Raw genomic sequence first — 55,774 nt, 5'->3', positions numbered from 1 at the left:
GTCGCTGCTGATTTGTCTTAAAAATCCAGACCTAAATCCAAGGTGCTCGCCGAATGGGTCAGCGCGCCGGAGGAGATAAAATCAACGCCTGTGGCCGCGACTTCGGCGATGCGCTCCAGCTTCATGTTGCCAGAGGCTTCGGTCACCAGCTGGCCCTGGGCCAGCTCGACGGCGCGGATGAGGTCAGGGGTGCTCATATTGTCCAACAGCACCACATCAGCGCCGCCAGTTTCCAGTACCTGGCTCAGCTGAGCCAGGGTGTCGACCTCGATCTCGACTTTCATCATATGGCTGACGCTGGCCCTGGCGGCGTTCAACACCTGCGCAATGCCACCAGCGGCGGCGATATGGTTGTCCTTGATCAGGATCGCGTCCGAGAGGCCAAAGCGGTGGTTTGAGCCACCGCCGTGGATCACCGCTTGTTTTTCCACCATTCGCAGCCCCGGCGTGGTCTTGCGGGTGCAGGTGATGCGGGTCTGGGTGCCTTTGGTTTCAGCGACAAACCCGGCAGTGAGGCTGGCAATCCCGGACAGACGCCCGGCAAAGTTCAGCGCCACGCGTTCGCCGGACAGGATCGCGGCGGCCGGGCCCTCAATGGTCATCAGGGTATCGCCGGGAGCACAGGGGGCGCCATCCGCGATCAGGGTTTCAACCTGCAGTGAGGGATCCACCAGATGAAAGGCGATGCGGGCGATCTGCATGCCAGACACAACACCGGCCTCGCGGGCATTCAGCCGCGCCCTATAGCGAGCCTCGGCCGGGATCACCGTGCGGGTGGTGATATCGCCGTTCTGGCCCAGATCCTCATGCAGGGCGGCGCGCACCAGCGGTTCCAGCAACAGGTCGGGCAGGGGAGCTTGGCGGATCATGGCATGTCCTTTCAAAGGCTTTGTAACACCCGGTCACGCAGGGCATGGGCGACGCTGAGGGTGGTCTGACTGCGCTGGGCGAGGGCAGGGTCTGGCTGCGGGAAATCGGTGCGGAAATGGCCGCCCCGGCTTTCGCGGCGTTCCAGCGCGCTGGTGGCAATCAGGGTGGCGGTGGCGCACATGTTGAGAAAGGCCTCATCATGGGACTGCGCCGCTTCCAGCGCCTGCAGGGTGGCAAGTGCTTGCCGCAGCCCTTCTGCGTTGCGGCGCATGCCAACATGGGCGGTCATGGTCTGGCGCAGCTGTAGCACCGCCGCCACATCCAGGCTCGGGGCGGCTGGTGCGAATGCGGGGTGGAGCTCTGCCACTGGCGCTGTCGGCATTGTGATAGTGTCTGCAATGTCCCGGGCAGCGCGGCGGGCATAGACCAGGGCTTCGAGCAGCCCGTTCGAGGCCAGACGATTGGCGCCATGCAGCCCGGTGGAGGCGGCCTCGCCACTGACCCACAAGCGATCCAGCGAGGCACGCCCGCGCATATCCGTCTCGATCCCGCCCATGTGGTAATGGGCGGCGACAGCCACCGGAATAGGATCTTTTACCGGGTCAATCCCGGCGCGGGCACAGGTTTCGGCCAGGGCGGGAAAGCGGCTCAGCACCTCGGCGCCAAGGGCGGCACGGGTGTCCAGCATGGGGCGGCGCCCGGCCTGGGTTTCAGCAAAGATACCCCGCGCAACCACGTCACGCGGTGCTAGCTCTGCGTCCGGGTGCTGATCCAGCATGAACCGGTGGCCATCAGAATTTATCAGGGTGGCGCCTTCGCCGCGCAGCGCTTCTGTCGCCAGCGGCGCCGGGTCTTCGCCGCAGTCAACCGCAGTGGGATGGAACTGGACAAATTCCGCATCTGCAATGCGGGCGCCAGCGCGGGCGGCCAGCCCGATAACCTGGCCCCGGATACGTGGCGGATTGGTGGTATGGGCAAACAAGCCGCCAGAGCCACCCCCGGCGAGCAAAACGGCAGGGCAGGAGATCAGCACCGGCGCGGAAGGCTGGTCAGAGCGTCGGATCCAGACCCCCGTCACGGTATCGGCGCGGGTCTCCAGCCGCAGGGCCTCGGTGCCCTCAATAACCTGGATCGAAGGCGTGGCGCGGACCTCCTGGATCAGGGTTTCCATGATCTGTTGGCCCGCCTGATCGCCTTTGACCCGGACAACGCGGGCGGCGGAATGAGCGGCTTCGCGGCTCATCACGTAGTTGCCGTCAGCATCGCGATCAAACGGCGCGCCCAGCTCTGTGAGGTCAAGAATATGATCGCGGGCCATGCGGGTGACCATATCGGCCACCTCGACGTCGACGGTGCCGTCGCCGGCCCTGCGGGTGTCACGGGCATGGGAGGCGGCGCTGTCGCTTTTGGCCATGGCCGCAGCAACACCGCCTTGCGCCCAGGCGGAACTGGCCCCCAGGCCCAGGGGCTCGGGGGAGATCATCAGCACCGGACGCGGGGCCAGCTCCAGCGCTGCGTAAAGCGCCGCAAGACCTGCGCCGACAATGACGATGCGATCCGTCAGAAGCGGCTTGGTCTCGACCAGAGGCGTCATACACTTGGCTCCGAAGAATGTGGTGTCACAGGATGGCTTGGCACCTATCAGATGCCTAGCTCTTGCGACAGATCGATCATCTTTTGAACGGCCTGTCTAGCGCCTTCGGCCACCTTGGGGTCAACCTCGATGGGTTCAGACATGGTGTGCAGCGACCAGAGAATTTTCTCCAGCGTGATCTTTTTCATGAAGGGGCACATGTTGCAGGGGCCGACGAAATCCACCTCTGGCAGGCTGTCTGCGATATTGGAGGCCATGGAGCATTCGGTGATCAGCAGGGCCTTTTCCGGCTTTTCGTCGGTGACATATTTGATGATGCCACTGGTGGAGCCGGAAAAATCGGCCTCAGCCACCACATCGGGGGGGCATTCGGGGTGGGCAATCAGCCGGGTGCCGGGATTCCACTCGCGGAATTCGCGCAGATCCTTGGCGCTGTATTGCTCGTGCACGATGCAGGAGCCCTCCCACCAGACGACGTTCTTATGCGGCACATCCTGGGCTACATTCTGCGCCAGATACTGATCGGGGGTCATGATGACCGTATCAGACTCCATGGCGCCGACAATCTGCGCGGCGTTGGAGGAGGTGCAGCAAATGTCTGAGGCGGCTTTGACCTCGGCGGTGGTGTTCACATAGGTGACCACCGGGGCACCGGGGTAACGGCGGCGCATCTCTTCGACACCCTCGGCGGTGATGGATTCCGCCAGCGAGCAGCCCGCCTCCATGTCTGGCATCAGCACGATCTTGTCCGGGCTGAGGATCTTGGAGGTTTCGGCCATGAAATGCACGCCGCATTGCACGATGACGTCGGCCTCGACCCGCGTGGCCTCGATCGCCAGTTGCAGGCTGTCGCCCACCACATCCGCAACCCCGTGGTAGATTTCGGGGGTCATGTAGTTATGCGCCAGAATAACCGCGTTGCGCTCTTTTTTCAGGGCGTTGATCGCAGCCACATAGGGGGCGTGGATAGCCCAGTCCATTGGCGCAACCACGCGTTTCATGCGCGCATACTCCTCGGACATCTCCTGCGCCAAAGCGGGGTTTGGCGCCAGATCGTAGTGAGCGGCGAGCTGATCGCGCATGGTTTGCAGATCAAACATGGCTAATCCTCAAAGTGGTGTTCAGGATGAAACTTTGGGTGAGGCTTGTTTCACGTTCAAATTCCGCACGCAAGGGAGGCAGGGGGAATACCAAGGCTTGTGCGGTAATATGGCGCGAGGGAAGCCCGTGGTTGGGGTCTATTGGCGCATTGTGGCATCAAAAGGAAACCAAAATGCGCCTGCCGGGTCGTATTCCCTGTGTTTCTTGTCTGTATTGATCGCGGAAACTGGCAAAGTTCGGGTAGAAAAAGATGGCGAATTTGACCCCTGGGCAGAGGTGGCCAAAGGTGGGGCTGGACAAATTGTCCCTTTTTCTGCCCTTGGCAAATTAGCCCTGTTTTTGAGCGATTAGCTGTGATTTTGAACCAAGGGAAGGTCAGATGGTGACCCGGGCAGGAGGCGGCTATCCTCCCACCCTAAGAGGAGAAAAACAGGCGCAATGGTTGATCTGTTGGATGGTATGCTAAGGGCCTTTTGGCTGGTAGTGACCTTGGATTCTGACCTCGTAGAAATTACTCTACGCTCGCTGCGGGTCACTTTGACCGCGTTGGCGGTTGCCTCGGCGATTGCCCTGCCGTTTGCGGCATTGCTGGCGGTACGTCGGTTTCGCATGCGGCGGATCACCATTGCCGTACTGAACGCGCTGATGGGGCTGCCGCCCGTGGTGGTCGGGTTAATCGTCTATGTGTTTTTGTCACGCTCCGGGCCGCTGGGGGTGATGGGACTGCTGTTTACCCCAACAGCGATGATCATTGCGCAGGTCATTATCATCGTGCCGCTGGTTGCCTCGATTGCGCATCAGTCCCTGCGTGAGCTGTGGAGCGATTACCACGATCTGCTGATTTCGATGAATGCCAGCCAGGGGCAGCGGATCAAGGCGCTGCTTTGGGACGGGCGCCGGGCCTTGCTGACGGCGGCGCTGGCGGGATTTGGCCGTGCCATCGGTGAGGTCGGCGCCATCATGGTTGTTGGCGGCAATATCGACCATGCAACGCGGGTGTTGACCACCGCAATCGCCCTAGAGACCGGCAAAGGTGACTTTGCCATGGCGCTGGGGCTTGGCTTTGTGCTGATTGCCATGGCGATCACCGTCAACCTGGCAATTCACTGGCTGGGGCACACGGAAAGTGAGGGGCGCTGGTAATGAAGACTGCATTGTTTCCGCTGGTCGCTAAACAGGCCATGGTCCGCCGCCGTGGCAAGGTGCTGGTTGGTCCCATTGACCTGACTCTCGAAGGTCGGGGCACCACCATTGTGATCGGCCCCAATGGCGCTGGCAAGACCACGCTGCTGAAAATGCTACACGGGATCGTGCGGATGAACGGCGGCGCGCTGGATTGGGCCTGTTCCAGAGAAGAGGCGCAGCGGCGACAGGCCTTTGTGTTTCAAACCCCGATAATGATGCGCCGCTCTGTGGTGGATAATATCGCCTATCCCCTGCAACTGATCGGTGTCGCCCGCGCAGAGGCGCGGGCGCGCGCGGCGCTGTGGGCCGAGCAGATCAATCTGGGCGATGCGCTGGACCGGCAGGCCACCTTGCTGTCCGGAGGCGAACGGCAGAAGTTGGCGCTGGCCCGGGCGTTGATCCGCGAGCCGGACTTGTTGTTTCTGGACGAGCCCTGCGCCTCGCTGGATGGTCGGGCCACCCGCGAGATCGAAGAGATCCTGTTGCGGGCCGCAGCTTCGGGGACGCGGCTCATTATGTCGACCCATAACATGGGGCAGGCGCAGCGCCTGGCCGATGAGATCTTGTTTGTTTTGCAAGGGTGTATTCACGAATTTTCTTTGGCCCGGGAGTTCTTTGAGGGGCCAAAGACCACACAAGCGCATGCTTTTCTAAGAGGAGATATTGTAGAATGAAGCAGCTACTATTGGGTACTATTACAGGTCTGCTATTGACCGGCGCGGCCTGGGCCGATGAGATGAAACTGGCGGTCACCACCTCCTTTCACAACTCGGGTCTGGCGGAAATTTTGCTGCCGGAAATCAAGGCTGATCTGGATCTGGATGTTCAGCTTTTGGTGGTTGGCACCGGCCAGGCAATCCGTCTGGGCGAAGCTGGCGATGTGGATGCCATTCTGGTGCATTCGCAAAAGGCAGAGGAAAAATTCCTTGCTGGTGGCAACGGCACTCATCGCCGCGAAATCATGTATAATGATTTTGTCTTTATCGGTCCCAAAACCGATACTGCCGGGGTTGCCAAAGCTGAGGATGCCGCATCGGCTCTGCAGTTGATTGCTGAGGCTTCGGCCCCCTTTGTCAGCCGTGGCGACGACAGTGGCACCCACAAAAAAGAGCTGAGCCTATGGGCTGCAGCGGGTCTGGATGCCGCAGGGTTTGACAGCTGGTACCGCGCAGTTGGTGCCGGTATGGGTGCGGCGCTGAACACGGCTTCAGGTATGGAGGCCTATATCATGGCGGACCGGGCCAGCTGGCTGAACTTTGGCAACAAGGGCAATCTGGAGCTGCTGTTTGCAGGCGATCCGGTCTTGTTCAACCAATATGCCTATCTGCCGGTGAATCCTGAGAAGCACTCCCATGCCAAAAACGATCTGGCGATGAAGTTGGAAGCCTGGCTGACTTCGGATCGGGCCAAGGAGCTGATCAACGCCTATAAGATCAACGGCGAAACCCTGTTTGTCTTTAACGCCAAACAGTAACGCCCCTGTCTATTGTGATGATTGGGCCCTCGTCTGGTGACGGGGGCCTTTTCCTTTTTACCAGTGTCGGCCTATGGCTCTTGCCCGTCGATGGTGAGCGTCACCCGATCACCGGCAAACCAGGTGCGGCCAAATTCAACCGGGCGACCCGTTGGGTCGATGTTGACGCCTGTGGTGCGCAGAATCGGTGCGCCTTCTGAAATGCGCAGGTGCAGGGCCTGGGTTGCGGTTGCCAGTTTGGCGGTAATGCGGGTTTCCAGCCGGGTGTAATCGGCAATGCCGCAGGCCTTGAGCGCCGCCGTGACCGATTGCATCTCTTCCAGAGAGGTCAGCATGTTGGGCAGAACCTGCGCAGGAAAGACGCTTTGAAACAGGGCGATGGGGTGCTCATCCGCGAGGGAGAGCCCGTCATAGACATGCACAATGTCGCCGAGTTCTAAATCCAGCGCTGCGGCCTCAGTCTTGTCGGCGGCGCGGGTTTCCAGTGCCAGAATGCGTTTGGCGGGGATCTGGCCGCCGCGGGTGATATTCTGGTGAAACCGCACCCGTTTGCCGATGGGGTAATCGGTTGGGGCGGCCGCAACAAAGACCCCAGAGCCGCGCCTGGCATGCACCAAGCCCTGCTCGGCCATTGCCGCCAGCGCGCGTCTGACCGTATGGCGGTTGACGCCAAAACGCGCCGCCAGTTGTGCCTCTGAGGGCAGTTTGTCGCCGCTGCTATAGCGCCCCTGTGCGATGTCATCCGTGAGCGAAATTGTGATGGATTTCCAAACGGCTGTGCGGTTTCCAGGGGCAGGGGTCTTGGGGCCGTTTGCGGACATGTCACTAAACTTTCACAAGGTTTCGATTGCGCTTTGGGGGCGGGCTTCGCTATGATTTGTCTAGTTGTATAGAACATGTAGACAAGCTGGCCAAGAGGCTCTGACAGATGAAGACAGAAATTTCCGCCACGGCGCGCAAGACCTGGATGAGCCTTTTGGCCCAGGCAGATGAACGTGAGCTTAGCCAATTGTGGGGGGGCTTTGATCACGACCCCGCGTTTGATTGGCTGCGACCCCCAGAAGCGGGGGGGGTGATGGTGCGGGGCCGCATGGGCGGCGGCGGCGCACCTTTTAACCTGGGCGAAATGACGGTGACGCGCTGTGCGTTGACGCTGGCGGATGGCACCGTAGGCCATGCCTATGTGCAGGGGCGCTCAAAACCCAAGGCCGAGATCGCCGCCAAGGTGGATGCCTTGATGCAGACCAAAGTGGCAGATGATCTGCGCCAGGCGGTGTTGGAGCCGCTGCAGCAGGCGCAGCAATCGCGCAAAGAAGCGCGCGCAGCCAAGGCCGCTGCCACCAAGGTCGAATTTTTCACAATGGTTCGGGGAGAGGATTGATGTCCCTAGATATCGAAACCAACAGCTACGGCGGTGGCTTTGCCACGCCGCCCGTGGATGCGGCAAATGCCTTTCGCGCGGCGATGAACGCCATGGCCCGTCCCGGCACTGTTCAGGACATCACCGGCGCAGAGCCGCCTGCGGGTATTTCTGCGGCTGCTGGTTGTCTGTTGCTGACGCTATGTGACCCGGAAACGGGCGTCTACCTGGCACCAGATGTCGACAGCCCTGCGCTGCGATCCTGGCTGGCCTTTCACACCGGTGCGCCCTTTGTGCCGGCTGATCGGGCGGATTTTGCCCTGGGCAGCTGGGGGGCGCTGATGCCGCTGTCGCAATATCGGATCGGCACGCCGGAATACCCGGATCGCTCGGCCACTCTGATTGTCGAACTGGCGGATTTTTCCGCTGCGAATGCCACCCTGTCCGGTCCGGGCATCAAGGAGCAGAGCCATTTAGCGCTGCCGGATGTGGTGGCCTGCCAGGGCAATGCAGCGCAGTTCCCGCTGGGGGTGGATTTCTTCTTTACCTGTGCGGCGCAACTGGCGGCGCTGCCGCGTTCGACCACCATATTGGCAAAGGATTGACCCGATGTATGTAGCCGTAAAGGGTGGCGAGCGCGCCATCGACAATGCCCATGCCTGGCTCGCAGAAGAGCGTCGCGGTGATACCGGTGTTGCGGAACTCAGTCTGGCCCAGATCCGCGAACAGATGAGCCTCGCCGTCAATCGCGTCATGGCCGAGGGCTCGCTTTATGATCCGGATCTGGCAGCGCTGGCGATCAAACAGTCGCGCGGGGATCTGATCGAGGCGATCTTTCTGATCCGCGCCTATCGCACCACCTTGCCGCGCTTTGGCTATAGCGAAGCGGTGGATACCGGTGTCATGGCCTGTGATCGCCGCATCTCTGCCACCTTCAAGGATGCACCTGGTGGGCAGGTGCTGGGGCCAACCTTTGACTACACCCATCGCCTGCTGGATTTCAAACTGGCCGCAGATGGTGAGACGCCCGAGGCCGCAACCGCGCCGCCGCGTATGGAAACAACCCCGCATATCACCGAGTTCCTGCAGGGGGAGGATATCATCGAGCGCGAGCCAAGCTCAGATACCGTGCCCGGTGATCTGACCCGCGAACCGATGAGCTTTCCGGCGGGGCGCGCTGTGCGCCTGCAGTCGCTGGCACGCGGCGATGAGGGCTTTATCCTCGGCATGGCCTATTCCACCCAGCGCGGTTATGCGCGCAACCATGCCTTTGTTGGCGAGCTGCGCATCGGCAAGGTGCCGGTGGAGATGGAGATCCCCGAGCTGGGTTTTGCCATTGAGATCGGCGAGGTGGAGCTGACCGAATGTGAGACGGTGAACCAGTTTAAGGGTTCCAAAACCGTGCCGCCGCAGTTCACCCGTGGCTATGGTCTGGTCTTTGGCCAGTCAGAGCGTAAAAGCATCGCCATGGCGCTGGTCGACCGGGCGTTGCGCTGGGAGGAGCTGGGCGAAGACAACCTAGGTGCTGCCGCGCAGGATGAGGAATTTGTCCTTAGCCACTCCGACAATATCCAGGCGACGGGTTTCCTGGAGCACATCAAGCTGCCGCATTACGTGGATTTCCAGTCAGAGCTGGAACTGGTGCGCAAACTGCGCCGCGAGGCGCAGGAGCTGGCGGATCAGATGGCCGCACAGGAGGCGGCGGAATGAGATCAGTCGCCTCTCCCGTCTCCATCGACGGAAGCATCATCAATGCCATGAGTGAATGTCGATCGGCTGCGCAGTTTCTTATGCGCTTTCGGGCGGTAGAACATGGCCGCCAAGATCAAACCAATAACCACCACAACAATGGCGATACCCAAGACGGTGCCAAGCAGTTCATTGGACGTCATATCTCAAATCTCCTTTGGGAAAAATCAGCTGGGGAAAGGGCATATCATGTCTGACTACAACTTTGCCTATTTGGACGAACAAACCAAGCGGATGATCCGCCGGGCCATTTTGAAAGGTCTGGCCGTGCCGGGCTATCAGGTGCCCTTTGCCAGCCGTGAAATGCCGATGCCATATGGCTGGGGCACCGGCGGCGTGCAGGTCTCAGCGGCGACGCTGACGCCGGATGATACGCTCAAGGTGATCGACCAGGGGGCCGATGACACCACCAATGCGGTGTCGATCCGCAAGTTCTTTGAACGCACCGCCGGGGTCGCCACCACTGAGGAAACCACCAAGGCCAGCGTTATCCAGACCCGCCACCGGATCCCTGAGGCCGAGCTCACCGAGGATCAGATCCTGGTCTATCAGGTGCCAATCCCGGAACCGCTGCGCTTTTTGGAACCGCGCGAGACGGAAACGCGCAAGATGCACAGTCTTGAGGAATATGGCCTCATGCATGTGAAACTATATGAGGACATCAGCCAGCACGGCGATATTGCCACCTCCTATGCCTATCCGGTCAAGGTCGAAGACCGCTATGTGATGGACCCTTCGCCTATTCCAAAATTCGATAACCCAAAGCTGGAGATGGCAGCGATCCAGCTGTTTGGCGCAGGGCGCGAGCAGCGGATCTACGCGGTGCCGCCCTATACACGTGTGGTCAGCCTCGATTTTGAAGACTACCCCTTTGAAGCCACCAAAGCTGATCATCCCTGTGATCTCTGCAATTCAGAGGACAGCTATTTGGATGAGGTGATCCTGGATGATGCGGGCAGTCGAATGTTTGTCTGCTCTGACACCGATTACTGCCGCGCACGGCGCGCCGAGGGCCATGTGGGGCGTTTGGGCGAAACCGAAGGGGAGGCTGCGTGATGAGCTCTCAGACAGGAGACCAGGAGATGACCCCGCTGTTGCAGGTGAACGCCCTGACAAAAATGTACGGACCCCGCATTGGCTGCAAGGATGTCAGCTTTGATCTCTACCCCGGTGAGGTCATGGGCATCGTTGGCGAAAGCGGGTCTGGCAAATCGACGCTGTTGAATGCCATGGCAGGCCATCACCCGCCGGATCGCGGCGAAGTGGTTTTTGACACCCGCGCCGATGGACCGGTGGACACGTTGAAAATGTCAGAGCCAGAGCGCCGCATGCTGGGCCGCACCGACTGGGCCTTTGTGCATCAGCATGCCCGTGATGGGCTGCGCATGTCGGTTTCGGCTGGCGGCAATATTGGCGAGCGGCTGATGGCAGTGGGCGGGCGTCACTATGGCGAGATCCGCACCCAGGCTGCCGACTGGCTGGGCCGGGTGGAGATCAGCGACAGTCGTATTGATGACCGGCCCTCGGCCTTTTCCGGCGGTATGCAGCAGCGGCTGCAAATTGCCCGCAATCTGGTCACCGGTCCGCGGCTGGTGTTTATGGATGAACCCACAGGTGGTCTGGACGTGTCGGTGCAGGCACGGCTGCTGGATCTGCTGCGCAGCCTGGTGCGCGAAATGGGGCTGAGCGCCATTATCGTCACCCATGATCTGGCCGTTGTGCGCCTGCTGGCTGATCGGCTGATGGTGATGAAGGATGGTCATGTGGTTGAAAGTGGCCTCACCGATCAGGTGCTGGATGACCCACAACATGCCTATACCCAGCTCTTGGTTTCCTCGGTGCTGCAGGTCTGAAGGATAAAGACGATGATTGAACTTGAAAATGTGAGCAAGAGCTTCACCCTGCACAACCAGGGCAGCGCGGTGATCCCGGTGATGGAGCGGGTCAACCTGGCCGTCGCTGCTGGGGAATGTGTCGGATTGGTTGGGGCTTCGGGGGCGGGGAAATCCACCCTGATGCGCGTGATCTATGGCAACTACCTGGCGGCCTCGGGGCGGGTCATGGTGGGGGATCTGGATGTGGCTCAGGCCGAGCCGCGCCAGATCATCGCTCTGCGCCGTGACACCCTGGGCTATGTCAGTCAGTTCCTTCGGGTGGTGCCCCGGGTGGCGGCACTCGATGTGGTGGCCGAGCCGCTGTTGGCGGTTGGCACTCCGATTGAGGCCGCGCGGGATAAGGCCGCCAGTCTGTTGGCAGAGCTGAATATTCCAGAGCGGCTCTGGTCGTTGAGCCCGACAACCTTTTCCGGCGGCGAGCAGCAGCGGGTGAACATTGCCCGGGGCTTTGCCTATGACTATCCGGCGCTGCTGCTGGATGAGCCCACTGCCAGTCTGGATGCCAAGAACCGCGCCACGGTTCTGCGGCTCATCGAGGGCGCCAAGTCACGCGGGGCGGCCATTATCGGCATTTTCCATGATGAGGCTGCCCGCGATCAGGTCTGCGACAGCTTTATCGATGTCTCGGCGTTTTCGCCGCAGGTGGCAGCATGACAGAAACCTCTGCAATGGGGCCGGTGATCGCTGTCGTTGGGCCTTCGGGCGTGGGCAAGGACAGTCTGATGGAGGCCCTGGCTGCTGGGGACCAAAACCTCTGCCTGATGCGCCGGGTGGTGACCCGCGCGCCAGAGGCCGGCGGCGAGGACTACGATGCGGTGAGCGAAAGCGCCTTCAGCAAGCTGGTGGCGGATGGGCATTTTGCCCTGCATTGGCCTGCCCATGGGCTGCACTATGGCATCCCGCATCAGATCGAGGCGCTGCGGGCTGCGGGCAGGGGCGTGCTGGTCAATCTCTCGCGTGCGGTGTTGCTTCAGGCGCAAGAGGTTTTTGGCGATTTCATTGTTCTTTCTGTAACCGCCCGCCCGGAGGTTCTGGCAGAACGGTTGACACAGCGCGGGCGCGAGGACAGCGCCGAGGTTCAACGTCGCCTTGCTCGCGCTCGCCAGCCGCTGCCTGCGGGGCTACGGCGGCTGCACCAGATCGACAACAGTGGAGATCTGCAACAGGCGGTCGCAGCGGCACGTGCGGCGATCTATTCTACCGCTGTGCCAGAGAGGGCGTAGCGGTGGATCAGATGAAAGCTGCCATCGCTGTCTTCGCCCACAAGTGCGATATCGCTGATCGCCAATGGCCGGGGCAACAAGGGCATCAAATGTGCCTCAAGGGCGGCCTCTACAGCCGGCAGCTCCGCTTTGGGAAGCTTGCCAGTAAGGGTGAGGTGAAAGCGGAACTGCTCCAGCACGTAAGGATAGCCCCAGGTCACCAGATTGGCCTCCTGCGCAGGGGTGAGCCCCGCCGCACGGCGCTTTTCCAGCTCGGTCTGCGGCGCGGGCGCACGCAAGCCGTCCAGATCCCGGACGCAGGCCGCCGCAAGCCTGCCAAGGGCGGTTTCATCGCCGCTGACACGCAGAGCCAGAAAACGCCCCAGGCGGGCCAGATGCAGCCCCTCCAACACGACCGGAGCCTGGCTGGCCGCCAGGGTCGTGCAGGCCTGTTGCAGGTCGGTCAGGCTGTAGCCCTCGGCCAGCCGCATCGGCGGCTTCAGCGTTGCATGCAGTCCGTATTTACGCGGCACTGCAGTGATGCCCGCCAGATCCAGGCCAGAAATTTCCGGTTGGGCAGCGACCTGCCCAGCCGCCATATCCCAGCCCAGCCACTGGGTTGCAAAGACGCTCCAATCGGCTGCGGCCGGGGGCGCGTAATAGATCGCATATCGCGTGAATGTCACATTGGCCTCCTATACGTGGCCATTCCTATAGCTCGAAAGACGTGAAGCCCTGATGACAGATGAAATGATCCTTGCCAATGCCACCCTTGTGCTGCCCAGTGAAACACTGCGCGGCCAGGTTAAACTCCTGGGCGGAGAGATTGCGGATATTGCTGAGGGGACTTCTGTACCCCAGGGCGCAGTGGACTGTGAGGGCGACTATCTTTGCCCCGGTCTGGTTGAATTGCACACGGATAATCTGGAGCGCCATATCCAGCCGCGTCCCTCGGTTGACTGGCCCCATGCGGCTGCCATCATGGCCCATGATGCGGAACTGGCAGGCACCGGGATCACCACCGTTTTTGACGCCATGAGGGTCGGGTCGGTCAGCCGCAAAGAGAGCCGCTATGGCTCTTATGCGCGGGGGTTGGCGAATGAGCTTCTGGAGCTGCGGGCAGCAGATGCGCTGAAGATCTCACATTTCCTGCACCTGCGGGCAGAGGTCTGTTCGGATACTTTGGTCGAAGAGCTGGCAGAGTTTGGCGAGGCGGACCGGGTTGGCCTGGTCTCTTTGATGGATCACACGCCGGGGCAGCGCCAGTTTCGTGACATTTCCAAGCTGGAGGCCTATGTCAAAGGCAAGCACGGGTTTAACGACGCAGAGTTTGCGGCGCATGTCGCCCATCTGAAAGCCCTGCGCGACAGCCATGGGGATCTGCATGAGGTCGAGGCGGTCAAAGCTGCCCGCCGCTTTGGCGCGGTGCTGGCCAGCCATGACGACACCACAGCAGAGCAGGTGGCCACCTCGGCCCAGCATGGCATCCATCTGGCCGAATTCCCCACCACAGTCGAGGCGGCACGGGCCTGCCACAGCCATGGCATTAAGGTGATGATGGGGGCCCCCAACCTGATACGGGGCGGCTCGCATTCCGGTAATGTGGCGGCGCGGGAGCTGGCTGATCTGGAACTGCTGGATATCATCTCGTCAGACTACGTACCGGCCGCGCTGTTGATGTCGGCGGTCAAGCTGGGCGAGATCTGGGGTGATATGGCACGGGGGCTGTCTACTGTCACCCAGGCACCAGCGGATGCGGTTGAGCTGTCTGACCGTGGTCGCATTGAGGTCGGCAAACGGGCGGATCTGATCCGGTTCAAGCTGATCGACAACACCCCGGCGCTGCGCGGAACCTGGGCGCGGGGGCAACGGGTGGCCTAAGTTGGGCAAGTGTCACGCGGATCTGCAATCTAATTTGATGCAGGTCTGTGTGGTATCCGATCTGAACTGAAGGGGGATGGTTTTGCTGGGGGTGCAGCAGAGTCGGCAGAGAAGACGTAATTTGGCCGCTGTGAGCCCATACAGCAAGAATTCTGCTTCGCAGCGAATGGCGGATGAAAGGTGACAGCTAGAAGCCCAAACAATTGCTTGGGGTTGGAATGTGGTTCGTGGCAGCATCAATCGACGTACTTTACGATTGTTCAGCAATGGAGCATTTTGGAAACGGCCTATTAAAGAAAAGGTTCACGATGTTTAAACTAAGGACACCGCGAGCACGAGGGCTTGCTGTTGCGGCGCTGATCATCGGTTGTGCTGCATCAGTTTGGCGCTACACAGAGGACCCACCTGGCCATATTATCAAAACCGTTGCCGTAACTGAAAGGGTGCCAAACTCAAGAGCTGCCTTTCCCTTCTTGCCTGATACGCGAACCGCGGAGGAGAAGGCAGACAAGAGTTGGCATTTCGATATGTCGCTTCGTTCTCGGGTGGAGCATTGCGGCGTCAGCTCTATCGACACCAGAAGAGCTTGGCCGCAAGACGTGCCGCGCTACATCCTCCACTGGGGTATTGTTCTATGCAACAACGCACAAGCTCCAGAAGAGTTTCTCGATGAGATGCGCCCATATCTGAGAGATGCTGCAATAACTGATGCCAAAGAATACGCCATCAGAGTGATGGCTATCCCGGTTTTCGGATTTCTTGCAGTCGGGGTGTTTGTTTTTCTGGCGCTCGGAAGCTTGCGAATTGGCCGCTGGGTCCGAACAGGATCTTAGATAAGATGCATTTTCCAGATTATTGATGTTCTCGTTCTCTAAAGAATTGAAACTCAGAAACGACCGTTTACAAACACTTTCTGAAAGCAGTCATTGGCGCAGCCGCAGCGAACTCACACTTCGTCCGCAAAGCTGACATTTCGGATATGCGCGTCTATGAGACACAGATGCCTTTCAGTGAACGAGATTCAGGGAGATAAGCCTGGTCGAAATTTTGTTTCAGCGGAGCTCAGGCGCGATAAAACAGGTAACGCCCTTCGGGGATGCCTTCGGGGCCTTTGAGTTCTTCAAACCCAACCAGCGGCTGACCTGACACCACGATGCCACCCTTGGCCATGACAGAGGCGATCACCGGCGACATGGCGGCGGCCTCTGCCACATCCTGTTCCTTGACTCCAAAGCCGAAGTCATAGTGGGCCAGGACAATTTTGTGGCCTTCGGATTTGAGACGTTCCAGCATCGGAACCGCCTCGCCCTGCAGAAAGTCCGCTTCGGGGGGCACACAAGAGGGATGACATTGCAGGACTCGGTCAATGACCCAGACCCGGCGGTCGGGCAGGATTTCCCGCAGGTGGTCATAGGTGCGGCCATTGCCCAACCCCATGTCCAGCACATCGCCGGCAACCCCGGCGATTTCTGCCGCAGCCCAGTTCAGCCCGTCGCGCTGGGCGGTAAAGCGGCGCAGCATAGAATCCAATCGGCTCATTTCAGATCGTCCTTTGTGTCAAATTTCCAGACCTGTCCCGGCCCCTGCATCAGGCGCGCTATCAGCACCTCGGTGAACTCCCAGATGGCCGCATCATGCACCAGGTGGTGGGTGAGGATACCATAGGGCTCGCGGGTGTCTGCCATGCCTTTGCGGCGCGCGCGCAGCTGGTCGCAGATCTGCGCGATCAATCGTTCCGGCGCGGCCAGTGATCGGCTGCCTTTCCAGTCGATTGGGTCCAGATGGGTATTGATCTGCGCCAGCCCCGGCGCAGCCAGGGGGCTTGGGCGCGGGGTAAAGGTCGACAGGGTGGCAAAGCCCAGATCCGCGAGCGCGGGCACCAGATCCGGGGCAATCCGGTTCCAGGGCGGCACAAACATCGGCAGCAGCCGGGGGCCAAACAGCGCCTGCAAGCGGGCCAGCCCCTGCTGTATCTCGCCAAGTGCCACCTGCGTCGGGCGCTGGTCCGGGAATTCACATTTCTTTTGACCCTCGGGCGCCTGGTTCTGGTGGGCCCAGCCGTGCACAACGGGAATGAGTTGAGGATGCTGCGCCACATAGGAGGCCAGCGCAGGTTGCGCCGTCTCGGGGATCACCGCCAGATGGACTGGTAGGCCGAGGTTTTGTGACAGTGCGCTCAGCTGGTCCAATTGCGTGGTTGGCGCAATGGCATCGTCGTCGCGCCACCACAGGGGCAGCTGCAGGCCTTTGGCCTGCCATTTGGCCAGTTCGGCATCAAGCGGGCCCCAATCGGCGGTCATAGCTGTGCTCATTTCCGTGCTCATACCTGTGCTTTGGCCAGATCATGGGCAATCTCTACCGCACGTCGGGCGCCGTCAAACTGAAACTGATCGGCTGAGCGGCGCGGCGCGCAACGCGCCTTTTTGACGGCTGCAATCAGGCGCTCCGGGGTCAGTTCTGCGGTGCGCAAAGCCTCAAAGCCTGCCAGCGGCGTCAGGCTGTGGGCGCGCAGGCTTTGTTCTACTTCTTTGCCGGCATCAAAGGGGATCAGCACGGCAGGTGTTTCTGCCTGCAACAGATCCAGCGCGGTATTGTAGCCGCACATGCTGACCGAGGCCGCCACATGGGTAAGCATCTGGCGAAAGTCCGGGCGGGCGGGCTCCAGTATCGCTGGCGAAGGGGTTTGGGACAGGTTTTCAATCCGGGCTTTGGCATCACTGCCGCCCACCAGCAGGCGCCAGGGGGTGTCGGGCATCAACCGCGCCGCCTGCAGGGCTGTCTGATAGATTTCATCGCCAACACTGCCGCCGCCAGCACTGACCAGTATCTCGCCACTGCCCTCGGCCGCAGGATGTGGCCCGGCGGCGGCCGGGGCGACAAATCCTGTGTATTGCAATTTGGCGGCCAGCATGTCAGAGACCGGCCAGCTCAGCTCCAGCCGGGTGGCCTTTGGGTCGGAATGCACCAGAACAGCGTCATAGAACTCTGCGATCACCGCATCTGCTTTGACGGCTTTTTCCGGCTTTGAGGGCGGCGCCAGAATATCGCGGATCGAGGCAAGGATTTTTGGCGGCTTGGGTAGCACCTTGGCTGCCTGCAGCAGGGCGCGAAATTCATGACGCAGAGAACGACGGCCAAAGGGATATAGCTCGGTGATCAGCAGATCTGGCTGCAGGTGTTGCAGGGCCTGACACAGGGCCGACTGGCGCTGGTGATAATACCGCTCATCCGCCAGCGCTCCGCCGGGGGTCAGAAGCTGGGTAAAATTCACCCCGTCCGAGCGCAAGGCAGGCAGTTGCAGCAGATCTATGTCACTGGTGGCGAGCTGCGGCGCGGGGAAGCCGCCCGAGACGATCTGCACCCTATCGCCGGCAGCCTGAAAGGCGCGCCCCAGGGTCAGCGCCCGCGACAGATGCCCGGTGCCAAGCAGATGGGTGACGACGATCATGACCTTCATGGGGTGGGCCGTTTCAACAGGCGCACAGGTTCGGCCCAGGGGGACAGATCCTCGCCGTCCAGCTCAATAACAAAAAGCCGGTTGCGTTTGATGCGAAAGGGGGCGGGGCCGTCGAAATTCCACTGATAGGCCTGCGCCAGGATCATCCGCATGATGCCGATATGGCAGACCGCAACCGTGTCGTGCTCCAGGCTGGTCAGCCAGGGTTTGATCCGCATCCAGACCTCGGCGGGGCTCTCGCCGCCGGGCGGGCGGTAGTCCCAGCCCCAGTGTTCTATATCGCGAAAGCCACTGTTTGGGGCCGCCTTCAGCTCCAGGCCCTTCTTGCCCTCCCAGTCGCCCCAGAACATTTCTGTCAGGTTGGCGGCGGTTCGCGGGGTTTTGCCTGTGACCAGCTGGGCTGTTTCCACCGCCCGCGCCAGCGGGCTGGACCAAAGCGCGGCCTGATCCCAGGGGCTGGGCAGGGCAAATTCGCCCAGCTCTGCACGGGCCGGGGCGTCGAGGGGGATATCGCTGCGGCCCTGGATCTGGCCTGCGCGGTTCCAGGCGGTATGGCCATGGCGCAAAAGAGCAAGGCGGATCATGGGCGTTCCTCAAGCAGGGGGGTGACGGCGCGCCAGAACCGGGCGCTGGCCGCCGGGGCCAGATGGTTGGCGGCGATCATCTCGCGGGCCTGTGCGCCTAGGGTCTGCCGCAGGCCTCGGTTGGATAACAGCTGTTGCAGTTTAGCGGTTAGCGCTGCGGCGCCAAGGGACACCTCTGGATAGTTCTCAGGCTGGTTACTGGGCGCCAGAATGTCCCGCATGCCGGGGCGATCCTGCGCCACCACCGGAACCCCGTGGCTTTGCGCTTCGAGATAGACCATGCCAAAGGCCTCATTGACACCGGGCCAAAAGAATAGACTGGCCTGTTCATAGGCCTTGGCCAGTTCCGTGCGGGAGAGTTGGCCCAGAAAGGTAACACGCTGGGCAAAGGGCGCCATCAGGGCCTCAACCTCGGGCCGGGCGGGGCCATCCCCGGCGATCTGCAACTGCCAGTTGCCCTGTAGCCCCCGCAGGCTGTCTGCGATGATCTGATAGGAGGCGAGCTTATCCCCGTGGCGCATCATGCCAACACTCAGCATGGGGCCATCCAATGTGCTGGCAGGCGGCAGGTTGGCGGCTGGCAGAAACGGGGGCAGGCTGTGCAGCGATTGGTCGGGGTGTTTGTCGCGGTCCAGCGTGATCAGGTCATTGGCGGTGAAATAGAAAATCACCGCTGCGGCATCTGCGGCCGCATGGGCAGACTGGGCAAAGTCCGCCCAGGGGCCGGTCAAGCGCCGGGAGGCCCGGGTGCTTTCGATCTGTACATAGGGAATACCGCGGGTCCGCGCGACCTGGGGACCAATGAGATCAGGGGCCTTGTAGTAGTTGTGATAGGTGACCCAAAGATCCACGGCGGGCATCTCGGCACAGAGACGACGGACCTCCTGGGTGGCTTTGTCCCGTAGCAGCGCCTGAAGCGCCGCATCGCCAGTCTTGTCAAAAACCTTCAGCTCGGTCACCAGATCAACCTCGGCGCCACCGGCGGCGATAATGTCGATCAGGTTGCGCGCCATTTCCCGATCGCCCGAAGGCACAGGGTGGCGCGGCGATTTCATCGGCGCATAAAAGGCGATCCGCTTGGTGCCTGCGGTGGTCATGAGCCCTGCAGCATGGTGTCCAGCCGGGTCACCAGCTGGGCAATGCCGGGGTCCATGCCAAAGTCGCGCCGCAGTCGTAACAGCGCGGCCTCGGCCATGTCTTGCGCCATCTTGGGATTGTGGGCCAGCGACAGGATCGCCTCGGCCAGGGCCTTTGGGTCATCCTTGCTGAGCAGCCCATGGGTGCCGCTGTCGATGAATTCGGGAATGGCAGAAACTGGCGTTGACAGGATTGGCAGCAATTGCGAGGCCGCCTCCATCAGCACATTGGGCAACCCATCACGATCCCCGTCCGCCGCAACCCGGCTGGGCAGGACAAACAGGTCAGAGTCGCGCATCGCCGCGATGACTTCGGGCTGATCGCAGGCGCCCCGCCAGGTAATTTGCTGCGCGATACCGGCGTCCTCAGCCATGTCCTGCAACAGGTCACTGAGACCACCGCCGCCAATATGGGTCCAGTGCCAGTCCAGATCCTGCGGCAGCAAGGCCATAGCGGCAATCAGCCGGTCAAAGCCCTTTTTCTCCACCAGGCGGCCAACCGACATCAGCTTCAGAGGGTCGCCCGCAGCCCGCCACTCTCGGGTGGGGGGGGCTGGGAAGCGTGCCAGATCCAACCCGTGATAGATCAGATCAATGCGGCTTGGGTCGTCTGACATTTGTTGCAGATGGCGGGCACCAAAGCCAGTGCAGGTGGCACCAAAGGCTGCGCCGTGATGCTGGCTTGATAGTTTTTCGCTGATTTCCCAGTCCGGTGAGGTCCAGATGTCCTTGGCATGGGCCGAAAAGCTCCAGGGCAATCCGCGCATGATGGCGGCATAGCGCGCCACAGAGGCGGGGGTATGCAGGAAATGCGCGTAGAGCCCCAGCACCTCGGCGGGGGCTTCGGCGGCCAGAACACAGGCCTGGCCAAAGCGGCGGATGCGGTTGCGGCTGGGATCGCGGGCCAGATCTGCACGCCAGATGCGGTAAGCCTCTGCATAGCCCGGCAAGGCCTGCGCCTCGGCGCGGGCGGCCCAGACGCGGTCAGGTTCCTGATACAGATATTCGGGCAGATAGCGCACCTTTGCCTTCAACCGCTCATGCAGTGGATGGCGTTTGACATCGGTGGGGTGGCGCAGCGACCAGATCTCAAAATCCAGGCCAGCCTCTTCCAGGGCGACAAGCTCTTGGGCGATAAAGGTTTCCGAGAGCCGTGGCCAGCCTTTGACCAAAACCGCCAGGGAAGGGTGCTCTGTGCTCATTCAGCGGCCTTTCGCGGCAAGTCGTGCAATAGGGAGGCAACCCGCCGGGTGACGCAGTCCAGCCCATCCAGTAACCCTTCTGAGAAGGCGGCTGAGGGTGGCTTTTGCGTCGCCAAGGCGCGGATCGCCTTGTTCATGGCCTTTGGCGTCCAGCCATCGCGCTTTTCATCCAGCATGGAAACCAGGCCCAGCTCCTCGGCCCGGCTGGCGCGGATCCATTGCTCCAACCGTGGTGTGGTGCGGGGCACGATAACAGCCGGTTTATCAAAGGAGAGTACCTCGCAGAAGGTGTTGTAGCCGCCCATGCAGACAACGCCCTGGGCGCCGGAGAACAGCGTCTCAATACGGGATTCAAACCCCACAGAGGTAACCCGGCCATCAAGAGCGGCAACACGGGTCTCAAAGGCCTCGCGGGTTTCGCCAGAGAGGAAAGGGCCGTAGACCAGCACGGCGCGTGGTGACAGTGCTGGGTCTTGTTCATAGGCTGACAACACCAGATCCACCATCATGGCGCCGTCGCCGCCACCGCCGGGGGTGATCAGCACATATGGCTGCTCGGGCGGGTCATCCCAGGCCCCGAGATCGCGCCGCAGATAGCCGGTCCAGTGCATCCTTGCCCGTGTGGCCGGGCTGAGCTCCAGCCCCTGGGTTGGATCGTAGATGGTGGACAGGCCATAGACCCAAATTTCGTCGTAGTAATTTTCGGTGGCCTCAACCGCCTCTTTGCGGGCCCATTCTGCGGCCAGGACGTCAGGCTCGTCCAGCACATCGCGCAGGCCCAGAACCAGCTTTGTCCGCGCCTGCTCTGCCAGCAGTTTCAGCGTCGGCAGCAGTTCACCACGAAAGCCGGTGGGTTCTTTGTCCACGATCAACACATCCGGGACATATTGTTCTGCCACGGAGCGGATCAAGCCACTGCGCAATTTGGTTGTCTCTTCGATGTTCATGCCCATGGTGCGTGAGGCATAGCTGCCGTCAGAGCGTTTGATCACCCCAGGCAGGCGCATATGATCGACACGGCTGGGAAAGGCAAAACGGCCCGCCACCGGCGACCCCGTCAAGATCAGAGCCGAAGCGGAGGGATCTGCAGCAGTAATCGCCCCTGCCAAGGCACGGGAGCGGCGCAGGTGACCCAGCCCGAATGTATCATGGCTATACAGCATTACCCGAGGGCCGCGTTGTTTGGCATTTTGCTCGAGCGAGAGATCTTTAGTCGAAGTCATTGGCTAGCCTGCAGCTGTACTACAGTTTGGGTGGTGCAATAGGAAAGTGCCGAAATCAAGGGGGTTAACCTTTCAAACTCCCGAAATTGGGCGAAATGGCAGGCAGGTGACAGCTCTTTGCCGTCTGACAGCCGTTCCCTGGGCGCAAGCAGACACAGCAACGCGTCGGGGCTGTGGCGCTGTCTGTACTGAATTTTTCAGGGGGCAGCCGGGGCGGAACACCGGTTTGCGACACTGAGGCGAGACATGGGCGAGGGTGCTGTTTCTGCACTCTGTTCAAATTCTCTTGTGGTGAAACCCGCTGCTTACAATTGTGGAGAGGGGGCCTTGTCGTTACCGTGAAAATACCATTTGAGCGGAGCCCGTCAGTTATGATTCATAGATTTTCCCAGTTACTCTGTTTCAGCCTCGTGCTGTTTGTCTGCGCGGTGGTGCTCCCCGGTGCAGGCCTTGCACAGGATGCAGCGGATGCGGCCCCTGATCCGGTGGCCCGGGCGGTGGAGCTGGCGGCGGAAAGTGGCCTTGGGGTGATTATTGTCGATGGCAATGGGTCTGTCACCTCACCCTCTCCTGTGGCGACCAAGGTTGCCCCCTCGCCGATGGAAGGACATTCGTCGCTGATGAAGGCGCAGACGGAGTTTCAGGCTTTCCGCCAAGAGCTTAACAGCCGTCTTGAGGCGCTGCCCTATTCGATCTTTGAGATGAAATACATCCTGCGCCAAACCAGCCCGGACGGGCGCATCCGCACCTATGCCGAGGTCCTGGGGTGGAGCCTGTTGTTTCTGCTGATCGGGCGCTGGCTGTCGGTTGAGATCTACGGCAAACGCATCGCCAAACGCTATGTAGTGGCCCGGATCAAGGCAGAACCAGAAGGCTATTACGAGAAAATGCCCTTTCTGGTCTATCGCTTCTTTATGGGGGGAGTGGGAACCATCGTTGCGATGGTTTTTGCCTTGCTGGCCTCGTTGATCATTTTTGGTGCATCGGGCGACAGTTCCGTCGAGTTCACCGTGACCGCGATCTATACCGCGTTTTTTGTTGCCAGCATCGTGTCCGACCTGTGGCGGATGGTGCTGTCGCCCTATCTCAGCCAATATCGGATGCCGGTGTTTTCCGATAGCGACGCCAGGCGGCTGTATCTTTCGGCTTCTGTACTGGCGACCTATGATGTCTTTTCATTGATTTTTGCCACCTGGGTTCACGATTTTGGGCTGAACTACAATGTCTACGCATTGGTCTCTGGCTTTCTGGCTTTGCTTGGGGCCTTGGGCGGTCTGGCCCTGATCGGCTTCAATGGCAGGGCTATTTCAAACGCAATCCGGGCAGGGCGCAGCAAGGAAGACTGCTCCTGGCTGCTGCGCGTTTTGTCGGTGGCCTGGGCACCCGTCATGGTCGTTTATATCGTCTTTGGTTGGTTGAACCTGGCGTTTGATCTGGTGTTGGAGCGGGAGATGTCAGTGCCCTTGATGGCTGGGACCTACATGGTTCTGACCTCCATTCTGGTTGTCTATGGGGTCATCAACTACGGCATTGAGGCTGTTAGCTATCGCCGCCGTCTCCCAGAGGGGCTTGCCCCTGCGCCTGTACTGGGCTCCGAAGAGGGGAACGCGGATGGCATGCTGTCCGAAATCTCTGAGGACGAGATCAAATCCATGTCCCAGAGGCAGGGATACAGGCTCTCGACTTTTCAGGAACTGGCGCGCCGGGTGGCGGGTATCCTTGCCTTTTTGGTGGGCGCCTATTCGCTGGTCCTGGTTTGGGCCCCCGAAGCCAGCTGGATGAAAACCACTGCTGCCGAGCGGGCGTTTGATGTCACTGTCATCCTGTTTTTGGGATATATTGTCTATCACACTGCGCGGATCTGGATTGACAGCAAGATTGATGATGAGGTCGGTGACGTGCCGGAGGCAGAGCTTGGGGACGAAGGTGGCCATGGCGGCGCCAGTCGTCTGGCCACGCTTCTGCCGCTGTTTCGCGGCGTTATCCTGGCCGTGGTGGTGGTGTCGATCATTCTGATTGTACTGCTGGAGCTGGGGGTGAATGTCAGCCCGCTGTTTGCTGGTGCTGGTGTGGTCGGTCTGGCCGTTGGCTTTGGGTCGCAAACCCTGGTGCGGGATATCTTTTCGGGGGCATTTTTCCTGCTGGATGATGCCTTTCGCAAGGGCGAGTATATCGACATTGGCGATGTCAAAGGCACGGTAGAGAAAATCTCGGTGCGCTCGTTCCAGCTGCGTCATCATTTGGGTGCGCTGCACACTATTCCGTTTGGCGAGATCAAGGTCTTGACCAATTATTCGCGCGATTGGGTGATGATGAAACTGCCGCTGCGGGTGACCTATGACACCGATGTGGAAAAGGTCCGCAAGTTGATCAAGAAACTTGGGCAGGAATTGCTGAGCGATCCGGTCATCGGTGACAGTTTCATGCAGCCCCTGAAGTCGCAGGGGGTGATTGAAATGCAGGATTCTGCGATGATCATCCGGGTCAAATTTATGACCAAACCGGGTGACCAATGGTTGGTCCGCAAGAAAGTCTATCAGGATATTCGTGAGCTCTTCGCCCGCGAAGGCATCAAGTTTGCCCATCGGGAGGTCACAGTGCGATTGGCCGAGGATCAGGTGGAGGATATGCCGCAGCATAAGAAAGAAGCCATGGCAGGCGCAGTGCAGGCGGCGATTGATGAAGACATCCTGGATGTGAACGGCGAGGGGGATGATCGCTAGCCACTGGAGCTGCCTGGAGGTGTCCGTGGCGCCTTAACATGACCGTGCTGTGCAAACCCCAGGGGGCCTGCGTGATTGGTCTATCCATATGAAGGGGGGGCTCCCGCCCCCAATGCGATCCGCTGACGCGCCTCGATTGGCGTTGGGCCGGGCGCCGGGCCTGCGGCCCGGCGGGGGCGATAGCGGCCTTGGAGTGCTAGGATTTAAACGTGACGCAGTGCCCCCCTGTCCTTAGTATTTAGGTGCCCTTGGCCCTTAGGTTAGAGACCAGCGGGCGGGGGCGCTGCCGCAGGCCTGCGCGGGGCGGTCCCAATGCATCTGGGTGGCGCCAACCTGCAAAGCGGGGCGCAGCCGCAAAGCCGGCCCCCAGGTGCTGTCTTCGATCTCGGGCGCGTAGTCTGCTGGCTGAGAGCCTGAAATCTTGGGCCCCGTGAGCTGCTGCGGTATCTGCGCCAGCTGCTCTGCCATGCGGGCGAGAGACAGCCGGGCGCTGGCAGCGCGCTGGGTTGTGGTCGCCGTGGTCAGAGCATTGAGCACAGCGGCAGCCATCATATAGCCGGTTGCATGGTCCAGAGCCTGCACGGGCAGCGGGGTTGGCTTGTCAGCCCCGGCCCATTGAGCGCCCCTGTCCGCGATGCCAGCGCTCATCTGTACCAGGCTGTCAAACCCGCGCCGTCCTGCCCAGGGGCCGGTCCAGCCATAGGCATCAAGTGTGACCTCTATCCGGTTGGCGGCGATGTGGTCGCGGGTGGCGAGGTCCAGTCCAAGCCCGTCGAGCGCGCCAGGGCGATAGCCATGTACCAGAACATCGGCCTGGGCCAAGAGGTCTTTGAACCGCTGCAGCCCCCCGTTGTCCCGCAGGTCGAGACTGGCCATGGATTTGCCCAGGGATATGTCTTGGATCACCCCTGGTTCGTCCCAGCCCGGCGGATCAATCCGCAGCACCTCGGCGCCAAAACCGGCCAAGGTCCGGGTGGCGATAGGGCCAGCGAGAACCCGCGTCAGATCTAGCACGCGCAAACCTGTCAGAGGCCGCGTGGTGGTTGCCTCGGGGCGGTCGCGCAGCAGAACGGGGCGCGGTGCAACCCAGTTTATCAGCGGCTCTTGTTGCACGGCCTGTCCCTGGGGGTGCGCCAGCCACTGCTCCCTGCTGCGCATAAAGGCAGCGACACCGCCCTGGGCGACAACCGCAGTTTCAAGCGCTTCCCCCTCCCATGTGGCGACCGCTGCGGTCACGGCTGCGGGGTCTTCGGCGCAGCCCAGAACCAAAAGGGCGGCAGCGCGGTGATGGGGCAGGTTGGTATGCAGCCGGATCCAACCGTCTTTGCAGCGGTAGTTGCCGGCAATCGGATCCCACAGGCGGGGGAGCTCCCAGCCCTGGGCTGCGAAACTGTAGCCAAACCAAAGTGAGGCAAGGCGCTGATCCACCGTTACCGGCTGGGTGTGGGAGCCGAGACCTGTCGCCTGCATCAGCAGTGCCAGCTGCTGGCCAACGGCGGCGAGGCTTGCATTGGCCAGCTCGCTGACGGCATAGGCGCTGTCATAGCGCCCCGTGCCAGTGGTTTGATAGCTCTCGGGGCTGGGGAAGTCTTGCAGCTGGCTCATTGTTGATAGGGGTCCAGACTGTCGCGCAGCCCATCGCCAAAGAAGTTGAATGCCAGCACGATGATGACAATCGGCAGCATCGGAATGGCGGTCCAGGGATAGATCTCGATTGAGGCAAGGTTTTGCGCATCATTGAGCATCACCCCCCAGCTGACCGCCGGCGCCCGCAGCCCGAGGCCGAGGAAAGACAGAGCCGTCTCGCCCAGGATCATCGCCGGGATCGACAGGGTGGCAGAGGCAATCAGATGCGACATGAAGTTGGGGATCAGGTGCTTGCGGATGACCCGACCAGAGGAGGCCCCCATCATTTCCGCCGCCCGGACGTATTCCTCTTCGCGTAGCGACAGGAACTTGGCCCGCACAGACCGTGCCAGCCCCGGCCAATCCAGAATGCCCAGGATCACCGAGATGATGAAAAACACCGCCACCGGTGACCAGTTTGACGGCACCGCTGCCGACAAGGCCAGCCACAGGGGCAGCTCTGGCAGCGAGCGCAGGACCTCGATCACCCGGTTGATCACCCAGTCAATCTTGCCGCCAAAATAGCCCGCAATCGAGCCAAAGAAGATGCCCAGCACAAAGGAAACCGAGATCCCGATGAGGCCAACCGTCAGCGACAATTGTGCGCCGTAAAGAATGCGGCTGAAAATATCGCGCCCCAGCCGATCAGAGCCCCAAAGAAACAGCGTCGCCCCTTCGGGTGCACAGAACAAATGGGTGTTTGACGGGATCAGCCCGGCAATATTGTAGCGCTCTGCCTGGCAAAAGAACTCAAGCTTGAGCGGATTTTCCAGATCCGGTTTGAACACCCATTGAAAGGTCTCCAGATCCGCCTCGGAGGTCATGGGATAGATGAAGGGGCCGATAAATTCGCCGTCATGGAAGAAGTTGATCGACTGCGGTGGCGAATAAAGGTTTTCGCTCATCCGTTGGTTGGGGCCATAGGGGGCGATAAAGCCGATGACAGGCAGCAAAAGATAGCAGATCAGCAGAAAGGCACCCGAGATCAGCCCCAGCTTATGGGTTTTGAACTTGCGCCAGATCAGTACCCAGTTGGGGGCATCCAGATCCTTGCGCTCCAGCTCCAGCAAGGAGGCCTGGGGATCATATGGCGCGTCGTCAACAAAGCGTCCGTCAGGAAGTTGGGTCATGCGTCACGCCCCTCGTAGCGAATGCGGGGATCCAGCAGGACCAGCAGCACGTCTGAAATCATCGTTCCAATCAGCGTCAGCAGGGCGACAAACATCAAGACAAAGCCGGAAAGAAACATGTCTTGGGTCTTGAGCGCGGTCAGCAGGGTGGGGCCGATGGTCTGCAGCCCCAGAACAACGGAGACCAGAACCGAGCCGGAAATCATCGCCGGCAGCAGGTTGCCAATATCGGCGACAAAGGGGTTAAAGGCCACCCGCAGAGGGTATTTTGCCAGCATCCGGGCTGGGCCCATGCCCTTGGCCACGGCGGTTTCCACATAGGGTTTGCCCAGCTCATCCAGCATATTGGCGCGCAGCCGCTGCATCATTGCCGAGGCCCCGGAGGTGCCGATGACAAAGGTCGGCACAATCAGGTGGATGAGAATGGATTTCACTTTTTCCCATCCCATGGGCTCGCCCTCAAAGGCGGGGTCCATCAAGCCACCAATAGGCAGGTTGAACCAGCGGTGCCCGTAATAGAACAGGATCAGGGCGAGCAGGAAATTTGGTGTGGCAAGGCCGAGATAGCCAATAAACGCAGAGGTATAATCGACCCAGCTGCGCGCCCGCGCCGCCGCCAGAACCCCCAGTGGCAAAGCCACCACATAGACAAACACCACCGCCGCAAGGTTGACCAGAACAGTAAGCCAGAGACTGTCGCCGACGATTTCCGCCACCGGGCGGTCAAATTCAAAGGACCAGCCAAAATTGCCCTGCACCAAACCAGAAAACCCATGCGGGCCGGGCAGGAAGCCAATCCAGATAAAATACTGCTGCCACAGGGGTTTATCCAACGCGTATTCGCTGCGCAGGAATTCGGCCTTGGCAACGCCGGCAGACTGGCCGCTGGCGCGCAGCTCTGCGATCTGATTGGAGAGATAATCGCCGGGAGGCAGGTTGATGATGACAAAGACCAGGATGGAGACCACCCAGAGCGTCAGCAACATGGTGCCAAACCGGTAAAAGGCGTAGCGCAGAATCTCCATCAGCCTTCACCGTCCTGAAAATAGAATTCGTCGGGGCGATAGATGCCAAAATGGGCACCGGGTTCCCAGGCCCAGATGGCCTGTTCGGGTACATTGTGTAGCCGGTTTGACACCACCACCGGCTGCGGCGCCGCTGCGACAATGCCAATGCCATAGACCTGATCTGCGTGGATCGAAAGCATTTGGTGCCAGATTTCGGCCCGTTCAGCGTCGTCGGCGGCCAGCTCCCACTCATGCAGCAGTTCCATCAGGCGCTGAGCGGGCTCCATGTCCGGTGCCTCGCCAGCGGCGCCACCGGTCTGGTAATACTGCCCCCATTTGGGCCAGGCCAAAAACACCTGATCGGTGGGCGCAAGAAAAGCGGGAGAGGTATGTTTTTGCGGTAGACCATTGTCCCAGCCGTACCAGACCGAGGCCATGGTGGTGCCGGAAAACACCCGGTTGCGCAGAATGTCGCGATCCAGCGGCCGCATGATCAGCTTGACGCCAATATCGTTCCAGTCGTCGGTGATGATCTGTAGCGCATTTTCCACTTCCTGACGTTCGCCTGCGGTCTCGACCACCAGCTCCATGCGGCGCCCATCGGGCAGATGGCGAATGCCATAGCCGTCCTTTTCTGTAAGCCCGGCCTGATCCAGCAGTTCGTTTGCCTGTTCAGGGTCAAAAGAGGCCCAGGCCTCGCGGAATTCGGGTCTAAAGAAAGGGCTTCGTTCCAGCACTGACATTGCACCGGGCTTGGCCAGTTTGAAATAGAGCGCCCGGTTGATGGCTGCCCGGTTGATTGCCAGCGACAGGGCTCGACGCACCCGCACATCACGCAGGGTGTTGCGCCAGACCGGGTCGGCGGTGTTCAGGTTTGGATAGATGGCGATCTGCGATGCAGCGCCGGTTCCCCACAGGTAGGTCTTGTAGGTGTCCCCGTCGTTTTCGCCCTTGCGCAGGATGGGGATGTCACGAAAGCCTAGGCCGCGGGCCTGCAAATCTGCCTGACCTGCGTTGGATTTGGCCGCGACCAGACCACCGGCCACGATCTCCATCTCGACGGTGTCAATATAGGGAAGCTGTACGCCCCGGCTGTCGACCCGGTGATAATAGGGATTGCGGACAAATTGATGGCGGATGCGTTTGCCGGCAGTGGCATTCATCCAGGGTTGCAGGGTTGGTAGCTCGTGATTGTCGAACTTGTACATGTTGTCGTATTTATTATGCAGGGCGGCCCAGCTTTTGACCCGGGCATAGTCCACCTCTTCGGCCAGGGTGTCGGCATCGGCATAATCGGCGTGGAATTGTTTCAAGTAGGCCGAAGGGCGGTAGATGAAGGGGGGGCGCGCCTGAGCCAGGTTTTGCAGGAACTGCGGGTGAGGCACCTGCCACTCAAAGATAACGGTGGTCTCATCCGGGAAACTGACCTGGGGCAGCTTGCCCTCTGCAAAGAGAAAATCCGGTGGCCCGGCGGGGCTCAGCAGCGGATTATTGGCGATGTCTTTCCACCAATATTCAAAATCAGCCGAGGTAAAGGGATCCCCATTGGACCAGCGATGGCCCGGACGCAGCCGCAGGGTGTAGCGCTTGTTCCCCTCGTTTTCATAGCCCAGCAAAATATCGGGTTGCAATTGGTAGTCTTCGCTATATCCCACCAGTCGGGCATAGCCGTAGACCACCATTTGACGGATGTCTTTGGAGCGGGTCACCATGGTGTTGAGCGTGCCGCCCTGCACACCAAACTGGCGCCCCTTAGCTGCCAGATCCACAACCAAGGGCGCATGGGGCAAGCGTTCAGAAATGGGGGGCAGATTGCCGGCGTCAACTTCTGGTTTCCAGAAGCCGCTTTCGACAAAACTGGGCCCGGCATGCCCCGGCAGCGGCAGCAGCAAGAGGCTGGCAGCAAGCACCGCAGAAGCGAGGGTGAAAAGTTTTTGTGTGGCTTTAAACATGGCAGCGTACCTTGTGTCCGGGCTCGAGCGGCACAAGCGGCGGCGCGTCAGAGCCAGAGAATCTAAAGTGTTCGGGCCAATCCTCGGGGCGGCCGGCCCCCTGCGCCACCAATTGCAGATTGATCGGGCGGTGAATGTCCGGCTCGGGTTGGGCTGCAATCAGGGCCTTGGTGTAGGGGTGCTGAGGATTGTGAAACAGGGTTTCGGGGGTCGCTTGTTCGACCACCAAGCCACGCCGCATCACCGCGACCTCGTCGGCGATCCGCGCCACCACGGCCAGATCGTGACTGATGAACAGATAGGAGAGTTGTTTTTGATCGCGAATTTGCTCCAACAGGCGCAGAATTTGCTCCTGCACCGACACATCCAGCGCCGAGGTGGGCTCGTCGCAGACCAGCAGGGACGGATTGAGCATCAGGGCGCGGGCAATCGACAGACGCTGGCGTTGTCCCCCGGAAAAGGCATGGGGATAGCGCTGCAGCATGTCTTCGCTCAAGCCGACCATTTGCAGCATGTCGCCAGCCTTTTCACGCCGTTCAGCCCGGTTGCCGATGCCGTGGATTTCCAGGGGTTCTACCATGGTGTCCAGAATACGCATTCTCGGGCTCAGCGAGGAGTAGGGATCCTGAAACACCATCTGGGCCTCGCGCTGAAAGGCGGTGCGGGCGGTGCGATCCATCTTGTGCACTGCGATGGGGTCGGCCCCGGCTGTGGCGCGAAACAGCACTTCGCCGCCGTCGTCCGGCGGTTCGGCCCCCAGGGCAATCCGCGCGGCTGTGGTTTTGCCTGAGCCGCTTTCACCGACGATGGCCAGGGTTTTTCCACGGGGCAGCTGCAGATCAATGCCGCGGCAGGCATAGATCAGGCTGGGGGCTTTCCAGCCTTTGCCGGCCCGCATGCTATAGGTTTTTGAAACCGCGTTCAGCTCCAGGATCAGGTCTTTTTGTTCTGGCATGGCCTTGGGGGCTGCGGCTGCGGGAATTTTTGGCGCGGCCTTGATCAGCGCCTGGGTGTAGGCATGGGCTGGGCTGGACAACAGCGGCTCGGCGGCGCCGGCCTCCATCACCCGCCCCTTGTGCATGACCACGACCTGTTCGGCCATATTGGCCACCACGCCCAGATCATGGGTGACCAGGATCATCGCCATACCCGTGTCGCGCTGCAGCTCCTTCATCAACCCCAGAACCTGCGCCTGGGTTGTCACATCCAGCGCGGTTGTCGGCTCATCTGCGATCAACAGCTTGGGCTTGGCCACCATGGCCATGGCAATCATGGCGCGCTGCCGCATACCGCCAGACAGCTCAAACGGATAAGAGCTGTAGGTGCGTTCTGGATCGGGGAATCCGACGCGTTCAAAACAGGCAAGCACCTTCTTTTTTGCTTCGGCCTCGCTTTGGCGCCCATGCAGCCACAGCACCTCGGCCACTTGATTGCCAATGCGGTGCAGCGGCGACAGGGATCGCATCGGTTCCTGAAAGATCATGGCAATCTGGTTGCCGCGCAGATCGCGCATTCCAGCCTCGGGGAGATGCACCAGTTCTTTGGAGCTGGCACCATCGTTAAACTGGATGCTGCCACTGCGGATTTGCGCTGCCTTTGGCAGAATGCGCAGAACTGCGCGACAGGTCACAGTCTTGCCGGATCCGCTTTCACCGACCAGCGCCAATGTCTCGCCGGGGGCGACGTCAAAACTGACCCCGCGCACAACAGAGTCATCCTTGCCAAAGCCGATGCTAAGGTCCTTTACCGAGAGCAGAGGCGCCATTCAGTGCTGCCCTTGGTGATGTCGTGATCCGGTCATTATGTCCCGTCTTTCCCTGTTTTTTTTGCCCTCACCTTCGCGCGGGGGTGGTGGTCTAGTCAAACCCCATTTGCCCTGGTGGGGTTTTGCAGAAACAAAATTGATGAAACGGCACCTGTGCGCCACAATTTGCTCTGGCGGCCTGAGCATAGGCAGCAAGTGCTACACATTTGTTTCAGGATCTGACACAGCAGGGCGGGACTAAGGCGCGGTGGCGCTGTGCCCAAGCCATCCGACCTTGCAGGCATGCCAGAGGAGACCTGATATGAGCACCCGATTGGACCTTTTTATAGACCGCATGGTGTCGCAGCGCGCCTGTCTGGATTTTGGAATAGCCCAGACCGCTGATATGCAGGGGCCAGTGTTTGAGCTGGGGCTGGGCAATGGCCGCACCTATCACCACATGCAGCACAACATCAAAGGCCGCGATCTTTATGTGTTTGAACGTGCCGTGGCCTCGCATCCCGACAGCACCCCACCAGAAGAGCTGACCATCCTCGGTGATGTGCGTGAAACCCTGCCAGCAGCCTTGACCCGCTTTGGCGCTACTGCCAGCCTGATCCATGCGGACCTTGGTGGCCATAACCGGGCCAAGAATGACGCTTTTGCGCAGCTGATCTCGCCGCTGGTTGAACCTCTGCTGGCTGTCGGCGGGCTGATGGTCTCGTCTGACCGGATGTATTTTGAGGCGCTTACCGAAATGCCACTGCCGCCCGAAGCCGTTGAGGGGCGCTGCTTTATCTATCGCCGCGACAGCTAAGAGTGGGAATTGTGGCGGGACGTTGGGTTACTCTGGCCCTCGCCCGCCAGCGCCGCCTAGGTTGGGGCCTGACCAAACCGGTGACCAGGGAGGCCAACCGATGATTTTTTATGATTGTTCCACCGCACCCAATCCGCGACGGGCGCGGATGTTTTTGGCGGAAAAGGGCCTTGCGCCGGAAAGCCACGATATCTCGATTGCCAAGGGGGAGCAGCTGAAACCAGAATTTCGCGCGGTGAACCCACGGGCGACCATTCCGGTACTGGTGACGGATACGGGCTGCGTTTTGACGGAAAACCTCGGCATTGCGGCCTATCTGGAAGCCCACACGCCGGAGCCCGCCCTGATGGGGCGCACGGCGGATGAAAAGGGCCTGGTGCTGATGTGGAATTCCATTGTCGAGCAGCAGGGCGGCATGCCCATCGCCGAGGCGCTGCGCAATACCCATCCGGCCTTTAGTGATCGCGCTATTCCTGGCCCCGACAATTACGCCCAGCTGCCGGAACTGGCAGAGCGCGGCTTGGCGCGGACCCAGGCCTTTTTTACCCTGTTGGAAGAGCGTTTGCGTGAGAGCTCCTATCTGGCCGGTGAGGCGTTCACCTTGGCAGATATTTCAGCCTTTGTTTTTGTTGAGTTTGCCCGTGTGATCCAGCAGCGGATCCCGGAAGAGAACACCGCCAGCCTGGCCTGGTACAAGGCAATCAAGGCACGCCCCAGCGCGCAGCTCTGACGTCTTCGGGCAGGGGTGGGCATGACAGGTCTGGACAACATCCTGCGCCCGCCGCAGGATGGCACAGCCCAATGCTGGATGGCTCCACCCCAGAAAAAGATGAGTTTTCATGCCACCAAAGCCGCTTTTGCACCGTGACAATCCCAGCGCCGAACCGCTGGTTGGCAATGTCAAAGTCACCCGTGACGACTGGCTCAATGTGGCGATGGATGTGCTGATCAGCGATGGGGTCGAGCAGGTCAAGGTGCTGGCCCTGGCTGAGCGGATGAAGGTGTCACGCTCCTCCTTTTATTGGTATTTCAAGTCCCGGCAGGATCTGTTGGATGCCTTGCTGAAAACCTGGGAACAGACCAATACCGCCGCGATGTTGGCCCGTGCCGAGGCTCCGGCAGAGGCCATCACGGGCGCGGTTCTGAACGTGTTTCACTGCATTGCCAATCCGGCCTTGTTTAACACCGCGCTGGATTTTGCGGTGCGGGACTGGGCGCGGCGATCCGGCAAGGTCCGCAGTCTGTTGGATCGCTCGGATGCGCGCCGGGTTGAGGCCTTGACGCAGATGTTTCTGCGCTACGGCTATGCGAGCCTGGAGGCCATGACCCGCGCCAAGGTGCTGTATTACATGCAGCTGGGCTATGACATGGCCGAACCCAACGAGAGCTACGCCCATAGGTTGGAAATGACGCCGCAGTATCTGAAGGTCTTTACCGGGCGTGAGCCCAGTGCGATTGAACTGGATGAATTTTCTGAGTTCACCCGCAAGCACTGGGATTTGTAATCCGGTTTGACCTCAAAGAAATGGCCCCGGTTGGGGCCATTTCTTATTCATAGCTTTTCGAGCAGGCGGGTGGCGTTGGCGCGGTGCTTATGGGCAGCCTCCAGCCGCACCGGACCATAGCCACGGATCTCCATCGGGGCCTCTAGGATCTGCAGGCAGTCCTGGTGCTTATCGCCGCTGTAACTGGCCGCGACCCTGTCCAGGGCTGCCTCGTACCAGGCCAGCAGGCTGCGATGCAGGCGGGCTTCCTCGTGGTAGCCAAAGGGGTTGAGCCGACTGGCGCGCAGCACCCTGGCGCGGCTCAGCACCGACAGGGCAGGGCGCAGCCAGGGACCAAAGGTCTTTTTGAGCGGGCGACCGCGGGCGTCTTTTTTGCGGCTCAGCAGGGGCGGGGCCAGGTGGTAGTTGACGCTGTAGTCGCCTTCGAACTCCTGGGCGATCTGATCTTTGAAGCCGTCGCCGGTCATCAGGCGGGCGACCTCAAATTCATCCTTATAGGCCATCAGTTTGAACAATGACCGCGCGGCGGCCTCGGTGAGCTCCTCCTTGGCCTGCTCGGGCAGTTGGTTGCGAAAGCTGTCCAAAGTGCTGGTAAAGCGCTGGGCATAGGCGGCATCCTGATACCCCGTCAGGAAAACCGAGCGGCGCTCGATGATCTGGTCCAGCGTTTCGGCGCTCTCTGGGGCTTCGGCATAGAATTGCGCCACCAGCTGGGGATCCGTGGCCATGGCGCGGCCAATGGTAAAGGCAAGGCGGTTTTTGTCGATGGCCACGCCGTTCAGTTCGATCGCCTGATCCAGTGCCGTGCCGCTGACTGGCACCAGCCCCTTTTGCCAGGCAAAGCCCAGCATCATTACATTGGCCAGAACCGCATCGCCCAACAGGGTCTCGGCGGCCTCGTTGGCGTTAAAGCCGCTGAGGTTTTCAGGACCCACTGCCGCTGCAATTTGTTGTTCACGCACCCCTGCCATCAGATCGGCGTCACGGCGCAGCACCAGATCCCCTGTGGGCATCTCGGCGCGGTTCAGCACAATCCGGGTGCCCGCGCGATAATGGGCCGAGGCCTTGGGGGCAGAGCTGACCACCACATCACAGCCAATCACCGCATCTGCGGCGGCCTGATCAATGCGCACCTGGTTCAGGCTGTCTGGGCTGGCAGAGAGGCGGATATAGCTGAGCACAGTGCCGAACTTCTGCGCAAACCCGGTAAAGTCCAGCACGCTGGAGCCTTTGCCCTCCAGGTGCGCTGCCATGGTGATCAGCGCGCCGACCGTGACAACGCCGGTGCCGCCCACCCCGGTGACCAGCAGATCAAAGGGTGTCTCCAGCGCTGGCAACTCAGGCGCGGGCAGTTTTGCGGCCAGGGCATCGCGATCCAGTCCCGCAGGCAGTTTTTTGCGTCGGCTGCCGCCCTCAATGGTGACAAAGCTGGGGCAGAAACCGTTCAGGCAGGAGAAATCCTTGTTGCAGCTGGACAGGTTGATCTTACGCTTGCGGCCAAAGGCTGTTTCCTTGGGTTCAACGCTCAGGCAGTTGCTCTCAATCGAGCAATCGCCGCAGCCTTCGCAGACCAGATCATTGATAAAGGCGAACTTCTTGGGGTCTTCCATGGTGCCACGCTTGCGGCGGCGGCGTTTTTCGGTGGCGCAGGTCTGTTCGTAGATCAGGGTAGAAACCCCCTTGATCTCACGCAGCTCACGCTGGACCAGATCCATATCGGCGCGGTCATGGAAGGTGGTGCCGGCAGGAAAATCGCCGCGGTTGAATTTGTCGATATCATCAGAGACCAAGGCAATGCGCTGCACCCCTTCGGCGCGGCAGGTCTGGGCGATGCCGAGGACCGAGACCGGACCATCGACGGGCTGGCCGCCGGTCATGGCAACGGCGTCATTATAGAGAATCTTATAGGTGATATTGGTGCGCGCCGCGACCGCCTGTCGAATGGCAAGCGAGCCGGAGTGATACCAGGTGCCCTCGCCAAGGTTCTGGAAGATATGCTTGCCACCATTGTACTGCGAGGCCGCCGTCCAGGTGACGCCTTCGCCGCCCATCTGTGCATAGCCAGAGGTTTCGCGGTCCATCCAGCTGGCCATCACATGGCAGCCGATGCCGGATTTGGCCTCGCTGCCGGTCGGCAGTTTGGTTGAGGTGTTATGCGGACAGCCGGAGCAGAAATAGGGGGTGCGGTTGGCCCCGGGCACATTGATCAGCTTGGGTGGCTCGGCCAGCAGTGCAGCAGCCTTTGCGGGCAGGCCCTCATTTGGGAAAAAGCTGTCCAGACGTGCGGCAACGATAGGGGCCAGCATCAAGGGGCTCAGCTCGCCGGTCCAGGGGATCAGCGGCTCGCCTGCGCTGTCGTATTTGCCAACCATTTTGTTGGGTTTGTCACCGGGCCAGTCGTAGAAATACTCTTTGAATTGGCTCTCGATGATGCCGCGCTTTTCTTCGACCACCAGCACTTCGTCTTTGCCACGCATGAACCGCAGAGCTTCGGGGCGGGCGAGAGGCCAGACCATGCCAACCTTGTAGATGTCGATGCCGAGACGGCGACAGGCGGCTTCGTCCAGGCCAAGCAGGCGCAGGGCCTCCATCAGGTCCAGGTGCCCCTTGCCGGTGGTGACAAAGCCAAACTTGGCCGTTTCAACATCATAGATACGGCGGTCAATTGGGTTTGCCTCGGCAAAGGCGCGCACCGCCTTGATCTTGGCGCGGATGCGGGTCTCGATCTCGGGCGAGGGCAGGTCGGCGCGACGAATATGCAGCCCACCAGGGTAGTCTGGCAGCTCAGGGTAGGTAAAGCTGCGGTCCTGTTGCAGTTCAACCGAGCGGGCGCTTTCAACGGTTTCGGACACCGCCTTAAAGCCAACCCAGGTGCCAGAGTAGCGCGACAGGGCAAAGCCATACTCGCCGTAGGTGAGAAACTCGGAAACATCGGCCGGGTTCAGCACCGGCATGAACCAGGACATGAAGGCGACGTCGGATTGATGCGGCATGGAGGAGCTGACGCAGCCATGGTCATCACCTGCCACCACCAGCACACCGCCCTTAGTGGAGGAGCCATAGGCATTGCCATGTTTCAGCGCATCCCCCGAGCGATCAACGCCGGGGCCTTTGCCATACCACATGGAAAACACGCCCTCGACCTCGCAATGGGGATCCAAAATGGCCTGCTGCGCCCCCAGAACCGCCGTGGCACCAAGATCTTCGTTGACGGCAGGCATAAAGGTGACGCGGTTGTCTTCCATCCGCTGGCGCGAGCGCCAGAATTCCAGATCCACTGCACCCAGCGGCGATCCGCGATAGCCAGAGACAAACCCGGCGGTGTTCAGCCCGGCGCTGCGGTCTCGCCGCGCCTGATCCAGCATCACCCGCGCCAGAGCCTGGGTGCCGGTGAGGAACACTCGGCCTTTGGTCTGGTCGTAGCGGTCATCTAGTTTGTAGCTGCGGAAATCATGGCTCAGCTCGGTCATTCTGGTGATCCTTGCGGGTGGTATGGCTGGGAAATGTGCTCTTTGAGGCAGAATAATCCGTCTGAGGTGAATAGATCTGTCTGAATTGCTGGTTTTTACCGGTGATTTGGATATATTGACCGAAATTTTGGCAATAAACGGATAGATTGTCACTCATGCAGCTTATCGACGACCGTGACAGGCATATTTTGCGGCTCTTGCAGGAGGATTCCCGCATTTCCAATGCTGAGCTTTCTGAAAAGGTGGGCATGTCGGCTTCGGCTCTGTGGCGCAGGGTGCGCGCGCTAGAGGACACAGGCGTGATTGAGCGCTATGGCGCGGTGGTGAATGCCAGTGCTATGGGGCTGGATTTTCAGGCAATTGTGCATGTGCAGCTGACCCGCCATGACCCGGAAAAGTTGGCGGAGTTCATTCGTGCGGTCGAACAGAGCCCCTTGGTACAGGAATGCTATGCCACTACGGGCCAATCGGATTATCAAATGCGCGTCCTGGCGCCTGATTTGGAATCCTACAACCGGTTTCTTGAGGAGTTCCTGTTTCGCCTGCCTGCAGTTGCCAGCGCGCAGACCAATTTGGTTTTGCGCACCATCAAACGGGATCGCTCGGTGGTTTCACAGGGGTAGATGGGCAGAACAAGGGGCCTGGAAGGGGTCAGCTGGCAGGCGTCACAGGGCTGGCGTCACTGGCTGGCTCACTGGCAGGCGACGCATTTCACCCAGGCGGCAGTCATGGCGAGATAGGTCAGCTGGTGCAGGCATTGATCCGTGCCCATGGCGCGCCAAAAAGACGCCTGCTGGGGGTTGAGTTCTTTCTTTTCGGAATAATGCGCCTTGCCGTAATCGATGTGAAAATGCACCACCCATTCCGCAACGCAGATCAGCAGGGTAAAGCCAACAGGTGCGCCCATCAGGACAAACACAACCACCGAAAACAGCGCATGAACCCCGGCGTGTTGCGCGCGTCCTGCATGCAGGTATTCGTCCCGGCCGGATAGCATTTTGGGTGTCTGCAAAAAGAAGTCGGCAAACAGATGTTTGATCTGCAACAGGCAGAGCAAAATCAATACGGATCCGACAAGTCCTGGCAAGACATTCCCCTGTACAAAATTCTCTGGAACCATACGGATTTTTTACCAGCTGGCAAATACTGTGTAGCAGGGATGCCGTAACGGGACAGTGACCTTCATCACAGGCGCAACATTTGCTCTGCCCATTGCCTGTCAGGTGCAAACCGCGCTAGGCATGAAGAACTGTTTTTGCTGCAGCCAAAGTTGGAGCTCTCCCATAGAACCGTCTCTCTTCCGTTTTATCTGGAAATATTCCAAACGCGACCAAGTTATCCTGCTGATGGTCACCGGCTGTTTGTTTCCGCTTTTGTATCTCACACTAGAACTGCCCAAACGGATCATCAATGATGCCATTGGCGCGCAAACTGACCGTATTGACCTGCTTGGCTACTCGATTGAAAAACTCGATTACTTGTGGATTCTCTGTGCCGGTTTCCTGATAGCCGTGCTGCTGCACGGATTGCTGAAAATGCGCATCAATACCATGAAGGGTGTACTGGCTGAACGCATGCTGCGACGGTTTCGCTACAGGCTGATCGCGCGGGTTCTGCGCTTTCCTCAGCCCTATTTTGAGCGGGTAAGCCAGGGTGAACTGGTGTCGATGATTACCTCCGAGAGCGAGCCGATGGGGGGCTTGATGGGGGATGCGGTCAGCCAACCTGTGTTGCAGGCCGGACAGATGCTGACAATTCTGTTTTTCCTTTTCACCCAAAGCCCCTGGTTCGGGTTGGCGGCAGTGGCGCTAATCCCGCTGCAGGGCTGGCTGATCCCGATGTTGCAACGCCAGATCAACCTGCTGAACAAGACCCGGATCCATCAGGTACGGGCGCTGGCCTCTGAGATCGGTGAAAGTGCCGCTGGCGCTGCGACGCTGCGGATCAATGGGGGCTGGCGCTACCGGATGGCGGTGATCACCGATCGGCTGGGCCGACTCTATGACATTCGGTTCCAGATCTATCAGAAAAAATTCTTCATGAAGTTCCTCAACAACTTCATCACCAATCTGACCCCATTCTTCTTTTACTCTGTGGGCGGCTATCTGGTGCTGCAGGGGGAGGTCTCCCTTGGGGCGCTGGTGGCAGCTCTGGCGGCCTACAAAGACCTTGCCTCCCCCTGGAAAGAGCTGTTGGCCTATTACAACCAGACCCAGGATATGGCCCTGCGCTGGGATGTGATTCTGGAGCGGTTTGCCCCGTCGGGTATGGTGCGCGAAGAGTTGATGTCCGGCGAACCGGATGAATTTGTCCGGCTCAATAGCGATGTTACGCTCAATTCGGTCAATGTGCGGGATGCAGATGGGAATCTGGTACTGGAAGACCTGAATGCAACCCTACCGGCGGGGCGGGTCATTGGCATTGCGGCCCCCTCAGAAGAGGATCGACGGGCCATGGCCGCGTTGTTGACCCGTGAAGTGTTGCCGTCTGCCGGACAGGTGACCGTCGCAGGCCAGGATATGCGGGATCTGCATCAGGCGGTACTGGCGCTGCGCGTCGGCCACGTGACGTCCCGCCCGGTGCTGTTTCAGGGCTCCTTTGGCGATAACGTGATGATGCCAATGCGCCAACGCCCCAAGGGCAGCGCCCATGATACCGGGCGCTTTCGGGCCGCGCAGCTGGCAGGCAATAGCGCAGATGCCTTTGATGCTCCCTGGCTGGATCCGGAACTGGCGGGTTTTGCAACCGAGCATGATCTGCGCGACTGGTGGGTTCAGCTTCTGGCCGGCATCGGTACCGACAGCGCCCTATTTCGGCGTGGGATGGAACAGAAATTTGATGCCATGCAACACCCGCGCTTGGCGCAGTCTCTGGTTGATCTGCGGCCCAAGGTGCGTGCAGTCATCGTAAAGTCGGAACTGGGCGCGCAGGTACATGGCCTGGCCCCGGATGCCTATAACCCCGCCTTGCCAGTGGTTGAAAACCTGCTCTACGCGACGCTGAGCGAGCCTATCTCCGAGGAAATGCTGAGCCAGCACGTCGATTTCCTCGACCGACTGCGAGAGCTGCAGCTGGTCGATGATCTGGTAGCCCTGACACAGGACGTCGTGGACATCCTGCGGCAGATTTTTGGCATGGATGGCACGGATCACCCCCTATTTCGCAAGCTGGGACTTGATCCCAAGGCCTATGAACGGGCCTCTGCCCTGGTTGACAAGACCCGCAGCAAGGGCACCGAGGCGCTGGAACAGGACGAGCTGGCGCAATTGATGATCGTGCCCTTCAGCATTTCGGCTGAACAGATCGGCCCGGCTTTCACGGATGAAATGAAGGCCCGGATCCTCGCCTTTCGCAAAAGCCACGCGGATGAACTGTTGGGGACCTTGTCTGATGTTTTTGTGCGCCTGGACGAGGCGAGCTTTGCCCCGGGCCTGACGGTTCTGGAAAACGCTCTCTTTGGCAAGATTTCCGACAGCTCCGGCGCGCGTGGGGATGAGTTGCGGCGGTTGGTGTCGCAGGTTCTGGTCGAAAACGGCGCCCGTGACATGGTGGTAGAGCTGATCTTTGATTTGCCCATTGCACTGGGCGGCCAGGGGCTGCCTTCCAGCTATGCGGAACCCCTGGCCTTTGCCAGGGCCACGATCAAGCGACCGGATATCCTGCTGTTGGATTCGGCTTTCTCCAGCTATGATCTGGACACCCGGATTGCGGTGCATAAGAACCTGCGCCGCCTGTTGCCCGATACCACGCTTGTTTATCTCGAGTCGGCGTTTGATCGCGTGGATGTGTTTGACGCCTTCTATGAATTGCGCCAGGGCAGGCTGGTCAGTGATGACCCGGACCATCATGTGGTCGAAGACAGTGCCGCCAGCCAGGATCTGGCGCGCAAGCTCCGGGCATTGGAGGAGACAGAGCTGTTTTCGGGCCTGAACCGGCGGCAACTGCGGTTGTTGGCCTTTGGCGCGCGCTGGTATTCAGCCCAGGCCGGGGATGCGGTTTTCCTGAAGAACGATGTCGCCAGTGATGGTGTCTACATGATTACCGAGGGCCAGGCCGGCCTGTTCCTGCCACAAGAGGGGCAAGAGGATCATAAGGTCACTTCGGTTGGGCCGGGTAAGTTGGTGGGGGAATTGGGTCTCATCCGCAAAGAACCCCGGGCACTGAGCATGATTGCGGAAACCGAACTCACCTGTTTGCGGATCGGTGAAGAAGAATTCCTGGCCGTGGTCGAAAACGATGCCAATACGGCCTTCAAACTGCTGCAGGTGGTCTCCGGCTACGTTGGAAACTGATTTCTGGTCCCTCCCATGTCCCTGGCACCTTAACGGGCTGGTGTAGGCCGAAGACAGGGGGAAGACAGGGGGAGGGTGGATCGGGCCAAGAAGGACAGGTGCATGACTGGACGAAACCTGTTTCTGCAGACGCATACAGGCAGGGAAACGCCTCCAGAAAAACGCTCCCAGAAAAAAAGTCGGCTGAAAAAAGCCTGGCAATAGCTGGCAGCTGGTGCGGTTTTAGCTGTCGGGGCTGCAGAACTGGCGGTAAAGCAGGGCAATGAGCTCTTGCGTGTTTTGGTCCTTGAGCGAGTAGAAAATGGTTTTCCCCTCGCGCCGCGTTTGCACCAGCCCCTCATCACGCAGCCGCGCCAACATCTGGCTGACAGCGGCCTGGCGCATATCCAGCAGGGACTCCAGGGTGCCTACGGATTTTTCGCCGGCACCAAGATGACATAGAATCATCAGCCGTCCCTCATGGGCCAGCGTCTTGAGAAAGCCTGCCGCCTCGGCAGCGCGTTCTGCCATGTTGATGGGCGCTTCCGGGTGTAATTCTGTTTCGACCGTCTCTGCTGAGGTGGCTGCGTCAAGGAGAGGCTCTGGGGTCTGAAGGGTCACGTATCCAACATCCTGCACTGGTTGATGGGCGCATAATGCCCCACATCCCATAGCAAAGTCACCCCCTGCAATGACGTCTGTCGTGGGCTAGGTCTCTAGTGGCGGAGCGCCGCCGGCAAAACTGTTGCCATTTTGATAGTCGCAGGGCTCTTCGCGCATGTTGAGATGCAGATCAGTGCCGGTAAAGGGGTGCGCGCGAGCGAGAGCCTCATCAACTTGAATTCCAAGTCCTGGGGCATCAGGTACGGTGATGAAGCCGTCCTCCACCCGGATGCTGCCTTGGATCAGCGCGTCGTGAAATGGCGTTTCGATGCATTCAGCCATCAGGATGTTTGGGATCGAGGCGGCCAGTTGGATATTGGCGGCCCATTCCAGCGGCCCGGCATAGAGGTGCGGCGCCATCTGCGCATTAAACACCTCGGCCAGGGCCGCCACCTTTTTCATCTCCCAGATGCCGCCAGCCCGGCCCAGGGCAGGCTGCAGGATTTCGGCAGCCCCCGCGCGTAAGACGGCAGCAAATTCGGATTTGGTAGTCAATCGCTCCCCGGTGGCAACAGGAATTCGCACCGAGCGGGCGACGCGGGCCATGTCGTCGATCGTGTCCGGCGGGGTGGGCTCCTCGAACCAGAGTGGTGAATAGGGTTCCAGCGCCTGGCCTAGGCGGATAGCCCCACCGGTGCTGAATTGCCCATGGGTGCCAAACAGCAGATCCGCCTTGTCGCCCACCGCGCCGCGGATGGCCTTGCAGAAGGCGACGGACAGCGAGATATCCTGCATGGCGGGCATATGACCGCCGCGCATGGTATAGGGGCCTGCCGGGTCGAACTTGATGGCTGTATAGCCCTGGCGCACCATTTCGGCTGCGGATTCAGCGGCCAGCTCCGGCGAGGCCCAAAATTCAGCGATGTCGTGATGCGCCAGAGGATAGAGATAGGTATAGGCACGGATACGATCATTCATGCGCCCACCGATGAGCGCATGCACCGGCCGGTCACGGTCTTTGCCTAGGATATCCCAACAGGCAATCTCGAGCCCTGAAAAGGCCCCCATCACCGTCAGATCCGGGCGCTGAGTAAAGCCCGAAGAATAGACACGGCGGAACATCAGCTCGATGTTTTCCGGGTTCTCCCCGGCCATGTGGCGCTGAAACACATCTTCGATCACCGGTTTCATGGCCTCGGGGCCAATGGTGGAGGCATAGCATTCACCCCAGCCAGTTATGCCGGTATCAGTGGTCACTTTGACTAGAATCCAATACCGTCCGCCCCAGCCAGGTGCAGGTGGGGCGGTGACGATGATCTCAAGATCTTGTAGTTTCATGCCGCTATTTCCCCTCCCAGAGATCGAGCTGTTTCATTTCGTTTTCAATTTCCGCAATGACCTGCGCAGAGCTGAAGAAATAGATGTCGGGCGCGGCAAGATCATCCATGAAGATTTCGATCTCAAGCTGCATGGGGTTGCCGTCAAAATCCCCGTCAATGCGCCAACGGCGGCTGTTGTCCACCGCTATCTCAGGCAGCGCACCTGTGATGGCCGTGTCAAAATCCGCTGGCAGAGTAAAGCGCGGGTTTTCCGCCAGCCTGATCAAAAAGGGGCCGACCTCAGCCGCGTCGAAATTCATCGAGGCCTCAGAGGTGATCGGGGCTGCCACAGGCGGTTTGGGTTTGAACAGGTCGAGCAGAAAATTCAGCACCAGGGCGCTCCGTTTTAGTTGGTTTTGTTAAACAGAATCACATTCCGCTTGGCGCTTCCGGTCTTGGTATCGGCGATGGCCTCGTTGATTTGCTCCAGGCTCCAGCGCCCGGAAATCAGCTCGTCCAGTTTCAGGCGGCCCTGCTCGTAGAGGTCTACCATCCAGGGAATGTCGCGCTGAATAACCACGTCGCCCATTTTTGACCCTATAATGCCGTGCCCAACGGCGGCCATGATCACAGGCTCATAGGTCGCCTCTTGGCCGGAATGCGGCATGCCAATCACCACCACCTTACCACCAGAGCCCAGATAGCGCAGGGACTGTTCGTAGGCGGGAATGGCGCCAACCGTGACCAGCACCACGTCGGCACCTTTGCCACCCAGCGCCTTGAAAACCGCCTTCCAGGGGGCTTTCAGGCTGCCAAGCACACCGTCCGTGGCGCCGAATTCCTTGGCGATTTCCAGTTTTTCTTCGGTCATGTCGACTGCAACAATGCGGCGGGCTCCTGCAATGCGCGCGCCCTGGATGGCGTTCAGTCCGACACCGCCAGCGCCAATGACAACCACATCCTGCCCGGCGCGCAGCCCGGCGGCGTTCACTGCGGCGCCAATGCCTGTGATCACCCCGCAAGAAATCAGCGCGGCAGCTTCTTTGCTGAGGCTCTTGGGGATTTTGACGATCTGGCGCTGGTCCACGACCACCTTTTCAGCAAAGGCACCACAGGCCATGGCCTGCATCAACGGGGCGCCCTCTGCAGTTTTCAGAGGCCCATCGTTGAGGGCATCATAGGGGGTTTCGCAGAGGGTGGGTTTGCCGCCCGCGCAGCAGGGGCAGGTGCCACAAGAGCGGATCAGGGTGACAACGACGCTGTCGCCTTCGGCAAACCCGCTGACGCCATCGCCCAGTCCGGTGATGATACCGGCGGCCTCATGGCCAAAGACGGCGGGCAGATGACCGCCCCAGGCGCCTTCGGCAAAGGATATGTCGCTATGGCAGATGGCGACGGCCTCCAGGGTAACCTCGACCTCGCCCATACGTGGCGCGGCCAATTGAATGTCTTCGATCACCAAGGGGTCCCCATGGCTATGGCAGACGGCTGCTTTGATGGTTTGCATGGTGTTCTCCCTGCTGTTTGAACCCAAGGTGGCCCGCTGGCCGAGTGGTCGCAAGGTGGAAACCGTCAGCTTGTGCCGTTTTCCGCCACGACAGGCCGGCTGCGTAGGAAAACCAAGGCGCCAATGGCCATCAAGACAAGAGCCAGCAGGAAGGGGGCGCCGGGCAGATAGTAACTGGTCTCGCTGTTTGAGAAGAGCGCAAAAGTCGAAGCCATCATCATCGGGGAGACAATCATCGACAGCGCGTGAACCGCTGTCATAACCCCCTGCAGTTCGCCCTGCTGATTGTCCGCAACCACCCGGGACATCATCCCCTGCAGAGCAGGTTGCACCACGGCCCCCAAAGCCGCGATTGGGATCAGCATCAGGGCCAGCGTGCCGCTGCCGATCACCGCAAGCACTCCAAAGGCGATAAAGTCAAAGACCTGCCCCCACAGGACTGTGCGGCGCTCCCCAAACCAGCGCACCATATAGCGCAGCAATCCCCCCTGAACCAAGGCCATGCAGATGCCATAGATTGCCAGTGAAATCCCAATCATCCGGGGCTGCCAGGCAAATTGTTCGGCGGCAAAATAGGACCAGATTGCCGGGTAGACATAGATCGCCACGGAGTAGAGGAAATACACCCAAAGCAAACCGGTGATGCCGGGGATGCGGGCCAGGGCGCGAAAGGCGCCCAGTGGGTTGGCACGCCGCCAGTCAAAGGCGCGGCGGCTCGCATCGGTGACGGTTTCGCGCATGACAAACCAGCCCAGGGCAAAATTCAGCCCAGCCAGGGCGGCGGCGGCATAAAACGGCGCCCGGGTTCCCAGCTCTCCCAGCAGCCCGCCAATCAGTGGCCCCATCACAAAGCCGGCTCCAAAGGCGGCACCAAGCAGGCCAAAATTGGCGGCTTTTTCTGTGGGCTTGGAGATATCGGAGATATAGGCTCCTGCAGTGGCATGGGTTGCAGCAGTGATGCCGCCAATGATGCGCCCCACCAGCAGCAGCCACAGCGATCCAGCCAGGGCCATCACCAGATAATCCAGCGCCATGACAAAGAGTGAGACAAGCAGCACGGGTCGTCGCCCCAATGCATCCGACAGAGAGCCAAGCACCGGGCTGAACAGGAATTGCATCACCGCAAAAACCGTACTCAGGATGCTGCCCCAGATTGCCGCCTCGGCCAGGCTGCCGCCCTGAACCTCCAGCAGCAGATTGGGCATGATTGGCATGATCAGCCCGACACCCATGGCGTCGATCATCACAGTGGTCAGGACAAAGAACAAAGGCAGGCGCATCAGGGGGGCCTTTACTGGCGGGGAGATCAGGCGATGGCGTCTGGAGTACCTGTCGGCGCCAGCGCCTGATCTTGGTTTAGCTGGCCGCCAGTTCCGCGACTTTTTTGCTGAAACGCAAGGCTTCCGTCGGGGCGGCGCCGAGCTGCGCGACCGGATCAAACAGCGTCTTCACGTCGAGCTGGGGAAAGTCGCGCGCCACCAGCCTACGCAGCGCCGTGTCACTGGCACCGGCTTCGCGACACAGGGTTTTGACCACAGCCTGTGCCTCTGGGCGCGGCATTTCGGCGGCCAGGGCAAAGCTCAGCGTCTCGGCATGGATCATGTCCAGGCCCGCGCCCAGGGCTGTGTTCATTGCCGCTGCATTGGGCGTTATCCCGGCGCAGAGATCGCGGGCGGTGCGGGCGGCGCTGGCGGCACCCAAAACGATCTGCGGCAGGCACAGCCACTCGCTGAACCAGGCGGCCCCATCGCGTTGATGCTGATGCAGGGCGCTGCCATGCAGGATCGACAGCAACCCGGTGCCTTGGCGCGCCAGGGAGACCAGGGCAGAGGGGGCGACCGGATTTTGTTTCTGCGGCATGGTGGAGGAGGCCCCGGCCCCGCCCAGCGAGATTTCACCGATGCCGGTTTGCACCAGGGCGATACAGTCTTCGCCCAGTTTTCCCAGCGCCAGATTGACCCGCACCATCCAGTCCATCAGCCGCAAAACGGATGTCCGATCCGTGTGCCAACTGGCCTCAGGAACAGTGAGCCCCAGCGCCTTGGCCATCTCGGCGCGGACTTCGCCGGCTTTTGGCCCCAAGGCGCCGGAAGTCCCAGCCGCGCCAGAGAGCGAGATCAGCAAGCAATCGCGGCGCAGCTCTGCCAGCTCGCCAACCAGCGCCAGCAGCGGTGCGCCCCAGGTGGCGACAACCGCGCCAAAACTGGTGGGGGTGGCATGTTGGCCATAGGTGCGCGCGGCCATTGGCAGGCTGGCATGGGTCTGGGCCAGCTTGGCCAGTGCGTCCAGCACCAGTTTCAGATCATCCTCGATCAGCGCCAGCGCCTGGCGCAGCCGCAGCATCAGGGCACTGTCCATGATGTCCTGCGAGGTGGCGCCCCAATGCACATATTGCGCGTGCTCTGGCGCGTTCATTTCGGCGCGAAAGGCTGCGATCAGGCCTGGCACGGGCACGCCGTTTTGCCCTGTGGGCTTGCGCAGGGTACCGGGATCCAGGGCCACCTCCATGACGGCGCGGCCAATGGCGGCGGCGCTGTCCTGCGGGATCACCCCGGCTGCGCCCTGGGCGCGGGCCAACGCGCCCTCGACCAACAACATGGCGCGGGCCTCTGCCGTATCGGTAAACAGGCGTCCCACGTCGCCAGAGGTAAAGAGGTCGCCATAGATCTGGCTATCAAAGACGGATCCCGCCATTTCAGAAGTCCTTTGCGATTTGCCCGATGAGCGCTGCCAGACCCTGTGGGTCGGCAAAAAAGGGCGAATGAGAGCACTGCATCTCGTGTACTGTGTTGCGCGGCCAATCCGCCACCATCTGCGCCTGATACTCGGGCGGGATGGTCTGATCATTGGTGCAGCGAATATAGGCCTTGGGCGTATTCTGCGAGGCATCCGTCAGCTCTAGCGGCGTCTCCTGGGGCAGAATCGGCTGGGCGCAGAGCCGGGGCAGCGCATAGGTCACGGCCTCGGCGGGGCAGTCCTGGTAAAACAGGCGCGGGGCCTCAGCCAGATCAATTGTATAGCTGGCGCCATTTGGGTGTTTGATCGCGGCAGAGCCAATGGTCTGACGTGGTCCTGCCTTGCGCATGTCGATCAGCGACTGGCCCGAGACGGGCACATAGGCACAGAGATAGATCAAACCGCGCAGCGCCTTTGGTGCGATCTCAGCCGCAGCAGTGATTGGATACCCGGCCCAGGAATGACCCAGAACAATGGTCTCGGGCGAGGCCGCGGCGACGATGGCCTCGGCTGTTTCCTGCAGGGTCACGGTGGCAGGGTCGCGGCCATCGTCGTGGCCGGGCAGGGTGATGGCGCGGGCGGTGTGGCCCTGGGCCTCAAGGGCAGGGATGACGTCGCGCCAGCACCAGGCACCATGGCAGGATCCGTGGATCAGCAGGAAATCAGTCAATGTGTCCGGTCTCTTTCAGGAATTGGGTCAGGCGGTTGGCATATTCATCTGGTTGTTCAACACAGGGGATATGGCCCGCGCGGCGGATCAGGTGGAACTGGCTGCCGGGAATAAGATCGACGGTTTCGCGCACCAGATCCGGCGGTGTGGCGCCATCCTCGGCCCCGGCAAAGCCCAGACAGGGCAGGCGCAAGCCGCTGGTCGGAGTATAAAAATCAGTACCGGCAATGGCAGCGCAGCAGCCGGCATAGCCCGCCCGCGATTGTTGCACCAGCATGTTACGCCACAGCTGTAGCTCCGGCGTGGCGCGGAAGTCGCGGGCAAACCAGCGCTCCATCACATTGTCGGCCAGAGGTTCGATGCCCTGTTCAGTGACCGCTTTGACGCGGTCCTGCCACATCTCGGCGGTGCCGATCTTGGCGGCGGTGTTCGACAAGACCAGGGCGCGCACCATGTCCAGACGTTTGACCGCCAGCCCCTGGGCGATCATGCCGCCAATGGACAGCCCGACAAAGACACAGTCGCGGACCTGCATATGATCCAGCAGGCGCTCGGCATCGCGCACCAAGGACCCCATGGAATAGGGGGCAGGGGGACAAGACGACAGCCCATGGCCGCGTTTGTCATAGCGGATCACTTTCAGCCCGGCAGGCAGGCGTTCCACCACCGCGTCCCAGACCCGCAGATCGGTGCCAAGGGAATTGGCAAAAACAAGGGGGGCGCCGTCGGGGGCGCCATCAACGCGATAGTGAAGCTGGACATCACCGAGGTCTGCGATTTGCATGCGGTCTTCTCCGGTAGGGGTGGCGGCTATCTACCAAAGACGCGGGGGCGGGGTAAAGCCCGGCTTTGCTGCCCGTTTCCTGCTGCGGGCCAGGCCTGCGGCAGGACTGAACTGTTATCGCACAGTAGCGGGCTCGTCAGTGTCTGGCCCATCGCGCAGCTCCATATGCGCCATGATCTGACCATGGTCCGAGGCGAGTTTGTTATAGGGGGCCTCTGGGTGGCTGCCATCGGTCAGGTGATCGTTGAACACACTGAAATAGAGCATCTGGCCACTGGCGCCTGACCAGGTGGGATCAAAGTGGCGCGACATGTAAATCTGGTCGATGCTTTCATGCACGCCGCCAAAGGCCGTGGTATAGACCACATCCCTGAGCGAGCGTTTGAGAAAGACCTTTTCGGCCGAGCGCAGGCGCACCCTGTCCACCGCCTCTTGGATTTGCACGTTCTCCGATCGGCTGTAGCGGTCATTGGCGTGCTTGGCATCATGGCGCAGCATCCAGGAGTAATTGCGAAAAGGCACCTCCCCCGAGATGATTTCACTGCTGACCGCATGTTCGCCATCGTTGAAATCGCCCAGAACCATCACCGGGCGGTCCTGCTCCAACTCGTCCAGAATGGCCCGGCGCAGAACCCAGGCTTCGCCCATCCGACGCAGGGCCGCGCGCAGCGCCCCCAGGGCGCGGCCGGCCGGGTCATAGGCGGTCAAAACGGTTTCCGGAGCCTGTGCCGCGCCGGGCGGGGTGATGAATTCGCCCAGTTTGGATTTCAGATGGCAGTTGAAGACGGTGACAACCTGACCGTTGATTGGAATACGTGCCTTGAGGATCGGCCGCGACAGGCAGCGCAGGGTGTAATGGCCCGCCTCTTCCTCGCCGCCGAGATGAGACATGGGGATATCAAGCGGCGGGTCCAGCTCTTGGATCACCTCCGGGGTGCCAACAAAGCCAAAGCGCGACAGGATCGCCAAGCCGGGGCGGCGCTGGCCGGGCTTGCCGGTGTCATTGGCATTGGGGGCAAAGGCGAGGCCCGTATCGCCGTAGGGACCATAGGCCAATTTGCGAAAAATGGCCTTGCGATGATAGCGTTTTGAGCGATCTGGAACCGTGGCAGCATTGGCCTGAATACCGCGGGCATCAGCTTCGGAAATCACCTCGCGCAGGGGCTCTTCTTCAAAAATTTCCTGAAAGCCAACAATATCGGCATCCAGTGTCAGGATCTGATCGGCCATCCAATCCGACTTCCACGCGTATTCCTCGGGGGTGTAGCTTTGGAAGCGGTAGTATTCCTTGTCCTGACCAATCAGATTTTTGACGTTGAAAGAGGCGATGGTGAAACGGCTCATGGCGAACTCCGTCAGAGGGATAGCGGCCTTATCTGGTCAAGCATAGCGGCTAATCGCTTGGCGGAACAGCTCTGCATCGACATTGCCGCCAGTGGCCACGGCAATCACCGCCTCGCCTTTGATCTCATCCGGGTGGAACAAGGCAGCGGCCAGGGCGACGGCACCGCCGGGTTCGATGACGATCTTCAACCGCAAAAAGGCCATGGCCATGGCGCGCAGGGCTTCTTCTTCGGTGACCACAATACCGGGGCCACAGAGGCGCTGCAGGATTGGAAAGGTCAGCGCGCCGGGGGCGGGGGTGAGGATGGCATCGCAGATCGACCCCGAGATTTCAGCGTTGCTCTGGATGTCACCGCTGTGCAGCGACCGGGTGACGTCATCAAACCCCTGGGGCTCAACCGGGCGCACCTTTAGGCCCGGGGCTGTGGCCTCCAGCGCCAGCGCCACACCACTGGTGAGACCGCCGCCGCCGCAACAGACCAGCACATCGGCCTGGGTGATGCCTTCTTCCTCTGCCTGGGCGGCAATCTCCAGCCCCACACTGCCCTGTCCGGCGATCACTTCTGGCTCATCATAGGGTTTGATCAAGGTGAGGCCGCGCTCTTGGGCCAGGGCCTGACCAATGGCGCTGCGGTCCTCTCCGCCGACGCGGTCATACAGTACCACCTCTGCCCCCAGCGCGCGGGTATTTTCGATTTTCAGGCTGGGGGCATCGGCGGGCATCAAGATCACCGCTGCCACCCCGTGGGCCTTGGCGGCTGCGGCGACGCCCTGGGCGTGGTTGCCGCTGGAATAGGCCAGAACTCCGCGCGCACGCTCTGCTTGCGTGAGGGCGGAAATCGCCGCCCAACCGCCGCGAAACTTAAAAGATCCAGTATGTTGCAGGCACTCGGCCTTGACCAGAACCCGGCGTCCGGCAATGTCATCCAGAAACGGCGAGCCCAGCAAAGGTGTGACGCGGGCGTGGCCCTGCAGCCTTTGGGCGGCGGCTTGGATCATTTCAAAGGATGACATCAAATAGGCTCCAAAATGGACTGAATAAGAGAAAGGGATTGGGGTTCATCCAGGAACGGAACATGGCCGCGATTGGCCAGTTCCACAGCGTGAATTGCCGGTAGGCGGCGTTGCATTTCCAGGTAGGTTTCGTGGCTCAGGACATCCGAATTGGCGCCGCGAATAATGCCGCAGGGTAGCCCGTCCAGCGCCATGAAAAGCGGCCATAGATCCGGCACCGGGCCTGCCTCGGCCTGGGCCAGCAGCGCATCGCGCGGCCGGGCATCATAGCGCAGCTGCAAGCCTGTCTCGGTGGCATCGTAAAAGGTTTCCACCTCTTCGCGCCAACGCTGGGCGGGCACATCGCCAAAGCCGGGCGCCATCAGGGCGGCGAGGGTCTCGGCGGCCTGGGCGTGGGTCTTGGCGGCTGGGCGCCGCCCCACATACATCATAATTCGGGCAATCCCGTCCTCTGGAATGACCGGGCCAACGTCGATGAGGATCACTGCGGTAAGGCGGGATTTGGCAGTGGCGGCCAGCATCATCGCCACCATGCCGCCACGTGAGGTGCCAAGCACCGCTGCCTGTGGCAGTGATAAATGGTCCATTAGCTCCAGTACGTCCTGCGCTTCGCGTGGGACGTTATAGTTCTGAAAATCCGGGTCATAATCCGACTGGCCGCGCCCGCGTGCATCCAGTGTGATCAGTCGATACTGCCTGGCCAGGGGCGCGAAATAGCGAAAATCCCGGCTGTCGCGCGTCAGCCCAGCCAGGCAGATCAGCGGCGTGCCAGTCGCGGTGCCGCTTTCCTCATAAAACAGCGACAGGCCATCGCTTGTAGTGAAATAGCTCATGCAGCGGACCCTCGGTTATGTGGCAGCCAGATCAGGGATGGAGGTCAAGTCGTTCAGCACATGTTGCGCAGACCAGGGCAGCCGATCCATGGGTTCTGCTGCGCGATTGACCCAGGCGGTGGTAAAGCCATACCCCGCCGCGCTGGCGGCGTCCCAGCCATTGGAGGACACAAAAAGCACCTCGTCCTTCTGGCAGCCAAACCGCTGCCCCACCAGGTCATAGACCCGTGCGTCTGGTTTGAAGATGCCGACGCTTTCTACCGAGAGCACATCATCCAGAAGCGCGCCGATCCCGGCAGATTGCACGGCCCCATCCAACATGTCGGGCGACCCGTTGGACAGAATCGCGGTGTTCATTCCCGCCGCTTTCAAAGCGGCCAGCATCGCCGGGACTTCGGGGTAGGCCTGAAGCTGCCAATAGAGATCCAGCAGACGTTTGCGTAGTTTATGATCCCCGGCAAGACCTGTGGCCTCAAGCGCCCAATCAAGCCCATCTTGGGTAACTTGCCAAAACCCGCAATGGGCATCCGTGATGGCGCGCAGCCAGGAGTATTGCAGCTGTTTTAATCGCCAATGGTTGGCGAGCTCTGCCCAGCTGTCCTGCAAATGTGGAAATTCGGGTTCGGCGGCAGCCTGACGGGCAGCGGCGGCAACGTCAAATAGCGTGCCATAGGCGTCAAAAACACAGGTGGTGATTGGCATTGCATTCTCCCTTTTTGGCCATCCTGTCATGGCCTTGGGCAGGGCGCAAAGCGCGAAGTTGTGATGAATACAATTGTAGCTCTCAGGGGTTACAATATGGCAGTGCTTTGCGTCTTTGCACCTAGGTTGCCCAGGGAGCGAGCCGACGGGTTTACTTCAAAACTGAGGTCTGTAGGGTGCGCCACTGTAATTTTGTATAACTGGAGGTCACATGACCGAGGTAAAGAACGGCGATACCGTCCGCATTCACTATACAGGCACTCTGGCTGATGGCTCTGTATTTGACAGCTCAGAAGGACGGGATCCGCTGGAGTTCACTGTTGGCTCTGGTCAGGTGATTGCGGGCATGGATGCAGGTCTGCCAGGAATGGCTGTGGGCGACAAAAAGCGGCTCGAAATTCCATCGGCGGACGCCTATGGCCCGCTGAACCCAGAGGCGCGCCAGGCGATCCCGCGCGAAGGCATTCCTGACGATATCCCGCTGGAGCTTGGCACGCAGCTGCAGATGCAAAGCCCCGAAGGCCATGTGCTGCCGGTGACCGTTGTCGAGGTCACCGAGTCCACCGTGACGCTGGATGCCAACCATCCACTGGCGGGCAAGGATCTGAACTTTGAAATCGAGCTGGTCTCGATCGGCTGATTGCCATTTGACGGCGGTTTGAGAAGGGTCAGTAGAAACACTGGCCCTTTTTCTTTGCCTTGTATTTGGGCGCGGATCTGGTTTTGCTGCACCTCAGGGGCAGTAGGAGGGCGCTTATGCAGGGGCAAGATATTATCAAGCGGATTGGGTTGGACTGGCCGATCTTTCAGGCTCCGATGGCAGGGGTCAGCACACCAGAAATGGCCGCCGCGGTGAGCGAAGCCGGGGGATTGGGCGCGCTTGGGATTGGTGCGGCCACGGTTGATACGGCCCGCGAGATGATCCAAAAAACCCGCGAGCTGACCCAGAAGCCGTTTAACATAAACGTATTTTGCCACAGGCCTGCACAGGCTGACCCGGCTTTGGAGGCTGGCTGGCTGGCCCAGATGGCGCCTTTGTTTGCTCGCTTTGATGCCTCCCCGCCCAAGAGTTTAAACGAGATCTATGCCAGCTTTTGCAGCGACAGCGCTGCGCAGCAGATGTTGTTAGCAGAAGCACCTGCGGTTGTGAGCTTTCATTTTGGCCTGCCGGATGCCGAAATCATTCAGGGGTTTAAGTCCAAAGGGGTTTTCCTGATGGCCACTGCGACCTCGCTCAACGAAGCGCTGGCGATACAGGCGGCGGGTGTTGATGCGGTGGTGGCCCAGGGCTGGGAGGCCGGCGGCCATCGCGGTCTTTTCGACCCGGATGCGCCGGATGCGGGGTTGAAAACCCCTGACCTGACGGCAGAGCTGGTGGCCGATCTGTCGATCCCGGTTGTTGCTGCGGGTGGCATGATGACGGGGGGCGACATTGCTGCTGCGCTGCGCTTGGGGGCCAGTGCTGCGCAGCTGGGAACCGCCTTTGTCGGATGTGACGAAAGCCAGGCTGATGGGGGCTACAGGCAGGCTTTGGCCGCTGCCACTGCGGGGCAAACGCAGATGACCGCTGCCATTTCCGGTCGTGCCGCGCGTTGTTTGAAGAACGGCTTTACCGCCTGGGCTGAAACACAAACGACCACATCAATCCCGGACTATCCAATTGCCTATGATGCTGGCAAAGCTCTGAATGCTGCGGCCAAACTGGCAGGTGAGACAGGATTTGGCGCTCAATGGGCCGGAACCGGGGCGGCGCAGTCGCGCGCCATGGCAAGCGGAGATCTGATGGCGCTTTTGGTACAAGAGATGCAGGTTGCGCTGAGGGAGGCTTGAGCCGCTATGCTTAAAGCAACCTAGGCCCTACGCAGGCAAAAGGGCGCCTCTGAGAAGCGCCCTTTCAAAGCCCATTTCTTTGATACTACAGGTGGTCTTGCTGCGGCATGCCCAGGACATGGAAGCCGCCATCGACGTGGATGATCTCCCCTGTGGTGCAGGCACCTGCATCCGAAGCCAGATAAACAGCAGTGCCACCCACGGCCTCAAGTGTTGCGTTAGACCGCATGGGGGCGTTTTGCTCGGTGTGCTTGTAGGTCTTGCGGGCGCCGCC

Annotated in this window: 54 protein-coding genes (1 of these 54 cut by a window edge); 21 read left to right on the top strand and 33 right to left on the bottom strand. The window is 60.4% G+C overall.

What is annotated here, in order from left to right; translation table 11 throughout:
- Positions 1 to 17 precede the first annotated feature (17 nt).
- Genes nadC through nadA form a run of 3 tightly spaced genes read right to left on the bottom strand, consistent with a single transcriptional unit; the run spans position 18 to position 3,564 of the window.
- Positions 18 to 869, bottom strand: coding sequence for a carboxylating nicotinate-nucleotide diphosphorylase (gene nadC, locus JZI28_RS15055; RefSeq protein WP_375698139.1), 852 nt, complete (start codon positions 867 to 869; stop codon positions 18 to 20).
- 11 nt (positions 870 to 880) lie between these two features.
- The gene (locus JZI28_RS15050; protein ID WP_375698138.1) at positions 881 to 2,464 is read right to left on the bottom strand and encodes an L-aspartate oxidase; all 1,584 of its coding nucleotides are present in this window, start codon (positions 2,462 to 2,464) and stop codon (positions 881 to 883) included.
- A 47-nt stretch (positions 2,465 to 2,511) separates the two neighbouring features.
- The gene (nadA, locus tag JZI28_RS15045) at positions 2,512 to 3,564 is read right to left on the bottom strand and encodes a quinolinate synthase NadA (RefSeq protein ID WP_348150740.1); all 1,053 of its coding nucleotides are present in this window, start codon (positions 3,562 to 3,564) and stop codon (positions 2,512 to 2,514) included.
- Here nadA and JZI28_RS15040 point away from each other — a divergent pair.
- The 4 genes from JZI28_RS15040 to JZI28_RS15025 all read left to right on the top strand — a co-directional run bounded on the left by JZI28_RS15040 (position 3,563) and on the right by JZI28_RS15025 (position 6,224).
- Positions 3,563 to 3,916, top strand: coding sequence for a hypothetical protein (locus JZI28_RS15040; protein ID WP_375698137.1), 354 nt, complete (start codon positions 3,563 to 3,565; stop codon positions 3,914 to 3,916). The genes nadA and JZI28_RS15040 overlap by 2 nt on opposite strands.
- A gap of 87 nt (positions 3,917 to 4,003) precedes the next feature.
- On the top strand, positions 4,004 to 4,708 hold the full coding sequence (locus tag JZI28_RS15035; protein WP_295455189.1) for an ABC transporter permease: 705 nt from the start codon (positions 4,004 to 4,006) through the stop codon (positions 4,706 to 4,708).
- Entirely contained in the window at positions 4,708 to 5,424 is a 717-nt protein-coding gene (locus JZI28_RS15030; RefSeq protein ID WP_348150748.1) for an ATP-binding cassette domain-containing protein, read from the top strand. Before JZI28_RS15035 ends, JZI28_RS15030 begins: the two co-directional genes overlap by 1 nt.
- Positions 5,421 to 6,224: a substrate-binding domain-containing protein gene (locus tag JZI28_RS15025; protein ID WP_295452079.1), complete on the top strand. Its 804-nt coding sequence runs from the start codon at positions 5,421 to 5,423 to the stop codon at positions 6,222 to 6,224. Before JZI28_RS15030 ends, JZI28_RS15025 begins: the two co-directional genes overlap by 4 nt.
- A 71-nt stretch (positions 6,225 to 6,295) precedes the next feature.
- Here JZI28_RS15025 and phnF read toward each other — a convergent pair whose 3' ends face one another.
- Positions 6,296 to 7,045, bottom strand: a complete 750-nt coding sequence (phnF, locus tag JZI28_RS15020) for a phosphonate metabolism transcriptional regulator PhnF (protein ID WP_375698136.1) — start codon at positions 7,043 to 7,045, stop codon at positions 6,296 to 6,298.
- A gap of 107 nt (positions 7,046 to 7,152) precedes the next feature.
- Between phnF and phnG the strand changes: the two genes are divergently transcribed.
- The 3 genes from phnG to JZI28_RS15005 are packed head-to-tail and all read left to right on the top strand — an operon-like array spanning position 7,153 to position 9,294.
- On the top strand, positions 7,153 to 7,605 hold the full coding sequence (gene phnG, locus JZI28_RS15015) for a phosphonate C-P lyase system protein PhnG (protein ID WP_295452082.1): 453 nt from the start codon (positions 7,153 to 7,155) through the stop codon (positions 7,603 to 7,605).
- Positions 7,605 to 8,189: a phosphonate C-P lyase system protein PhnH gene (gene phnH / locus JZI28_RS15010; RefSeq protein ID WP_375698135.1), complete on the top strand. Its 585-nt coding sequence runs from the start codon at positions 7,605 to 7,607 to the stop codon at positions 8,187 to 8,189. The genes phnG and phnH overlap by 1 nt, the downstream gene beginning before the upstream one ends.
- Before the next feature lie 4 nt (positions 8,190 to 8,193).
- A complete protein-coding gene (locus JZI28_RS15005; protein WP_375698134.1) occupies positions 8,194 to 9,294 on the top strand; it encodes a carbon-phosphorus lyase complex subunit PhnI in 1,101 nt (366 codons plus the stop codon).
- A gap of 2 nt (positions 9,295 to 9,296) precedes the next feature.
- Here the strand turns inward: JZI28_RS15005 and JZI28_RS15000 are convergent, their stop codons facing one another.
- On the bottom strand, positions 9,297 to 9,476 hold the full coding sequence (locus JZI28_RS15000) for a hypothetical protein (protein WP_375698133.1): 180 nt from the start codon (positions 9,474 to 9,476) through the stop codon (positions 9,297 to 9,299).
- A gap of 46 nt (positions 9,477 to 9,522) precedes the next feature.
- On the opposite strand from JZI28_RS15000, the gene JZI28_RS14995 reads away from it, so the two are divergent.
- From JZI28_RS14995 to phnN, 4 genes are read left to right on the top strand one after another with little or no spacing between them, the layout of a single operon-like run.
- Positions 9,523 to 10,389, top strand: a complete 867-nt coding sequence (locus tag JZI28_RS14995; RefSeq protein ID WP_295452089.1) for an alpha-D-ribose 1-methylphosphonate 5-phosphate C-P-lyase PhnJ — start codon at positions 9,523 to 9,525, stop codon at positions 10,387 to 10,389.
- Between the two features lie 26 nt (positions 10,390 to 10,415).
- Complete coding sequence (gene phnK, locus JZI28_RS14990; protein ID WP_295452167.1) at positions 10,416 to 11,186, top strand: phosphonate C-P lyase system protein PhnK; 771 nt, start codon at positions 10,416 to 10,418, stop codon at positions 11,184 to 11,186.
- A gap of 12 nt (positions 11,187 to 11,198) precedes the next feature.
- On the top strand, positions 11,199 to 11,882 hold the full coding sequence (gene phnL / locus JZI28_RS14985) for a phosphonate C-P lyase system protein PhnL (protein ID WP_353400185.1): 684 nt from the start codon (positions 11,199 to 11,201) through the stop codon (positions 11,880 to 11,882).
- Positions 11,879 to 12,451 carry a phosphonate metabolism protein/1,5-bisphosphokinase (PRPP-forming) PhnN gene (gene phnN / locus JZI28_RS14980; RefSeq protein ID WP_375698132.1) on the top strand — a complete coding sequence of 191 codons (573 nt, stop codon included), beginning with the start codon at positions 11,879 to 11,881 and terminating at the stop codon, positions 12,449 to 12,451. The genes phnL and phnN overlap by 4 nt, the downstream gene beginning before the upstream one ends.
- Here phnN and JZI28_RS14975 read toward each other — a convergent pair.
- On the bottom strand, positions 12,421 to 13,116 hold the full coding sequence (locus JZI28_RS14975; protein WP_375698131.1) for a DUF1045 domain-containing protein: 696 nt from the start codon (positions 13,114 to 13,116) through the stop codon (positions 12,421 to 12,423). The genes phnN and JZI28_RS14975 overlap by 31 nt on opposite strands.
- Before the next feature lie 52 nt (positions 13,117 to 13,168).
- On the opposite strand from JZI28_RS14975, the gene JZI28_RS14970 reads away from it, so the two are divergent.
- Together JZI28_RS14970 and JZI28_RS14965 are read left to right on the top strand one after the other, a co-directional pair.
- Entirely contained in the window at positions 13,169 to 14,311 is a 1,143-nt protein-coding gene (locus JZI28_RS14970; protein WP_375698130.1) for an alpha-D-ribose 1-methylphosphonate 5-triphosphate diphosphatase, read from the top strand.
- A gap of 227 nt (positions 14,312 to 14,538) precedes the next feature.
- A complete protein-coding gene (locus JZI28_RS14965) occupies positions 14,539 to 15,144 on the top strand; it encodes a hypothetical protein (RefSeq protein ID WP_375698129.1) in 606 nt (201 codons plus the stop codon).
- 229 nt (positions 15,145 to 15,373) lie between these two features.
- Here the strand turns inward: JZI28_RS14965 and JZI28_RS14960 are convergent, their stop codons facing one another.
- From JZI28_RS14960 to JZI28_RS14930, 7 genes are read right to left on the bottom strand one after another with little or no spacing between them, the layout of a single operon-like run.
- On the bottom strand, positions 15,374 to 15,850 hold the full coding sequence (locus JZI28_RS14960; protein ID WP_297341609.1) for a class I SAM-dependent methyltransferase: 477 nt from the start codon (positions 15,848 to 15,850) through the stop codon (positions 15,374 to 15,376).
- A complete protein-coding gene (locus JZI28_RS14955; protein WP_375700109.1) occupies positions 15,847 to 16,611 on the bottom strand; it encodes a polysaccharide deacetylase family protein in 765 nt (254 codons plus the stop codon). Before JZI28_RS14955 ends, JZI28_RS14960 begins: the two co-directional genes overlap by 4 nt.
- A gap of 20 nt (positions 16,612 to 16,631) precedes the next feature.
- Positions 16,632 to 17,768: a glycosyltransferase family protein gene (locus JZI28_RS14950; RefSeq protein WP_375698128.1), complete on the bottom strand. Its 1,137-nt coding sequence runs from the start codon at positions 17,766 to 17,768 to the stop codon at positions 16,632 to 16,634.
- Positions 17,765 to 18,352: a histidine phosphatase family protein gene (locus tag JZI28_RS14945; protein ID WP_375698127.1), complete on the bottom strand. Its 588-nt coding sequence runs from the start codon at positions 18,350 to 18,352 to the stop codon at positions 17,765 to 17,767. The genes JZI28_RS14950 and JZI28_RS14945 overlap by 4 nt, the downstream gene beginning before the upstream one ends.
- Positions 18,349 to 19,449 carry a glycosyltransferase family 4 protein gene (locus tag JZI28_RS14940; protein ID WP_375698126.1) on the bottom strand — a complete coding sequence of 367 codons (1,101 nt, stop codon included), beginning with the start codon at positions 19,447 to 19,449 and terminating at the stop codon, positions 18,349 to 18,351. Before JZI28_RS14940 ends, JZI28_RS14945 begins: the two co-directional genes overlap by 4 nt.
- Positions 19,446 to 20,690: a glycosyltransferase family 4 protein gene (locus tag JZI28_RS14935; protein ID WP_375698125.1), complete on the bottom strand. Its 1,245-nt coding sequence runs from the start codon at positions 20,688 to 20,690 to the stop codon at positions 19,446 to 19,448. The genes JZI28_RS14940 and JZI28_RS14935 overlap by 4 nt, the downstream gene beginning before the upstream one ends.
- Positions 20,687 to 21,913: a glycosyltransferase family protein gene (locus JZI28_RS14930; protein WP_375698124.1), complete on the bottom strand. Its 1,227-nt coding sequence runs from the start codon at positions 21,911 to 21,913 to the stop codon at positions 20,687 to 20,689. Before JZI28_RS14930 ends, JZI28_RS14935 begins: the two co-directional genes overlap by 4 nt.
- 371 nt (positions 21,914 to 22,284) lie before the next feature.
- On the opposite strand from JZI28_RS14930, the gene JZI28_RS14925 reads away from it, so the two are divergent.
- Entirely contained in the window at positions 22,285 to 24,636 is a 2,352-nt protein-coding gene (locus JZI28_RS14925) for a mechanosensitive ion channel domain-containing protein (RefSeq protein WP_375698123.1), read from the top strand.
- A gap of 255 nt (positions 24,637 to 24,891) precedes the next feature.
- On the opposite strand, the gene JZI28_RS14920 is transcribed toward JZI28_RS14925, so the two are convergent.
- The 5 genes from JZI28_RS14920 to JZI28_RS14900 are packed head-to-tail and all read right to left on the bottom strand — an operon-like array spanning position 24,892 to position 32,116.
- Positions 24,892 to 26,241, bottom strand: coding sequence for a CoA transferase (locus JZI28_RS14920; protein WP_375698122.1), 1,350 nt, complete (start codon positions 26,239 to 26,241; stop codon positions 24,892 to 24,894).
- Positions 26,238 to 27,392: an ABC transporter permease gene (locus JZI28_RS14915; RefSeq protein WP_375698121.1), complete on the bottom strand. Its 1,155-nt coding sequence runs from the start codon at positions 27,390 to 27,392 to the stop codon at positions 26,238 to 26,240. Before JZI28_RS14915 ends, JZI28_RS14920 begins: the two co-directional genes overlap by 4 nt.
- Positions 27,389 to 28,417, bottom strand: coding sequence for an ABC transporter permease (locus JZI28_RS14910; protein WP_375698120.1), 1,029 nt, complete (start codon positions 28,415 to 28,417; stop codon positions 27,389 to 27,391). The genes JZI28_RS14915 and JZI28_RS14910 overlap by 4 nt, the downstream gene beginning before the upstream one ends.
- The gene (locus tag JZI28_RS14905; RefSeq protein WP_375698119.1) at positions 28,417 to 30,351 is read right to left on the bottom strand and encodes an ABC transporter substrate-binding protein; all 1,935 of its coding nucleotides are present in this window, start codon (positions 30,349 to 30,351) and stop codon (positions 28,417 to 28,419) included. The genes JZI28_RS14910 and JZI28_RS14905 overlap by 1 nt, the downstream gene beginning before the upstream one ends.
- The gene (locus JZI28_RS14900; protein WP_375698118.1) at positions 30,344 to 32,116 is read right to left on the bottom strand and encodes a dipeptide ABC transporter ATP-binding protein; all 1,773 of its coding nucleotides are present in this window, start codon (positions 32,114 to 32,116) and stop codon (positions 30,344 to 30,346) included. The genes JZI28_RS14905 and JZI28_RS14900 overlap by 8 nt, the downstream gene beginning before the upstream one ends.
- A 301-nt stretch (positions 32,117 to 32,417) precedes the next feature.
- On the opposite strand from JZI28_RS14900, the gene JZI28_RS14895 reads away from it, so the two are divergent.
- The 3 genes from JZI28_RS14895 to JZI28_RS14885 all read left to right on the top strand — a co-directional run bounded on the left by JZI28_RS14895 (position 32,418) and on the right by JZI28_RS14885 (position 34,417).
- Positions 32,418 to 32,912, top strand: a complete 495-nt coding sequence (locus JZI28_RS14895; protein WP_375698117.1) for a class I SAM-dependent methyltransferase — start codon at positions 32,418 to 32,420, stop codon at positions 32,910 to 32,912.
- A gap of 100 nt (positions 32,913 to 33,012) precedes the next feature.
- On the top strand, positions 33,013 to 33,642 hold the full coding sequence (locus tag JZI28_RS14890; RefSeq protein WP_375698116.1) for a glutathione S-transferase family protein: 630 nt from the start codon (positions 33,013 to 33,015) through the stop codon (positions 33,640 to 33,642).
- 109 nt (positions 33,643 to 33,751) lie between these two features.
- Positions 33,752 to 34,417, top strand: a complete 666-nt coding sequence (locus JZI28_RS14885) for a TetR/AcrR family transcriptional regulator (RefSeq protein WP_295452141.1) — start codon at positions 33,752 to 33,754, stop codon at positions 34,415 to 34,417.
- A 47-nt stretch (positions 34,418 to 34,464) separates the two neighbouring features.
- Here the strand turns inward: JZI28_RS14885 and JZI28_RS14880 are convergent, their stop codons facing one another.
- Positions 34,465 to 37,887, bottom strand: a complete 3,423-nt coding sequence (locus tag JZI28_RS14880) for an indolepyruvate ferredoxin oxidoreductase family protein (RefSeq protein WP_375698115.1) — start codon at positions 37,885 to 37,887, stop codon at positions 34,465 to 34,467.
- Between the two features lie 155 nt (positions 37,888 to 38,042).
- Here JZI28_RS14880 and JZI28_RS14875 point away from each other — a divergent pair, with 155 nt between their 5' ends.
- Positions 38,043 to 38,510, top strand: a complete 468-nt coding sequence (locus JZI28_RS14875; RefSeq protein WP_295452148.1) for an Lrp/AsnC family transcriptional regulator — start codon at positions 38,043 to 38,045, stop codon at positions 38,508 to 38,510.
- Positions 38,511 to 38,578: 68 nt separating this feature from the next.
- Here the strand turns inward: JZI28_RS14875 and JZI28_RS14870 are convergent, their stop codons facing one another.
- Positions 38,579 to 38,974: a DUF3307 domain-containing protein gene (locus tag JZI28_RS14870; protein ID WP_297339798.1), complete on the bottom strand. Its 396-nt coding sequence runs from the start codon at positions 38,972 to 38,974 to the stop codon at positions 38,579 to 38,581.
- 259 nt (positions 38,975 to 39,233) lie between these two features.
- On the opposite strand from JZI28_RS14870, the gene JZI28_RS14865 reads away from it, so the two are divergent.
- Positions 39,234 to 42,179 (top strand): ABC transporter transmembrane domain-containing protein, encoded by a 2,946-nt coding sequence (locus tag JZI28_RS14865; RefSeq protein WP_375698114.1) that lies wholly within the window; start codon positions 39,234 to 39,236, stop codon positions 42,177 to 42,179.
- A gap of 222 nt (positions 42,180 to 42,401) precedes the next feature.
- Here the strand turns inward: JZI28_RS14865 and JZI28_RS14860 are convergent, their stop codons facing one another.
- The 12 genes from JZI28_RS14860 to JZI28_RS14805 form a co-directional block, all read right to left on the bottom strand.
- Positions 42,402 to 42,689, bottom strand: coding sequence for a metalloregulator ArsR/SmtB family transcription factor (locus JZI28_RS14860; RefSeq protein ID WP_295452177.1), 288 nt, complete (start codon positions 42,687 to 42,689; stop codon positions 42,402 to 42,404).
- A gap of 177 nt (positions 42,690 to 42,866) precedes the next feature.
- A complete protein-coding gene (locus tag JZI28_RS14855) occupies positions 42,867 to 44,099 on the bottom strand; it encodes a mandelate racemase/muconate lactonizing enzyme family protein (protein ID WP_375698113.1) in 1,233 nt (410 codons plus the stop codon).
- A gap of 4 nt (positions 44,100 to 44,103) precedes the next feature.
- Positions 44,104 to 44,472 (bottom strand): hypothetical protein, encoded by a 369-nt coding sequence (locus JZI28_RS14850; protein WP_375698112.1) that lies wholly within the window; start codon positions 44,470 to 44,472, stop codon positions 44,104 to 44,106.
- A gap of 14 nt (positions 44,473 to 44,486) precedes the next feature.
- Positions 44,487 to 45,587, bottom strand: coding sequence for a Zn-dependent alcohol dehydrogenase (locus tag JZI28_RS14845; RefSeq protein WP_375698111.1), 1,101 nt, complete (start codon positions 45,585 to 45,587; stop codon positions 44,487 to 44,489).
- A gap of 65 nt (positions 45,588 to 45,652) precedes the next feature.
- Positions 45,653 to 46,867, bottom strand: a complete 1,215-nt coding sequence (locus JZI28_RS14840; RefSeq protein ID WP_375698110.1) for a TCR/Tet family MFS transporter — start codon at positions 46,865 to 46,867, stop codon at positions 45,653 to 45,655.
- Between the two features lie 76 nt (positions 46,868 to 46,943).
- Positions 46,944 to 48,281 carry an adenylosuccinate lyase family protein gene (locus tag JZI28_RS14835; protein ID WP_375698109.1) on the bottom strand — a complete coding sequence of 446 codons (1,338 nt, stop codon included), beginning with the start codon at positions 48,279 to 48,281 and terminating at the stop codon, positions 46,944 to 46,946.
- 1 nt (position 48,282) lies between these two features.
- The gene (locus tag JZI28_RS14830) at positions 48,283 to 48,993 is read right to left on the bottom strand and encodes an alpha/beta fold hydrolase (RefSeq protein ID WP_375698108.1); all 711 of its coding nucleotides are present in this window, start codon (positions 48,991 to 48,993) and stop codon (positions 48,283 to 48,285) included.
- On the bottom strand, positions 48,986 to 49,777 hold the full coding sequence (gene pcaD, locus JZI28_RS14825; RefSeq protein WP_375698107.1) for a 3-oxoadipate enol-lactonase: 792 nt from the start codon (positions 49,775 to 49,777) through the stop codon (positions 48,986 to 48,988). Before pcaD ends, JZI28_RS14830 begins: the two co-directional genes overlap by 8 nt.
- A gap of 114 nt (positions 49,778 to 49,891) precedes the next feature.
- On the bottom strand, positions 49,892 to 51,121 hold the full coding sequence (locus tag JZI28_RS14820) for an endonuclease/exonuclease/phosphatase family protein (RefSeq protein ID WP_375698106.1): 1,230 nt from the start codon (positions 51,119 to 51,121) through the stop codon (positions 49,892 to 49,894).
- Between the two features lie 36 nt (positions 51,122 to 51,157).
- Entirely contained in the window at positions 51,158 to 52,135 is a 978-nt protein-coding gene (locus JZI28_RS14815; protein WP_375698105.1) for a threonine/serine dehydratase, read from the bottom strand.
- The gene (locus JZI28_RS14810) at positions 52,135 to 52,968 is read right to left on the bottom strand and encodes an alpha/beta fold hydrolase (protein ID WP_375698104.1); all 834 of its coding nucleotides are present in this window, start codon (positions 52,966 to 52,968) and stop codon (positions 52,135 to 52,137) included. Before JZI28_RS14810 ends, JZI28_RS14815 begins: the two co-directional genes overlap by 1 nt.
- Positions 52,969 to 52,983: 15 nt before the next feature.
- Entirely contained in the window at positions 52,984 to 53,670 is a 687-nt protein-coding gene (locus JZI28_RS14805) for a haloacid dehalogenase type II (protein ID WP_297340270.1), read from the bottom strand.
- A 211-nt stretch (positions 53,671 to 53,881) separates the two neighbouring features.
- On the opposite strand from JZI28_RS14805, the gene JZI28_RS14800 reads away from it, so the two are divergent.
- Both JZI28_RS14800 and JZI28_RS14795 read left to right on the top strand, forming a co-directional pair.
- Complete coding sequence (locus JZI28_RS14800) at positions 53,882 to 54,310, top strand: peptidylprolyl isomerase (protein WP_297340269.1); 429 nt, start codon at positions 53,882 to 53,884, stop codon at positions 54,308 to 54,310.
- Between the two features lie 116 nt (positions 54,311 to 54,426).
- On the top strand, positions 54,427 to 55,500 hold the full coding sequence (locus JZI28_RS14795; RefSeq protein ID WP_375698103.1) for an NAD(P)H-dependent flavin oxidoreductase: 1,074 nt from the start codon (positions 54,427 to 54,429) through the stop codon (positions 55,498 to 55,500).
- Between the two features lie 85 nt (positions 55,501 to 55,585).
- On the opposite strand, the gene JZI28_RS14790 is transcribed toward JZI28_RS14795, so the two are convergent.
- Positions 55,586 to 55,774: the 3' end of an enoyl-ACP reductase gene (locus tag JZI28_RS14790; protein WP_295453943.1), read on the bottom strand. It continues 603 nt past the right edge of the window; only the last 189 of its 792 coding nucleotides appear in the window; the start codon falls outside the window, past its right edge — the gene reads right to left on this strand; its stop codon occupies positions 55,586 to 55,588.

Source organism: Pseudophaeobacter sp. TrK17 (assembly GCF_042192375.1).
Taxonomy (GTDB): Bacteria; Pseudomonadota; Alphaproteobacteria; order Rhodobacterales; family Rhodobacteraceae; genus Pseudophaeobacter.
This window is presented reverse-complemented; position numbering and strand designations above follow the sequence as displayed.

Coding starts and splice junctions, on each gene's coding strand:
- JZI28_RS14810 (WP_375698104.1), bottom strand. CDS start 52,968: ATGAGCTATTTCACTACAAGCGATGGCCTGTCGCTGTTTTATGAGGAA.
- JZI28_RS14950 (WP_375698128.1), bottom strand. CDS start 17,768: ATGAAGGTCATGATCGTCGTCACCCATCTGCTTGGCACCGGGCATCTG.
- JZI28_RS14795 (WP_375698103.1), top strand. CDS start 54,427: ATGCAGGGGCAAGATATTATCAAGCGGATTGGGTTGGACTGGCCGATC.
- phnN (WP_375698132.1), top strand. CDS start 11,879: ATGACAGAAACCTCTGCAATGGGGCCGGTGATCGCTGTCGTTGGGCCT.
- JZI28_RS14815 (WP_375698105.1), bottom strand. CDS start 52,135: ATGTCATCCTTTGAAATGATCCAAGCCGCCGCCCAAAGGCTGCAGGGC.
- JZI28_RS14920 (WP_375698122.1), bottom strand. CDS start 26,241: ATGAGCCAGCTGCAAGACTTCCCCAGCCCCGAGAGCTATCAAACCACT.
- JZI28_RS14875 (WP_295452148.1), top strand. CDS start 38,043: ATGCAGCTTATCGACGACCGTGACAGGCATATTTTGCGGCTCTTGCAG.
- JZI28_RS14960 (WP_297341609.1), bottom strand. CDS start 15,850: ATGAGCCGATTGGATTCTATGCTGCGCCGCTTTACCGCCCAGCGCGAC.
- phnK (WP_295452167.1), top strand. CDS start 10,416: ATGACCCCGCTGTTGCAGGTGAACGCCCTGACAAAAATGTACGGACCC.
- JZI28_RS14940 (WP_375698126.1), bottom strand. CDS start 19,449: ATGACCACCGCAGGCACCAAGCGGATCGCCTTTTATGCGCCGATGAAA.
- pcaD (WP_375698107.1), bottom strand. CDS start 49,777: ATGCAAATCGCAGACCTCGGTGATGTCCAGCTTCACTATCGCGTTGAT.
- JZI28_RS14820 (WP_375698106.1), bottom strand. CDS start 51,121: ATGAGCCGTTTCACCATCGCCTCTTTCAACGTCAAAAATCTGATTGGT.
- JZI28_RS14880 (WP_375698115.1), bottom strand. CDS start 37,887: ATGACCGAGCTGAGCCATGATTTCCGCAGCTACAAACTAGATGACCGC.
- JZI28_RS14835 (WP_375698109.1), bottom strand. CDS start 48,281: ATGGCGGGATCCGTCTTTGATAGCCAGATCTATGGCGACCTCTTTACC.
- JZI28_RS14860 (WP_295452177.1), bottom strand. CDS start 42,689: ATGGCAGAACGCGCTGCCGAGGCGGCAGGCTTTCTCAAGACGCTGGCC.
- JZI28_RS14935 (WP_375698125.1), bottom strand. CDS start 20,690: ATGAGCACAGAGCACCCTTCCCTGGCGGTTTTGGTCAAAGGCTGGCCA.
- JZI28_RS14845 (WP_375698111.1), bottom strand. CDS start 45,587: ATGCAAACCATCAAAGCAGCCGTCTGCCATAGCCATGGGGACCCCTTG.
- JZI28_RS14955 (WP_375700109.1), bottom strand. CDS start 16,611: ATGACCGCCGATTGGGGCCCGCTTGATGCCGAACTGGCCAAATGGCAG.
- JZI28_RS14855 (WP_375698113.1), bottom strand. CDS start 44,099: ATGAAACTACAAGATCTTGAGATCATCGTCACCGCCCCACCTGCACCT.
- JZI28_RS15050 (WP_375698138.1), bottom strand. CDS start 2,464: ATGACGCCTCTGGTCGAGACCAAGCCGCTTCTGACGGATCGCATCGTC.
- phnG (WP_295452082.1), top strand. CDS start 7,153: ATGAAGACAGAAATTTCCGCCACGGCGCGCAAGACCTGGATGAGCCTT.
- JZI28_RS15040 (WP_375698137.1), top strand. CDS start 3,563: ATGGCTAATCCTCAAAGTGGTGTTCAGGATGAAACTTTGGGTGAGGCT.
- JZI28_RS14890 (WP_375698116.1), top strand. CDS start 33,013: ATGATTTTTTATGATTGTTCCACCGCACCCAATCCGCGACGGGCGCGG.
- phnH (WP_375698135.1), top strand. CDS start 7,605: ATGTCCCTAGATATCGAAACCAACAGCTACGGCGGTGGCTTTGCCACG.
- JZI28_RS14840 (WP_375698110.1), bottom strand. CDS start 46,867: ATGCGCCTGCCTTTGTTCTTTGTCCTGACCACTGTGATGATCGACGCC.
- JZI28_RS14930 (WP_375698124.1), bottom strand. CDS start 21,913: ATGACTTCGACTAAAGATCTCTCGCTCGAGCAAAATGCCAAACAACGC.
- phnF (WP_375698136.1), bottom strand. CDS start 7,045: ATGTCCGCAAACGGCCCCAAGACCCCTGCCCCTGGAAACCGCACAGCC.
- JZI28_RS14945 (WP_375698127.1), bottom strand. CDS start 18,352: ATGATCCGCCTTGCTCTTTTGCGCCATGGCCATACCGCCTGGAACCGC.
- JZI28_RS14885 (WP_295452141.1), top strand. CDS start 33,752: ATGCCACCAAAGCCGCTTTTGCACCGTGACAATCCCAGCGCCGAACCG.
- JZI28_RS14865 (WP_375698114.1), top strand. CDS start 39,234: ATGGTCACCGGCTGTTTGTTTCCGCTTTTGTATCTCACACTAGAACTG.
- JZI28_RS15025 (WP_295452079.1), top strand. CDS start 5,421: ATGAAGCAGCTACTATTGGGTACTATTACAGGTCTGCTATTGACCGGC.
- JZI28_RS14900 (WP_375698118.1), bottom strand. CDS start 32,116: ATGGCGCCTCTGCTCTCGGTAAAGGACCTTAGCATCGGCTTTGGCAAG.
- phnL (WP_353400185.1), top strand. CDS start 11,199: ATGATTGAACTTGAAAATGTGAGCAAGAGCTTCACCCTGCACAACCAG.
- nadC (WP_375698139.1), bottom strand. CDS start 869: ATGATCCGCCAAGCTCCCCTGCCCGACCTGTTGCTGGAACCGCTGGTG.
- JZI28_RS14915 (WP_375698121.1), bottom strand. CDS start 27,392: ATGACCCAACTTCCTGACGGACGCTTTGTTGACGACGCGCCATATGAT.
- JZI28_RS14970 (WP_375698130.1), top strand. CDS start 13,169: ATGACAGATGAAATGATCCTTGCCAATGCCACCCTTGTGCTGCCCAGT.
- JZI28_RS14895 (WP_375698117.1), top strand. CDS start 32,418: ATGAGCACCCGATTGGACCTTTTTATAGACCGCATGGTGTCGCAGCGC.
- JZI28_RS14805 (WP_297340270.1), bottom strand. CDS start 53,670: ATGCCAATCACCACCTGTGTTTTTGACGCCTATGGCACGCTATTTGAC.
- JZI28_RS14905 (WP_375698119.1), bottom strand. CDS start 30,351: ATGTTTAAAGCCACACAAAAACTTTTCACCCTCGCTTCTGCGGTGCTT.
- JZI28_RS14800 (WP_297340269.1), top strand. CDS start 53,882: ATGACCGAGGTAAAGAACGGCGATACCGTCCGCATTCACTATACAGGC.
- JZI28_RS14925 (WP_375698123.1), top strand. CDS start 22,285: ATGATTCATAGATTTTCCCAGTTACTCTGTTTCAGCCTCGTGCTGTTT.
- JZI28_RS15000 (WP_375698133.1), bottom strand. CDS start 9,476: ATGACGTCCAATGAACTGCTTGGCACCGTCTTGGGTATCGCCATTGTT.
- JZI28_RS14910 (WP_375698120.1), bottom strand. CDS start 28,417: ATGGAGATTCTGCGCTACGCCTTTTACCGGTTTGGCACCATGTTGCTG.
- JZI28_RS15030 (WP_348150748.1), top strand. CDS start 4,708: ATGAAGACTGCATTGTTTCCGCTGGTCGCTAAACAGGCCATGGTCCGC.
- nadA (WP_348150740.1), bottom strand. CDS start 3,564: ATGTTTGATCTGCAAACCATGCGCGATCAGCTCGCCGCTCACTACGAT.
- JZI28_RS14995 (WP_295452089.1), top strand. CDS start 9,523: ATGTCTGACTACAACTTTGCCTATTTGGACGAACAAACCAAGCGGATG.
- JZI28_RS15005 (WP_375698134.1), top strand. CDS start 8,194: ATGTATGTAGCCGTAAAGGGTGGCGAGCGCGCCATCGACAATGCCCAT.
- JZI28_RS15035 (WP_295455189.1), top strand. CDS start 4,004: ATGGTTGATCTGTTGGATGGTATGCTAAGGGCCTTTTGGCTGGTAGTG.